General features: G+C 33.2%; 47 protein-coding genes, 2 tRNA genes and 1 pseudogene (2 of these 50 running past the window's edge). 35 read left to right on the top strand and 15 right to left on the bottom strand.

Annotated features, from left to right (window positions below; all coding sequences use genetic code 11):
* Nucleotides 1-306, bottom strand: the start of a protein-coding gene (locus BN863_RS14940) for a GH3 family domain-containing protein (RefSeq protein WP_038531961.1). The gene continues 1,215 nt to the left of window position 1, outside the view; 306 of the gene's 1,521 nt are visible here — the first part of the coding sequence; its start codon is at nucleotides 304-306; the stop codon falls past the left edge of the window.
* Nucleotides 307-776: 470 nt separating this feature from the next.
* Nucleotides 777-852: transfer RNA gene (locus tag BN863_RS14935), tRNA-Phe, on the bottom strand.
* Nucleotides 853-951: 99 nt separating this feature from the next.
* Here BN863_RS14935 and BN863_RS14930 point away from each other — a divergent pair.
* From BN863_RS14930 to BN863_RS14900, 6 genes are all read left to right on the top strand, one after another.
* Nucleotides 952-1,683, top strand: coding sequence for a type III pantothenate kinase (locus BN863_RS14930; protein ID WP_038531960.1), 732 nt, complete (start codon nucleotides 952-954; stop codon nucleotides 1,681-1,683).
* Nucleotides 1,680-3,020, top strand: a complete 1,341-nt coding sequence (locus BN863_RS14925; RefSeq protein ID WP_038531957.1) for a membrane protein — start codon at nucleotides 1,680-1,682, stop codon at nucleotides 3,018-3,020. Before BN863_RS14930 ends, BN863_RS14925 begins: the two co-directional genes overlap by 4 nt.
* 25 nt (nucleotides 3,021-3,045) lie before the next feature.
* A complete protein-coding gene (locus tag BN863_RS14920; protein ID WP_038533756.1) occupies nucleotides 3,046-4,428 on the top strand; it encodes a tetratricopeptide repeat protein in 1,383 nt (460 codons plus the stop codon).
* A gap of 31 nt (nucleotides 4,429-4,459) precedes the next feature.
* Entirely contained in the window at nucleotides 4,460-4,969 is a 510-nt protein-coding gene (gene lptC, locus BN863_RS14915; RefSeq protein WP_038531954.1) for an LPS export ABC transporter periplasmic protein LptC, read from the top strand.
* Nucleotides 4,970-5,200: 231 nt separating this feature from the next.
* Nucleotides 5,201-6,490, top strand: coding sequence for a hemolysin family protein (locus tag BN863_RS14905; RefSeq protein ID WP_038531950.1), 1,290 nt, complete (start codon nucleotides 5,201-5,203; stop codon nucleotides 6,488-6,490).
* A gap of 107 nt (nucleotides 6,491-6,597) precedes the next feature.
* A complete protein-coding gene (locus BN863_RS14900; RefSeq protein WP_038531949.1) occupies nucleotides 6,598-8,721 on the top strand; it encodes a peptidylprolyl isomerase in 2,124 nt (707 codons plus the stop codon).
* Nucleotides 8,722-8,776: 55 nt separating this feature from the next.
* On the opposite strand, the gene BN863_RS14895 is transcribed toward BN863_RS14900, so the two are convergent.
* Together BN863_RS14895 and BN863_RS14890 are read right to left on the bottom strand one after the other, a co-directional pair.
* Nucleotides 8,777-9,682, bottom strand: a complete 906-nt coding sequence (locus tag BN863_RS14895; protein ID WP_038531948.1) for a GYDIA family GHMP kinase — start codon at nucleotides 9,680-9,682, stop codon at nucleotides 8,777-8,779.
* Nucleotides 9,682-10,998 carry a hydroxymethylglutaryl-CoA reductase, degradative gene (locus BN863_RS14890; protein ID WP_038531946.1) on the bottom strand — a complete coding sequence of 439 codons (1,317 nt, stop codon included), beginning with the start codon at nucleotides 10,996-10,998 and terminating at the stop codon, nucleotides 9,682-9,684. The genes BN863_RS14895 and BN863_RS14890 overlap by 1 nt, the downstream gene beginning before the upstream one ends.
* Nucleotides 10,999-11,166: 168 nt before the next feature.
* Here BN863_RS14890 and BN863_RS14885 point away from each other — a divergent pair, with 168 nt between their 5' ends.
* The 3 genes from BN863_RS14885 (at nucleotide 11,167) to BN863_RS14875 (ending at nucleotide 15,637) form a co-directional block, all read left to right on the top strand.
* Complete coding sequence (locus BN863_RS14885) at nucleotides 11,167-13,356, top strand: S9 family peptidase (protein WP_038531944.1); 2,190 nt, start codon at nucleotides 11,167-11,169, stop codon at nucleotides 13,354-13,356.
* A gap of 35 nt (nucleotides 13,357-13,391) precedes the next feature.
* Nucleotides 13,392-14,972 (top strand): peptide MFS transporter, encoded by a 1,581-nt coding sequence (locus tag BN863_RS14880; RefSeq protein ID WP_038531943.1) that lies wholly within the window; start codon nucleotides 13,392-13,394, stop codon nucleotides 14,970-14,972.
* Between the two features lie 119 nt (nucleotides 14,973-15,091).
* Nucleotides 15,092-15,637 (top strand): thioredoxin family protein, encoded by a 546-nt coding sequence (locus BN863_RS14875; protein ID WP_038531941.1) that lies wholly within the window; start codon nucleotides 15,092-15,094, stop codon nucleotides 15,635-15,637.
* A gap of 8 nt (nucleotides 15,638-15,645) precedes the next feature.
* Here BN863_RS14875 and BN863_RS18865 read toward each other — a convergent pair.
* From BN863_RS18865 to surE, 5 genes and pseudogenes are all read right to left on the bottom strand, one after another.
* Nucleotides 15,646-17,670 (bottom strand): annotated as a pseudogene (locus tag BN863_RS18865) (ComEC/Rec2 family competence protein).
* Nucleotides 17,671-17,689: 19 nt separating this feature from the next.
* The gene (locus tag BN863_RS14865) at nucleotides 17,690-18,256 is read right to left on the bottom strand and encodes a C40 family peptidase (protein WP_038533755.1); all 567 of its coding nucleotides are present in this window, start codon (nucleotides 18,254-18,256) and stop codon (nucleotides 17,690-17,692) included.
* Nucleotide 18,257: 1 nt separating this feature from the next.
* Nucleotides 18,258-19,376, bottom strand: coding sequence for a lipid-A-disaccharide synthase (lpxB, locus tag BN863_RS14860; protein WP_038531940.1), 1,119 nt, complete (start codon nucleotides 19,374-19,376; stop codon nucleotides 18,258-18,260).
* Entirely contained in the window at nucleotides 19,376-19,660 is a 285-nt protein-coding gene (locus BN863_RS14855; RefSeq protein WP_038531938.1) for a hypothetical protein, read from the bottom strand. The genes lpxB and BN863_RS14855 overlap by 1 nt, the downstream gene beginning before the upstream one ends.
* Nucleotides 19,653-20,429: a 5'/3'-nucleotidase SurE gene (surE, locus tag BN863_RS14850; RefSeq protein ID WP_038531936.1), complete on the bottom strand. Its 777-nt coding sequence runs from the start codon at nucleotides 20,427-20,429 to the stop codon at nucleotides 19,653-19,655. The genes BN863_RS14855 and surE overlap by 8 nt, the downstream gene beginning before the upstream one ends.
* A 154-nt stretch (nucleotides 20,430-20,583) precedes the next feature.
* Between surE and BN863_RS14845 the strand changes: the two genes are divergently transcribed.
* Together BN863_RS14845 and BN863_RS14840 are read left to right on the top strand one after the other, a co-directional pair.
* Nucleotides 20,584-22,761 carry a carboxy terminal-processing peptidase gene (locus tag BN863_RS14845; protein ID WP_051774869.1) on the top strand — a complete coding sequence of 726 codons (2,178 nt, stop codon included), beginning with the start codon at nucleotides 20,584-20,586 and terminating at the stop codon, nucleotides 22,759-22,761.
* A gap of 7 nt (nucleotides 22,762-22,768) precedes the next feature.
* The gene (locus BN863_RS14840) at nucleotides 22,769-23,863 is read left to right on the top strand and encodes an ABC transporter permease (protein WP_038531935.1); all 1,095 of its coding nucleotides are present in this window, start codon (nucleotides 22,769-22,771) and stop codon (nucleotides 23,861-23,863) included.
* On the opposite strand, the gene yihA is transcribed toward BN863_RS14840, so the two are convergent.
* Together yihA and BN863_RS14830 are read right to left on the bottom strand one after the other, a co-directional pair.
* Nucleotides 23,860-24,465 carry a ribosome biogenesis GTP-binding protein YihA/YsxC gene (gene yihA / locus BN863_RS14835; RefSeq protein ID WP_038531933.1) on the bottom strand — a complete coding sequence of 202 codons (606 nt, stop codon included), beginning with the start codon at nucleotides 24,463-24,465 and terminating at the stop codon, nucleotides 23,860-23,862. The two genes, BN863_RS14840 and yihA, sit on opposite strands and share 4 nt — an antisense overlap.
* A gap of 12 nt (nucleotides 24,466-24,477) precedes the next feature.
* Nucleotides 24,478-25,242, bottom strand: coding sequence for an alpha/beta fold hydrolase (locus tag BN863_RS14830; protein ID WP_038531931.1), 765 nt, complete (start codon nucleotides 25,240-25,242; stop codon nucleotides 24,478-24,480).
* A 296-nt stretch (nucleotides 25,243-25,538) separates the two neighbouring features.
* Here BN863_RS14830 and mraZ point away from each other — a divergent pair, with 296 nt between their 5' ends.
* The 16 genes from mraZ to BN863_RS14750 all read left to right on the top strand — a co-directional run bounded on the left by mraZ (nucleotide 25,539) and on the right by BN863_RS14750 (nucleotide 43,806).
* Nucleotides 25,539-26,009 carry a division/cell wall cluster transcriptional repressor MraZ gene (mraZ, locus tag BN863_RS14825; protein ID WP_038531929.1) on the top strand — a complete coding sequence of 157 codons (471 nt, stop codon included), beginning with the start codon at nucleotides 25,539-25,541 and terminating at the stop codon, nucleotides 26,007-26,009.
* Nucleotides 25,996-26,892, top strand: coding sequence for a 16S rRNA (cytosine(1402)-N(4))-methyltransferase RsmH (rsmH, locus tag BN863_RS14820; protein WP_038533751.1), 897 nt, complete (start codon nucleotides 25,996-25,998; stop codon nucleotides 26,890-26,892). The genes mraZ and rsmH overlap by 14 nt, the downstream gene beginning before the upstream one ends.
* Nucleotides 26,889-27,206, top strand: a complete 318-nt coding sequence (locus tag BN863_RS14815; protein WP_038531927.1) for an FtsL-like putative cell division protein — start codon at nucleotides 26,889-26,891, stop codon at nucleotides 27,204-27,206. Before rsmH ends, BN863_RS14815 begins: the two co-directional genes overlap by 4 nt.
* 63 nt (nucleotides 27,207-27,269) lie before the next feature.
* Nucleotides 27,270-29,222 carry a penicillin-binding protein gene (locus tag BN863_RS14810; RefSeq protein ID WP_051774868.1) on the top strand — a complete coding sequence of 651 codons (1,953 nt, stop codon included), beginning with the start codon at nucleotides 27,270-27,272 and terminating at the stop codon, nucleotides 29,220-29,222.
* On the top strand, nucleotides 29,219-30,682 hold the full coding sequence (locus tag BN863_RS14805) for a UDP-N-acetylmuramoyl-L-alanyl-D-glutamate--2,6-diaminopimelate ligase (protein ID WP_038531924.1): 1,464 nt from the start codon (nucleotides 29,219-29,221) through the stop codon (nucleotides 30,680-30,682). Before BN863_RS14810 ends, BN863_RS14805 begins: the two co-directional genes overlap by 4 nt.
* Before the next feature lies 1 nt (nucleotide 30,683).
* The gene (gene mraY / locus BN863_RS14800) at nucleotides 30,684-31,925 is read left to right on the top strand and encodes a phospho-N-acetylmuramoyl-pentapeptide-transferase (protein ID WP_038531923.1); all 1,242 of its coding nucleotides are present in this window, start codon (nucleotides 30,684-30,686) and stop codon (nucleotides 31,923-31,925) included.
* Nucleotide 31,926: 1 nt separating this feature from the next.
* The gene (gene murD, locus BN863_RS14795) at nucleotides 31,927-33,258 is read left to right on the top strand and encodes a UDP-N-acetylmuramoyl-L-alanine--D-glutamate ligase (protein WP_038531921.1); all 1,332 of its coding nucleotides are present in this window, start codon (nucleotides 31,927-31,929) and stop codon (nucleotides 33,256-33,258) included.
* The gene (locus tag BN863_RS14790; protein WP_038531920.1) at nucleotides 33,258-34,454 is read left to right on the top strand and encodes an FtsW/RodA/SpoVE family cell cycle protein; all 1,197 of its coding nucleotides are present in this window, start codon (nucleotides 33,258-33,260) and stop codon (nucleotides 34,452-34,454) included. Before murD ends, BN863_RS14790 begins: the two co-directional genes overlap by 1 nt.
* A complete protein-coding gene (gene murG / locus BN863_RS14785) occupies nucleotides 34,454-35,551 on the top strand; it encodes an undecaprenyldiphospho-muramoylpentapeptide beta-N-acetylglucosaminyltransferase (protein ID WP_038531919.1) in 1,098 nt (365 codons plus the stop codon). Before BN863_RS14790 ends, murG begins: the two co-directional genes overlap by 1 nt.
* The gene (gene murC, locus BN863_RS14780; protein ID WP_038531917.1) at nucleotides 35,552-36,904 is read left to right on the top strand and encodes a UDP-N-acetylmuramate--L-alanine ligase; all 1,353 of its coding nucleotides are present in this window, start codon (nucleotides 35,552-35,554) and stop codon (nucleotides 36,902-36,904) included.
* Nucleotides 36,897-37,619 carry a cell division protein FtsQ/DivIB gene (locus BN863_RS14775; protein WP_038531915.1) on the top strand — a complete coding sequence of 241 codons (723 nt, stop codon included), beginning with the start codon at nucleotides 36,897-36,899 and terminating at the stop codon, nucleotides 37,617-37,619. Before murC ends, BN863_RS14775 begins: the two co-directional genes overlap by 8 nt.
* A 3-nt stretch (nucleotides 37,620-37,622) precedes the next feature.
* The gene (ftsA, locus tag BN863_RS14770) at nucleotides 37,623-38,972 is read left to right on the top strand and encodes a cell division protein FtsA (RefSeq protein ID WP_038531913.1); all 1,350 of its coding nucleotides are present in this window, start codon (nucleotides 37,623-37,625) and stop codon (nucleotides 38,970-38,972) included.
* A gap of 88 nt (nucleotides 38,973-39,060) precedes the next feature.
* Entirely contained in the window at nucleotides 39,061-41,067 is a 2,007-nt protein-coding gene (ftsZ, locus tag BN863_RS14765; RefSeq protein ID WP_038531911.1) for a cell division protein FtsZ, read from the top strand.
* Nucleotides 41,068-41,164: 97 nt separating this feature from the next.
* Nucleotides 41,165-41,614 (top strand): GatB/YqeY domain-containing protein, encoded by a 450-nt coding sequence (locus tag BN863_RS14760; RefSeq protein ID WP_038531909.1) that lies wholly within the window; start codon nucleotides 41,165-41,167, stop codon nucleotides 41,612-41,614.
* A gap of 42 nt (nucleotides 41,615-41,656) precedes the next feature.
* A tRNA-Arg gene (locus BN863_RS14755) sits at nucleotides 41,657-41,730 on the top strand.
* A 279-nt stretch (nucleotides 41,731-42,009) separates the two neighbouring features.
* Nucleotides 42,010-43,806, top strand: a complete 1,797-nt coding sequence (locus BN863_RS14750) for an AMP-dependent synthetase/ligase (RefSeq protein ID WP_038531908.1) — start codon at nucleotides 42,010-42,012, stop codon at nucleotides 43,804-43,806.
* 102 nt (nucleotides 43,807-43,908) lie between these two features.
* On the opposite strand, the gene BN863_RS14745 is transcribed toward BN863_RS14750, so the two are convergent.
* The 4 genes from BN863_RS14745 to BN863_RS14730 all read right to left on the bottom strand — a co-directional run bounded on the left by BN863_RS14745 (nucleotide 43,909) and on the right by BN863_RS14730 (nucleotide 48,620).
* Nucleotides 43,909-44,982: a nucleotidyltransferase family protein gene (locus tag BN863_RS14745; RefSeq protein ID WP_038531906.1), complete on the bottom strand. Its 1,074-nt coding sequence runs from the start codon at nucleotides 44,980-44,982 to the stop codon at nucleotides 43,909-43,911.
* Nucleotides 44,983-44,992: 10 nt separating this feature from the next.
* Nucleotides 44,993-45,877 carry a phosphoenolpyruvate carboxykinase (ATP) gene (locus tag BN863_RS14740; RefSeq protein WP_038531903.1) on the bottom strand — a complete coding sequence of 295 codons (885 nt, stop codon included), beginning with the start codon at nucleotides 45,875-45,877 and terminating at the stop codon, nucleotides 44,993-44,995.
* 246 nt (nucleotides 45,878-46,123) lie between these two features.
* Nucleotides 46,124-46,423 (bottom strand): hypothetical protein, encoded by a 300-nt coding sequence (locus tag BN863_RS14735; RefSeq protein WP_148304628.1) that lies wholly within the window; start codon nucleotides 46,421-46,423, stop codon nucleotides 46,124-46,126.
* A 4-nt stretch (nucleotides 46,424-46,427) separates the two neighbouring features.
* Entirely contained in the window at nucleotides 46,428-48,620 is a 2,193-nt protein-coding gene (locus tag BN863_RS14730; RefSeq protein ID WP_158409031.1) for a T9SS type A sorting domain-containing protein, read from the bottom strand.
* A 486-nt stretch (nucleotides 48,621-49,106) separates the two neighbouring features.
* On the opposite strand from BN863_RS14730, the gene BN863_RS14725 reads away from it, so the two are divergent.
* The 8 genes from BN863_RS14725 to BN863_RS14690 form a co-directional block, all read left to right on the top strand.
* Nucleotides 49,107-49,781: a zinc-dependent peptidase gene (locus BN863_RS14725; RefSeq protein ID WP_242404040.1), complete on the top strand. Its 675-nt coding sequence runs from the start codon at nucleotides 49,107-49,109 to the stop codon at nucleotides 49,779-49,781.
* A gap of 195 nt (nucleotides 49,782-49,976) precedes the next feature.
* Nucleotides 49,977-50,495: a hypothetical protein gene (locus BN863_RS14720; protein ID WP_038531898.1), complete on the top strand. Its 519-nt coding sequence runs from the start codon at nucleotides 49,977-49,979 to the stop codon at nucleotides 50,493-50,495.
* A gap of 485 nt (nucleotides 50,496-50,980) precedes the next feature.
* Nucleotides 50,981-52,273 (top strand): nucleotide sugar dehydrogenase, encoded by a 1,293-nt coding sequence (locus BN863_RS14715; RefSeq protein WP_038531897.1) that lies wholly within the window; start codon nucleotides 50,981-50,983, stop codon nucleotides 52,271-52,273.
* 23 nt (nucleotides 52,274-52,296) lie between these two features.
* Complete coding sequence (locus BN863_RS14710; protein WP_193363884.1) at nucleotides 52,297-53,295, top strand: SDR family oxidoreductase; 999 nt, start codon at nucleotides 52,297-52,299, stop codon at nucleotides 53,293-53,295.
* A 22-nt stretch (nucleotides 53,296-53,317) separates the two neighbouring features.
* On the top strand, nucleotides 53,318-54,436 hold the full coding sequence (gmd, locus tag BN863_RS14705; RefSeq protein WP_038531895.1) for a GDP-mannose 4,6-dehydratase: 1,119 nt from the start codon (nucleotides 53,318-53,320) through the stop codon (nucleotides 54,434-54,436).
* Between the two features lie 24 nt (nucleotides 54,437-54,460).
* The gene (locus tag BN863_RS14700) at nucleotides 54,461-55,417 is read left to right on the top strand and encodes a GDP-L-fucose synthase family protein (RefSeq protein ID WP_316930391.1); all 957 of its coding nucleotides are present in this window, start codon (nucleotides 54,461-54,463) and stop codon (nucleotides 55,415-55,417) included.
* 6 nt (nucleotides 55,418-55,423) lie between these two features.
* Complete coding sequence (locus BN863_RS14695; RefSeq protein WP_038531893.1) at nucleotides 55,424-56,815, top strand: UDP-glucose 6-dehydrogenase; 1,392 nt, start codon at nucleotides 55,424-55,426, stop codon at nucleotides 56,813-56,815.
* Between the two features lie 2 nt (nucleotides 56,816-56,817).
* Nucleotides 56,818-57,671, top strand: the 5' portion of a protein-coding gene (locus BN863_RS14690; protein WP_038531892.1) for an NAD-dependent epimerase/dehydratase family protein. Its footprint extends 169 nt past the window's final position; only the first 854 of its 1,023 coding nucleotides appear in the window; it begins with the start codon at nucleotides 56,818-56,820; its stop codon lies beyond the right edge, outside the window.

Genomic DNA, 57,671 nt, shown 5'->3' with positions numbered 1-57,671 from the left:
ACTTAGTGCAAAATAATCTGGATTACCTGGCCAAGTAACATCGCTTTGGTCTTCATGTAAACGATACCACCATTCATTATTTATTTTGTTATAATCGAAATACGGAATGGTTTCAGAAAACTGAGTTTGAAAATCGTCTTGCTCTAAAAGGGCTTCAAAATTATAATGTTTTCCAAACGCCGTGTCTTTAGCTGTTTCTAAAAGCGATTTTAAAACGTCTTTCTGATTTTCAACAGGATGAGATTCAGGTGTAAGTGTATCTTTAATTTGAATGACACTTTTAATAATGTTACCAATTATAGCCATGAGTAGATTGTAATAAAGTTCTGTGGTAAAAATAATAAAGCTAAAGTGCTGAGGTGCGCTCAATTCAAATAAAATATAGCTTAAAAGGAAGTGCAGCTGTGTATTCTTAAAAATGGTGTGTGAATTGATAAATAGTTTAATTTCTGTTAAATAGAAACGTATTGAACTTATCGGTAGACATTCTTAAACTATTGCTATAAGAGTTGCATGTTGATTGTCAAAGGGATTCTCGACTTTGCTCCTTTAGATTAGCAAAGTGTATTTTTTAACGACTCTTCTAGGTTGTATTTTAACTAGTGAAAACTCCATGTTTTTATGGTATTTGAGCGGAATCGAGAATGTAAAAATGTAAACACACAACAATCGCTCTTAATTCGTGAAGCTGAGTGGAATTAAAGCTTTTAAATAAATGGTTTTAGAAGATGCTATAAAAACAAAAACCCCAAAAACGTAATGTTTTCAGGGTTTTCTGGTGGTGCCTCCAGGAATCGAACCAGGGACACAAGGATTTTCAGTCCTTTGCTCTACCAACTGAGCTAAGGCACCAGTGCGTAATTGCGAGTGCAAATATACACACATTTTTTAGTTCTCCAAAACATTTTTAATAAAAAATGCTTTTGTAAATTAGCATTTTTAATTTTGGATATGAATTTAATAATAGATGTTGGAAATTCTTTCGTGAAACTTGCTGTTTTTGAAGCGGATAGAATTTTGGATAAAAAAATAGTGACTGCTGAAAATTTTTTAAAAAATTTTGAAAATTTTATTGAAAAGCATCAAAATATAGAAAAAGGCATCATGTCTTCGGTTGGAAATTTAACAGAAGCAGATGTTTTTGCGATACAAAATGCTTGCGATATGATGTTGTTAAATCATGACACTCCAGTGCCGTTTTTTAATCAATATAGCACGCCAAAAACTTTAGGTATCGATAGAATAGCATTAGTAAGTGCTGCGGTAAGCCAGTACAAGAATAAAAATGTATTGGTTATAGATGCGGGAACATGTATTACTTACGACTTTGTTTCTGCCGAATCGAAGTATTATGGAGGAGCAATTTCGCCAGGATTAAATTTAAGATATAAGGCTTTAAACAATTATACAGCAAAATTACCGTTGTTAAAACCGGAAGAACCTACAAGTATAATTGGAGACTCTACAAATGCCGCGATACACTCTGGAGTTGTTTTTGGAATATTAAATGAAATCGATGGAAGTATTTTAAATTACCAAGAACAATTTGGAGTTTTAACAATAATTTTAACAGGAGGGGATGCTAATTTCTTGTCTAAGCAATTAAAAAGTAGCATATTTGCGAACTCGAATTTTCTTTTAGAAGGATTGAACACAATTTTACAATTTAATTCACACGAATGATTAAAAAACTTGTATTAGTTTTTATTGCTGCATTTGCAGTTAATAGTTATGCTCAAGAAGGTGGTACGGCTTCACCCTATTCATATTACGGTATTGGAAACCTTAAATTTAAAGGAACTGTAGAAAATAAAAGTATGGGAGGGCTTAGCATATACAGTGATAGTATTCATGTTAACTTGCGAAATCCTGCATCTTATGCTTCAGAAAATTTAAAAATGTATAATAATGAAGGCCGCCCAGTTAAGTTTGCTATTGGGGGTAGTCATACAAATTCTACTATAAAAGGTCAAGGTGGCTCAGACGATGCGAGCTCTTCAACCTTCGACTATATTGCCTTATCACTTCCTGTTGGAAGATTTGGTTTTGGTTTTGGTTTACTGCCTTATTCTTCGGTTGGTTATAAACTTGAAACAAATTACGATAACGGAAATTTACAAAGTCAGTTTAATGGAGAAGGAGGCTTAAATAAAGCTTATATTTCTGCAGCGTACTTAGTTACTAAAGGATTAAGTGTAGGTGTAGATGCGAGTTATGGTTTTGGTAATATTAAAAACACCATTATCGACTACGTTTACGATGCAGATGGTTTACCATTAAGTTATCAGACCAGACAAAATAATAGATCCGATTTAAGCGGATTAGGTTTAAATTTTGGTGCAACCTATAAAACACGTATTTACGATAAGTTTGAATGGGTGTCTTCTGTAACATTTGCCCCTTCTAATACCATAAAATCTAAAAATTCTAGAACATTCTCAACAGTTGTTGTAGATTATTCTGGTGGTACAGAATCTGTTGTTAATACTATAGATGGAGAACAGACATTAATAGATAACGGTGAGTTAGAAACAGAAGTTGAACTTGCTTCAAGATTTTCTATAGGTACAGGGATTGGACAAGAAAGACATTGGTTTGTTGGTGTAGAAACCACTTTCGAAAATACAAGTAATTTTAATGAAAGACCTACAGATACTGGTATTGACGATGGTAGAGACCCAAGAGATGTAGAGCATAAAAATCCTTTCGGGTTATCTGTTGGAGGATTTTATATTCCAAAATATAATGCATTTAACGGATACTGGAATCGTGTGGTATATCGTGCTGGTTTTAGAACAGAAAAAACTGGTTTAGTTATTAATGGTCAGGAGATTAACGAGTTTGGCATATCTTTTGGTGCTGGACTACCATTGGGGACAATTTTTTCAAATGCGAACTTAGGATTTGAATTTGGTAGAAGAGGAACTACAGATTATGGTTTAATTCAGGAAAACTTTTTTAACTTTAGCATCGGTTTATCTTTAAACGATAGATGGTTTGTAAAAAGAAAATATGATTAACTATTACGCTAAAAAAAAGAAAATTATGAAAATGAAGGTTACTTTAGTAGTAGCAATGCTATGTTTGGGCTTAACACAAGGTTTTGCTCAAAGTCAAGAAGAATGTACAACCAAGTTATCTATTTTTCACGAGTATGTGAAAGCTAAGAATTACGATGCTGCTTACACACCGTGGATGGAAGTAAGAAATGCTTGTCCTAAATTTAATAAAGCTATAATTATTGATGGAGAAAAGATTTTAGATTACAAAATTGAAAATTCTACAGGAGCAGAAAAGAAAGCGTATATCGAGGATCTTATGAAACTTTGGGATGAAGAATTCACTAACTTCCCAGGGAGAACAACTCAAGGAGAGGTTTTAGTAAATCAAGCACAATTAATGTACGATAATAAAGCAGACTTAGGGTTGTCTGATTTAGAAGTGTATAACGCATTCGATAAAGCATATACTACAGATGCTGCAAATTTTAAAAGCCCAAAGGGGTTATATACTTACTTCTCTTTAATGGTAGATTTATATGACGCCAAGCAAAAAACTGCTCAAGATTTATTTAATAAATATGATGATGTTGTAGATCGTGTAGATACAGAAGTTGGAATTTTTTCTGAAGACTTAAATAAATTAATTGCAAAAGAAGAAGCAGGTACAGCTTTAAAAAGTAAAGAAATAAGTTATAAGAAGCGTTACGAAAGTTATTTAAAGGCATACGATCAAATTGGTGGTAGTATTGATGGAAAATTAGGTGAGCGTGCAAACTGTGAGAACTTAATCCCATTATACGAAAAAGACTTCGAAGCAAATAAAACAGATGCTGTTTGGTTACAAAGAGCTGCTGGTAAAATGTCTGAGAAAGAATGTACAAGTGATCCATTATTCTTTAAATTAGTTAATGCATATCACGATTTAAAACCTTCTGCTAACTCTGCATACTACTTAGGGATTTTAAAAGACAAAGAAAACAAGAGTAGTGAAGCGCTTAAATATTATGAGCAAGCTTTAAGTTTAGAAACAGATTCTTATAAGAAAGCTAAATTATACAGTAAAATTGGTGATAAATTAAAGCGAAGTGGTGCGTATTCTAAAGCTAGAAACTACTACCGTCAAGCTCTTACTTTAAACCCTTCTAACGGTCGTCCTCACTTACAAATTGCATCAATGTATGCTGCAAGTGCTAACGATTGTGGAGATTCTACATTTAACAAACGTGCTGTATTCTGGTTAGCTGCAGACGAAGCTTCTAAAGCAGGTCGTGTAGACCCAACCTTAAAATCTCATGCTTCACAATCGGCTACTAGTTATAGAGCTAGTGCTCCACAAAAAGCAGATATTTTCTCTGAAGGAAATGGAGGTCAAACTATTAAAATTGGTTGTTGGATTGGCGCTAGCGTAACAGTTCCTAATTTATAATATGTTCAACAAACATCATATAATTTATTTCATGGTCATAGCATTTGCTATGACCATGTTTTTTTCGTGTGCTGTAGATTTAAAACCTGAAGTTGCCGAAAATGTACCTGTAGGTATAGCAGAAAATATCAATTTAAAATATACAGATTCGGGTAAATTAAAAGCAAATTTAATTAGTCCGAAAATGTTCGATTATTCTAACCGCGCGTTTCCGTATTCAGAATTTCCAGATGGAATTAATCTGTATTTATACGACAAGGAAAATAATAAAAGTACCGTTTTAGCCGACTACGCTATATCTTACGATAAAACAGGCGTAATCGATTTGCAAGGTAATGTTGTTTTAGCAACTTCTACCAACGACACATTATTTGCTAAACAATTATATTACGATCAAAATAAACAGTGGTTGTCTACCAACCAACCCGTAACCTTTAGAACAGGTGGGGATTTAATTAATGGTAATGGTTTCGATTCTGATGTAAATTTTAAAGAAGCAGAAGTTCTTGAAATTAACGGAATCATCACACTTGACGAATAATTCGTTACCTTTGTTTCAAATTAAAATGTTATCATGAATAAAGCATATAAACTCTTTAAATACGTTTATTTAATTTTTGCGGCCATATTTATATATCAAGCTGTGAACATATACATGTTAACAGGAAAAGTAGATTATAGCCGTGTTATACTTATAGTAGCTGCTTTGTTTGTGTTTTTCTTCAGGAACAGATTCAATAAAAAATTCGATAATAAACACTAGTTGATTTAGATGAATTCAGAAATCATCATTATCGTAGTATCTCTAATTCTATCTGCGTTTTTTTCAGGTATGGAGATTGCATATGTATCGTCTAATAAGATTCATATTGAAATTGAAAAAAAACAAAAAGGATTTTTAGCAAAAGTATTAACTAAATTAACAGCAAAACCTTCTAAGTTTATAGCAACTATGCTTATTGGTAACAATATAGCTTTGGTTATTTACGGGTTTTTTATGGGGGATGTGTTGGTAAACTGGTTTCAATCTATGTTACCTTCTAGTTCTGCTTTTGTAAATTATATGCTTAACGATTTAAGTTTATTAACGCAAACTGTAATTTCTACGCTTGTAATTCTAATTACAGCAGAATTCTTACCTAAAGTTTTTTTTCAAATTTATGCCAATACTTTAATTAAGTTTTTCGCTGTACCTGCCTATATCTTTTATGGATTATTCTCTTGGGTGTCCGATTTTGTATTATGGGTTTCTAATTTTGTGTTGCGACGTTTCTTTAAAACCGAAGGCGATCAAGTGCAATTGGCATTTTCTAAAGTTGAATTAGGAAATTATATTTCCGAACAAATGCAATCTGTAGAAGAACACGACGAAGTCGATTCCGAAATACAAATTTTTCAAAACGCTTTAGAATTTTCGGAAGTAAAATCTCGTGAGGTTATGGTGCCTAGAACCGAAATTATTGCAGTAGAACTTCATGAAACTCCTAAGAATCTAAATAATTTATTTACGGAAACGGGCTGTTCTAAAATAATTGTCTATAAAGATACTATCGACGATATTTTGGGTTATGTGCATTCGTTCGAGCTGTTTAAAAAACCAAAAACAATTAAGTCCATTTTACTACCCGTAGAATTGGTTCCAGAAACAATGCTTATTAAAGATGTACTAAGTGTACTTATTAAAAAGCGTAAAAGTATAGCCGTGGTTTTAGATGAATACGGTGGGACATCTGGAATTATGACGGTTGAAGATATTGTAGAAGAATTGTTTGGCGAGATTGAAGACGAACATGATACTATAGATTTAATTGAAGAAAAAGTAGACGACGAAAATTATATGTTTTCTGCAAGATTAGAAATCAATTACTTAAACGAAAACTACAAATTAAATCTTCCTGAAAGCGAAAACTACGGGACTTTAGGAGGATTTATAGTTAATCATACAGAAGAAATTCCGAGTCAGAATGAAATCGTTGTTATAGGCGATTTTCAGTTTAGCATCCTAGAAGTATCCAATACTAAAATTGACTTAGTTGCACTTAGCATTGTAAAGGCTGATTAATTTACCTAAATCGTAGAAATTAAATCAATTATTGACATTTTCTCCTTTTATTATTAAAAGGAAAATGGTATTTTCGCGCCCAATATTTCATATAATTTAAATGACAAATGGCAGTTTTAAATAAAATTAGACAACGTTCACTTTTCTTAATCCTAATTATTGCATTGGCATTATTCTCTTTTGTGCTTTCTGGTTTATTCCAGAATGGCGATGCATTAGCGAATAAATCGCAAAGTGTTGTAGCAACAATAAACGGTAAAGAAATTTCTAGAGAAGATTTTTTACGTAAAGTAGAGTTCGCACAAAGACAAATGGGGCAAGGTGTTACAAACACTCAAGCAATGAATACGGTTTGGAATCAGGAAGTGAGACAAGCTGTAATGGAATCTCAATACAACGCTTTAGGTTTTACTGTAGAGCGCGACCAAATGAGAAACTTGTTAAAAACAAACTTAGCAGGTAGCCCAGAGTTCCAAAATGAAGCTGGATTATTTGACGAAAATAAACTTAACGAATATATTGCTAGTTTAAAAGCTACATCTGCTGAAGCTTACCAACAGTGGATTGACTACGAGCAGTCTATTGCAGCTTCAGGTATGCAACAAGACTATATTAATATGGTTAAAGCAGGAGTTACTGGTACGTTAGCAGAAGGTAAAGTAGAGCATGATCTAGAAAACAATAAAGTTGATATTAGATATGTTCAAATTCCTTTTTCTTCTATAGCAGATAGTACGGTATCGGTTTCTAAATCTGATATATCAAGCTACATTAATAATCATAAAAAAGAATTTCAAGTTGAAGCTTCTAGAGATATTAATTATGTAGAGTTTAGAGAAATTGCATCTTTAGACGATGAAAAAGAAATTTCTACGTCATTATCAGGAATGTTAAACAACGCTGTTGTATATAACGACTTAACAAAAACAAACGATACTGTTTTAGGTTTTGCTGAAGTAAAAGATGTTGAAACTTACGTAAACGCAAATTCAGATGTAAAATACGATAATCGTTTTTTATTCAAATCGGCTTTATCTAAAACGTTAGCAGATAATTTATTTAACGAAGGTGTAGGTAGCGTTTACGGACCTTATAAAGAAAACGGATTCTTTAAATTATCTAAATTAGTTGAAGAAAGATTTTTACCAGATTCAGCTAAAGCTAGACACATTTTAATACCATTTGTAGGGTCTCGTGCAGCAACAGCAGAAACGACTCAAACACAAATTGAAGCTAAGAAAACGGCAGATAGTGTAATGGCTATTATTAAAGCTAACCCTTCTAAATTTGCAGATGTATTAGAATTATCTGCAGATAAAGTAAGTAATGAAAATGATGGTGTTTTAGACTGGTTTACATATAATGCTATGGTACCAGAATTTAGAGACTATTCTTTCGAGAATAAGAAAGGTGATGTTGGCGTTGTTAAAACTGATTTCGGTTACCACGTGATTGAAATTTTAGATCAAACGTCTAAAGAAAAAGCAGTGAAAATTGCTACAATTTCAAGAGAAATAGAACCATCAGACGCTACAGTTGATAAAGTCTTTAGAGATGCATCTAAATTTGAAATCGCAGTTGCCGATAAAGATTTCCAAGCTGTATCTAAAGAGAATAACTACACTGTACGTCCAGTAAAAGGGATAGAAGTTCTTCAAGAAAATATTCCTGGATTAAGTAATCAACGTCAAATAGTACGTTGGACATTTAACGAAGAAACTAAAGTAGGCGATGTTAAGCGTTTCAATATTCCTGGTGGATATGCAATCGTTCAGCTTGCAGCTAAAAATGAAGCAGGTTTAATGTCTACAGATAATGCTTCTGCAGTTGTTGTTCCTAAAATTCGTAAGGAGAAAAAAGCAGCTTTAATTAAAGACCGTGTAAAAGCAACAACTTTAGATGCTTTAGCTTCAGAAGAAAATCAAACTATTAAAACAGCTTCTTCTATAAACATGAAAAACCCAACTATTTCTGGTGCAGGTAGAGAACCAATTATTGTTGGTGCAGCTTTCGGTTTAAAAGAAGGAGAAACATCTAAATTAATAGTTGGAGCTAACGGAGTGTATATGGTGGAAGTGACTAAAGTGTCTCCAGCAGTAGAGTTAGAGAACTACCAAGCTTTTGCTAACCGTGTAGGGCAGCAAAAAGCAAATGCAGTTAATACTAAATTATTTGAAGCTTTAAAAGATGCTTCAGAAATTGAAGATAATAGAGCAGAGTCTGTGCAATAATTCACACAACATGATATAATAAAAAATCCTCATCGAAAGATGAGGATTTTTTGTTTTATAGAATCATGTCTTGATACTTAAGAATTGTATGGTATCCTTTGTTTTTAAAGTAATCTGTCGGGTCATTTTCCGATACGGCCATAACAAAATCGCCTCCCCAAGCTCCTAAACTTTTTATGCTTCCTGTAAAATCTGGAAACCTTGAAGTTTTTACAGGGGCTAGTTTTATACGTTCAGAAATGATATGCTCGTGAGCTTCAATAAGTGTTTGAAATGCTTTTAGTTCTGTACACGCTATAAGCTTAGATGTAATAACATTTAAAGCTTGTATTGTTTCAGATTTATCTGCAGTATTAGATTTATAATGCGAAATACCTTCTCGACTATTTTGCTTCTCATTAAGATGAACAAAGTAAATATGTTTAGAAAAATTAGGTTGAAAAAAAACAGGTTTTACAATAGGTAATGCTGTAGATAATTGATACGTAATAGGTGTATTGTTACTGGCACATGCAATATCATATCCGCTACCTCCAAAAGTAAGTGCTAGTAATTTATAAGGATTTACTTTAGCCCAATTGGCAACATTATTTATAAGTGTAGACGATGTACCTAAACCCCAATTATTAGGGAAATCTAAATGTGTTTGCACCGAATATCCCGTATTATCTTTAAGGAAATCTGGATTTAAAGATTTTGCAGCGTTTAAAATAGATGCCAATCTAGTGATTAGTTCGTCGTCATTTTTAGAGTGCAATAAAGCATTGTTATAATCTAAATGAACATCGAGCCAAAGTTCAGCTTTATCGTTAAAACTTTGCCATCTTATTCCAGGTCGGTCTTCTGCTTTTACACTAAGAGATTGTCCGAATTTTGTAGGAAGCGCTAACGCTTCTGCACCGTCTAAAACCAAATATTCAGCGGTAATTAATAACTTCCCATTGCTGTAAAATGTCTCCATTATTGGCGTAATTTTTCAATAGCTTCAACAACGGCACTATGCGAGACAGTATGGGTTTTAAAATGATGTATTAAAGTAGCCTTCTCTTCAGCATTTGCTTCAAACTGATTTAATATGTTCATTAAATGCATTTTCATATGCCCTTCTTGAATCCCTGTTGTAGTTAATGAACGCAGCGCTCCAAAATTTTGTGCTAATCCCGCAACAGCTACAATTTGCATTAACTCTTTAGCCGATGGTTTATGTAACATCTCTAAAGATAATTTTACTAAAGGGTGTAGGTTTGTTAGTCCGCCTACGGTCCCTAAAGCTAGTGGGATTTCCATCCAAAATGTAAATATACCGTCTTCAATTTTCGCGTGAGACAAGCTGCTGTAAGTACCATTTCTAGAAGCATAAGCATGTACTCCAGCTTCTACTGCTCTAAAATCGTTTCCTGTTGCTAATACCACGGCATCTATACCGTTCATGATACCTTTATTATGAGTAACTGCTCTAAACGGTTCTATTTCTGCAATGTTTACGGCTTGTACAAATTTCTTTGCAAATTCTTCTGCTGGTATAGATTTGTTTTCGGTTAATTCTTCTACTTTACAACTAACTTCAGCACGAACTAAACAATCTGGCACATAGTTAGACAATATGCTCATAACTATTTCTATTTGCTGTTCTTTGGTGGTAAAACCTTCAAAATTTAAGGCTTCAGCTTTAAACGTTTTTGCAAATTGTTCTAAACAGGAGTTTATAAAATTCGCTCCCATAGCATCGGCAGTTTCAAAAGAAACATGCAGTTGGTAATAGTTAGCAATAGCAGCTGTTTTATCACGTAATTCAATATCTAAAATGCCACCACCACGCTTTTCCATGTTTTTAGACAATGGTTTTACTGCTTGTAGCAGCTGTGGTTTTATAGCTTTAAAATAGGCTTTTAAATGACTAGGTTCTCCATGAAACATAAAATGTACTTGTCCTATCTTAGTTGTAGAAATTACAGTGGTTTTAAAACCACCACGCTCTAGCCAAAATTTTGCAGCTTTACTTGCTGCGGCAACTACAGAGCTTTCTTCAATTGCCATTGGGATGGTATACATGATGTCGTTAATTAAAAAATTTGGCGCGACACCTAAAGGTAAATAGTAATTTGTAATTGTATTTTCTATAAACTCGTCGTGTAATTGTTGAAGTTGCTCGTTAGAGTTCCAATATTGTTTTAGAATGGTTTTAGTATGTTCCTGATTAGCGAAATAGGTGCTAACAATCCAATCAATTTTTTTGGATTTCGATAGTTTAGAAAAACCTGAAATTGTTTTGCTCATTCAATTATAATTTAACAAAACAAAGATAGCCTTATTCAAATAAAAAATGGCTTCAGCCCACCGTATTATGTATATAAACTGTTAATGAGAGTTAACCTTTATTTAATTTTTAGTAAATTGGCTTTTTTAAAATTCCCCGATTTTAACTAATAATATAAAAAAAATTACGTGAAGTATTACTCGCCTTTATTGCTGTTGTTTTTAATAACAACAAGCTTAGTTTCAGCACAACAAAAACAAATAACTTTAGAAGACATTTGGAACGGAAGTTTCAGAACAGAACGCATGGAATCCTTGCACTCTATGGCCAATGGTCAAGAGTATTCTGTATTAGATGTCAATCGGCAAACAAAAAGCACATCTATAGATATTTACGATTACAAAACCTTAAGTAAAGTTAAAACTTTAGTAAGTTCTAGTGACTTGGCCGAAGTTAATTACTTCTCTAATTACACCTTTAGTGAAGACGAAACTAAAGTGCTATTAGCAACCAATGTAGAATCTATTTTTAGACGTTCAACATTGGGAACGTATTTTGTTTTCGATGTCGCAACAAAAAAAGTGACTGCTATTTCTGATGAAAAAATTCAGGAACCTACATTTTCTCCAGATGGTACAAAAGTCGCTTACGGATTAAATAATAATTTGTTTGTGAAAGATTTAAAAACAGGAGAAACTACTAAAATAACTTCAGATGGTGTAGATAACAAAATTATAAACGGTATTACCGACTGGGTTTATGAAGAAGAATTTGCATTTGTTCGTGCTTTCGAATGGAATGCCGCTAGTAATAAAATAGCTTTTATACGTTTTGATGAGTCTAACGTTCCTGAATTTTCAATGGATGTTTATGGAACAGATTTATATCCTACACAAAATGTTTTTAAATACCCAAAAGCAGGTGAAGCTAATTCGGTAGTGTCGTTACATGTATTCGATTTAGAAAAAAATAAAACATCAGAAGTAACTCTAAATAAATCATATTCAGATTTTTATATTCCTCGAATAAAATGGACTAACGAATCTAATGTTTTAAGTGCGCAATACATGAACAGACATCAGAATGTGTTGGATTTATGGATGATTGATGCTTCGGCAATGTCATCTAAACTTGTGCTTACAGACACAGACGATGCTTACGTAGATGTTACCGATAACTTAACGTTTTTAGAAGATAATAGTTTTATCTGGACGAGTGAAAAAGATGGTTACAATCATATTTATCACTATAAAAAAGACGGTACTTTAATTAACCAAATTACATCAGGAAATTGGGAAGTAACGAGTTATTATGGTTTCGATAAACAGACAAAGAAAATATTTTATCAATCTGTAGAAAACGGCTCTATAAATAGAGATGTCTATAGTATTGGTTTAAATGGGAAAAACAAAACCCGTTTGTCTAAAGAAGAGGGAACGAATTCTGCAGCTTTTAGTGCAGATTTTACCTATTTTATAAACACATATTCTAGTGCCACTACACCACCTTTATACACGCTTAACAATTCGAAATCTGGAAAAGTGCTTAAGGTTATTAAAGACAACAAAGCTTTATCTACTCAATTAGCAGCTTACGATATTTCTAAAAAAGAGTTTAGTACGTTAAAAGTCAACGGAAACGATTTAAATATGTGGATGATTAAACCATCAAATTTCGATGCGTCTAAATCATATCCTATGTTAATGTATCAATATTCTGGACCAGGTTCGCAAAGTGTTTCTAACAGTTGGTTAGCTGCAAACGATTATTGGTACGAAATGTTAGCACAAAAAGGCTATATCGTAGTTTGTGTAGATGGACGTGGTACAGGATATAAAGGTGCTGCATTCAAAAAATCGACACAAAAAGAATTAGGGAAATACGAACTAGAAGATCAAATAGCAGCAGCTAAACAATTAGGAGATTTGTCGTATATTGACAAGGAACGAATTGGAATTTGGGGTTGGAGTTTTGGAGGCTTTATGAGTAGCAATGCTATTTTTAAAGGCAACGATGTGTTTAAAATGGCAATTGCTGTGGCTCCGGTAACTAGCTGGAGGTTTTACGATTCTATTTATACAGAACGTTATATGACAACACCTCAAGAAAATGCTTCCGGTTATGATGAAAATTCTCCAATTAATCATGTCGATAAACTAAAAGGAGACTTTTTATTAGTTCACGGAACTGGAGATGACAATGTACACGTTCAAAATTCTATGCAAATGATTGAAGCTTTAATTCAGGCGAATAAACAGTTTGAATGGATGATTTACCCAGATAATAATCACGGGATTTACGGGGGTAACACGAGATTACACTTGTATACTAAAATGACGAATTTCTTAGATGAAACTCTAGGAGATAAAATTAACTAAACCAATAGTAGAAAAAATTAAACTAAAATAAATATATGGAATTTAAATTTGGAGGTTCAGAAACAAACCAAAAAACAGTATTAGGTCATCCATCAGGATTATTTGTATTGTTTTTTACCGAAATGTGGGAGCGTTTTTCATATTATGGAATGCGTGCATTACTTGTCTTATTTTTAATTTCTTCAATAATGGAAGAAGGATGGGGTTGGGAACGAAGTGATGCTTTGGTACTTTATGCTTGGTATACTGGTTTAGTATATTTAACCCCAATAATTGGAGGTCTAATCGCCGACAAACTTTTGGGTTATAGAAAAGCGGTAGTTATTGGTGCTTTTATTATGACGTTAGGGCATGCCTCTATGGCGTTAGAAGGGATTAGTACGTATTTTTTCTATGTTGGATTATTATGCTTAATACTTGGAAATGGTTTGTTTAAACCAAATATCTCATCAATGGTAGGGCAGTTGTACTTGTCTCAAGGAAAAGAAAAGGATGCTGGTTACACAATCTTCTATATGGGGATTAATGCAGGAGCATTTTTAGGAATCCTTTTATGTGGTTATATAGGTGAAAATGTTGGATGGCACTGGGGCTTCGGTTTAGCAGGAATATTCATGTTTTTAGGAATGTTACAGTTTTACTTCGCCCAAGAAATCTTCGGAAAAATAGGTTTATCTCCTAAGAAAACTCTAGAAGCAGTTGTAGAGGCTAAATCACATCACACCGAAACAGCAGAAGAAAAAGCTGTAGAGCCTGAAAGTCCAAAAGTGGTAAGAGATAGAATGACTGTTATTGGAATTTTCGCGGTTTTCACTATCTTCTTTTGGTGGGCATTTGAACAAGCAGGTGGGTCTATGACGATTTTTGCTTCAGATTATACAGATAGAGTTCTTGCAGGTGATGCAGCGACAACATTTAAAATAATTAATGCTATTATAACTTTAGTTCCAATGCTAGTCATTTCCTATGTATTGGCCATGCTATTCAAGCAAACATTTGGAAAATTTGCACTATCAAATATTTTATTAGGACTTAGTTTTGTTATCATTTGGGGTATCGTAATTTGGATGCTTAAAAAAGAATTTGAAGCCGATGCGACAGAAGTTCCTGCATCTTGGTTCTCTGTGCTTAACTCATTATTTATAATCTTATTTGCACCATTATTTTCTAAAATTTGGGAAAGCAAATACAACCCTTCAGGTCCTGTGAAATTTGCTATAGGTCTTGTTTTAGTGGGCTTAGGTTTCGCTATTCTAGCTTATGGAGCATCAACTATTCCAGAAGGAGCAAAAACAGCAGCAGTAAGTTTAATGTTTTTAGTTGGAGCGTATCTTTTACATACTTTGGGAGAACTTTGTGTATCTCCAGTAGGTTTATCTTATGTAAGTAAGTTAGCACCGCTAAGATTAGTTAGTATGATGTTTGGAATATGGTTCGTTGCTAATTTCATAGCAAACTTATTAGGTGGTATTACAGGTAGTTATATCGACATGATTTCTGAAGAATATGGACTGTCCACCTTCTTTTTAATTTTTACAATTATTCCTATAGTAGCCGCAGTATTTATGCTACTGTTAAATCCGATGATGAAACGAAAAATGCACGGTATTAAGTAATAGAAATAATAGATTATATTTTATAAAAAGCATCTTCGTTGTAAGGTGCTTTTTGTATTTTAGACCACTTAGATGAATACAATATTTTATTAAGGATTAAAATGATACACTTTAAATCGATGAAAAAGGGATTGCTTTTAATGGTTCTTATGTTTTCAATAGGACATGTATATGCTCAAGAAATTAATTGGGTAAGTTTAAATGAAGCTTTAGAACTTCAGAAAACTACACCTAAAAAGATTATGATGGATGCCTATACAAACTGGTGTGGTCCTTGTAAAATGTTAGATAAAAATACCTTTCAAAATAAAGATGTTGCAGCGTATGTTAATGAGAATTTCTACGCCGTAAAATTTAATGCTGAAGGAAAAGAGTCGATAACTTATCAAGGAAATACTTATGGGAATTCTGGTTACGACCCTGCTAAAAAAAATAGTAGAAATAGTGTCCACGATTTTACTAGAGCATTGGGTGTAAACGCGTATCCAACCATAGTGTTTTTTGATGAAAGCGCACAAGTTATTGCTCCAGTAAGAGGGTATCAGAAACCACAACAGTTAGAAGTGTATTTAAAACTTTTTAAAACCGATAAATATAAAGAGTTAACTTCTCAGGAGGTTGTCGATGCATATTTTGCAGAATTTGTACCAGAATTTGTAGAGTAGAACTACATTCACTTAAATATATAAGCTCCCTTTTTACCTGTCTGGTAAAAAGGGATTTTTTTTGTCTTGCAAGTCGCTTCCCAGCGGTTTATATACGATTTGTAATTGCTACCATCAACTATTATCTCATTAGGACTTATAGAGTCGATTAGGCGGTTTAAATTAATTTTAGGGGAATGAGTCAGTAGAACATAATGAGGTTTAAAAGTGCTAACATTATACACTCCTGAACTGTCTACAATGAGCAAGTTTCTATTTTTTATGCGGTACACATTATCCATAGGTTGTTGTGTAACTGTTTGTGTGGCCTTTGCAATAGTGTATCCGCTTAACGGATATGAATTAATGGTAGATATTGTGTCTGTATTACTATAAATATTTAAATGATTTAAAGTTTTATGACCTAATATGTTTTCTCTGTTTTTATGAAACAATACCCATTCAGACTCAGATGCAGCGTTCTTATTATATATTAAAACGGTTTGAAGTCCGATGCATGCAAATAAGACTATGGTAACCGATTTAAACTTCGGATTTAAATACAGGTAAATTAAAGATAGGATTACGCCGTAAATAAAAATTAGCGTATTAAACTCTATTGAAATAGAACTGAAAATAAATTGATCTTGATTCGCAATCCAATTTACAATGGCATTCATAATTCCAATAATTTTATTGTAGAATTCCGCTAGTAAATTTGGTAACACTTCTATAGACGACAAGATGATAATTAAGACACCAAAACCTAAAATAAAACCTAAGAAAGGTATTATAATAAGGTTTGAAAGGAAAAATAATCCAGGGAACTGATGGAAGTAATATACGCTTAACGGTAGCACTCCAATTTGTGCCGCTAAAGTCACTGTTAAAATGTTCCAGAAAAAGCGTACAACTTTATGTTTTGGTAACCACAGTAGAATAAGTTTTGGTTGAAGTAAAACAATACTGAATACTGCTAAATAACTCAGCTGAAATCCAACATCAAAGAGTAGCATAGGGTGCTATAGCAATAAAATAAATGCGGAAATAGCAACGGTATTAAATGTATTTGTAGGTCTATTAGAATTCATACTAATTGTGACTAACGTAAACATTAAGGTTGCTCTACTAACCGAAGGTGATAAACCGGTTAGAATGGCAAAACACCACATTAATATAACAATGCAAATGGTTTTTATAAGTTTTCCATGTTTTACACGCTCTAAAGGAGATAACAGGTAGTTTAATAATAGTAGTATAATTCCAACATGTAATCCCGATACCGCTAGAATATGAACAGCGCCTGCTTTGGTATAATTTGTATATAAGGGTTCCGATATGTTTTGCCGTTGTCCAAGAAGTAAAGCATTTATTACAGCGCGTTGGTCGGTATCAAAAGGATACGTTTTTAATTTTGAATTGACGTATGTGTTTATTCGTTGAGAAATTCCTGTAAGCGATACTTTTGAGGTCTGCAATTGTAATAGCTTATTCTGACTGGTGGTAATTTGTGAATAAATATATTGCCGTGCCAAATAGGCCTTATAATTAAACTGACCAGGATTTAAAGGTGGAGAAATACCTTTAAAATCTTCAGATGTTAGATAAACGGCATCAACATTAAGTGTTGTGGTTAAACTGTCTTTTTTTATGTTTAACAGTGAAGTACCTGAAACAAATTCATCATTAATTTTTAAAATCTGAATTTTATATTTGTCGTAATAAGCATTCGGTTTAAGAACATCTTGAATCTTAAATGTAATGTGAGTTGTGGGAGTGGTTATATTGGTATAATGTGATTTTTGTAGTTTTTGATTATGAATATTTACACTAAAAATTCCGATAGAAACTGTGAGTAGAAAGGCTACAATTCCAAATGACTTAGGCGAATTAAAGGAGGATGTATTCAGTAAATAAATAACAAAAAGAATACATAATAGTGCACAGCAGATTATGGTACTCCAAAGTAGTGAGATGTTTAGAAAATAGCCTAAACAAATACCAAGAATTAAGAATACGGTGAGTTTTACTATTATAAAGTGATTTAACTTCATAACAGTAAGTTACTAATAATTAGAGTATTCTGCGCGCTTCTTCAAAAGAATGATACCAATAGCGCTCTGCCAATGAAGAAGTTATAACGCCTTTGCTAGTGGTGGAATGTATAAATTCTACATGTCCCACTCGAGATTCTACTACTAAACCAACATGGTTAATACTATTTCGTTTTGGGTTAGTTTTAAAAAATAATAAGTCGCCTGCTTTTACATCTTCTAAATCTATTTTAATTCCTTCATTAGCCATGTCTCTAGAAACTCGGGGTAAGTTAATGTTGTATGCTTTATAGGTTTCGTACACTAATCCAGAACAATCCATTCCTTTTTTTGTAGTGCCTCCGTATTTGTAACGAACGCCTTCGAATTGCTGAGCAAAATCGACTATTTCTAATCCTAATGCTTTTAAATCGGCTTCGTTTTTTGGAGCTAAGGGTACAATTTCAGAAGTATCTGAATCTGGAATAGTTCCAGAAGCTCGAGAAACTTCAGAAGTTCTTGAACTGTTATAAGATGTTGTGTTTTTAGAAGATTTACAACCACTTACACAAATAAGTAAGCAAAATAAAAAGGATAATTTGTGCATATTAAGCATTCAATTTTAGGGCATTGTAAATATGTTCGGCTGTTTTTTTACTTGCGCCTTTTCCGCCAAGTTTTTTTTCTAAATCGTAATAGTCAATAAAGAATTTTGTACGTTCATAAGAATCTAAAATAATATCGAGCTCCTTTTTTAAATTCTTAGCGTTAAATTCGTCTTGAATAAGCTCTGTAACTACAGGTTTATCCATAATTAAATTAACTAAAGAGATGTATTTTAATTTAATTATACGTTTACCAATTTGGTACGATAACCAGCTCCCTTTATAACAAACTACTTGAGGTACTTTCATTAAAGCCGTTTCTAAAGTGGCTGTTCCCGAAGTTACCATTGCGGCATAAGAGACACTTAGTAAATCGTAAGTTTTGTTGGCTATAAAATAAACGTTTTTACTTTTAATAAATTGTTGGTAATAATCGTAATCCTGACTTGGTGCACCAGCAATTACAAATTGATAGTCTGGATAATCATCAATTATACTAAGCATTACGCTAAGCATTTTACTAATTTCCTGTTTACGACTACCAGGTAAAATAGCTATAATAGGTTTGTTATTAAGCCCGTGCTCTGCTCTAAATTCATGTTCGCTAACTTGATTTCTATCGGCAATAGCATCTATTAAAGGGTGTCCAACAAATGTTACATCGTAATCGTAGGTGTCGTAAAACGATTTTACAAATGGAAGTATAACATACATGGCATCTATATCGTGCTTTATATTTTTTACACGACTTGCTCTAGAGGCCCAAACTTGTGGCGATATATAATAATTAGTTCGGTAATTTTGTTGTTTTGCCCATTTTGCAATGCGTAAATTAAAACCTGAATTATCTATAAAAATAATAACATCTGGATTGTAAGACGCTATGTCTTGTTTACAAAATGAGATGGCTTTTAGAATTTTAGATAAATTCATTATAACTTCTGCAAACCCCATAAAGGCACGCTCTTTATAATGACTCACTAAAGTACCGCCTACTTGTTGCATAAGATCGCCTCCCCAAAATCTAAAGTCAGCGTCTAAATCTACTTTCTGTAGCGCTTTCATAAGATTCGAGCCGTGTAAGTCTCCTGAAGCTTCTCCTGCAATAATGTAATATTTCATTATACAAATTTAAGTATAAAGGTAAATATGGCAATACAAACTGTGGCTAGAATAACACCACGAGCTCTATAGTCTTGTCTCTTTTTTATAAATACAAAAAAGGCACCTAAATTTAAAACAGCACCTAAGCTAGTTAGTTTTCCTAAAAAATATTCAGATTGAGCAGCATGTATAACTTTAAAAGGATCATCGCCATCGCCTAATAAGGTGGCAGCTAAAAACAATCCAATAGCATTAGCAATAATACCTACTATAAATCCTATGACAACTTCTTTTTTAATCATTTAAATTCCAAGTGTTAATTTGTTTTATACTTTGGTAGGCAGTTAAATCAAACTGTACAGGTACTACAGAAACATAATTGTTTTCTAACGCCCATTCGTCTGTGTCTTCACCTTGGTCTAAATTTACAAACTTACCTGCAAGCCAATAATAATCTTTCCCCATAGGGCTTTGTCTTTTGTCAAATTTTTCAACCCAATTCGCTTTTGCTTGTCTGCACACACGAATCCCTTTTATTTTAGATTTACTAACATTAGGGATATTTACATTTAAAACGACCCCTTGTGGTAAACCGTGTTTTAAAGTATTTTCGGTAATGGTTTTTATAAACGATTGCGAATGCTCAAAATTAGCTCCCCAATTGTAATCTAATAATGAAAATCCGATAGCAGGAATGCCTTCAATACCGGCTTCAATAGCAGCGCTCATAGTTCCGGAGTAAATAACATTAATAGATGAATTAGAACCGTGATTAATTCCTGAAACACAAAGATCCGGTGTGCGTTTTAAAATTTCACGAATCCCTAATTTTACACAATCAGCAGGGGTTCCCGAACAACTATATTCATTTTGAGGTCCGTCATCTATTGTAATTTTTTCAACATATAAAGTAGAATCTACAGTAATGGCATGTCCCATTCCACTTTGTGGACTATCAGGAGCAACAACAACTACGTCGCCAATTGTATTCATTATTTTTATAAGAGTTCTAATACCAGGGGCAGTAATTCCGTCATCATTGACAACCAGAATAAGAGGTTTTTTAGACATTTTTTTTATTTTGAAATGCTATGCTAAAATACATAAAATCTAACTGAAAGCAGGAATTTAATTAGTTTAACAAAAAATTACGTTATATTGATTTTTATTGGCATGCTTTTTTCTCTACTTTAGTGAAAAATATACGATGCATTTCTATAGGCTTATGAAAAGGAATTACAAATACTTAGTTGTACTGTTAGTATTGGCGTTCGCGTCTTGCAGTTTTACTACAAAAACATTTAGCAATCCAGATAAAGATAAATTACTAGTTCAGGTAATTACTTATGTACTTGAACGGGGACATTTTGACCCCAAAACAATAGATGATAATTTTTCTGAAGAAGTTTACAATAAATATTTAAATGCTTTAGATCCATTAAAACGCTACTTCTATGCTTCCGACATTAAAGAGTTTGAAGCGTATAAAGATGAAATCGACGAACAGTTAAAAGAATACGATATTACTTTCTTTAATATCACGCACGAGCGTTTGCTTCAAAGAATGGAAGAATCTAAAGTGTTGTATACCGAAGTTTTAAATACACCATTTGATTATACATTAGATGAAGAATTTAATGCTGATTATGAAAAGAAAGGCTATGCAACGTCTAAAAAGGATATGAAAAATCGTTGGAGACAACAACTTAAATTTACAACCATTTCTAATTACGACGATTTACAAACGGAAGAACATCTTAAAAAACAGAAAAATCCAGAATATAAAATAAAATCGGATTCCGAAATGGAAAAGGAATCAAGAAATGCGACTTTAAAATCTATTGATAATTATTATACAGATTATATAGACGATTTAGAGCGTAGCGATTGGTTTACAGTATACGTAAATGCTGTGGTAGAATCTTTTGATCCACATACATTTTACTTTGCACCAGAAGACAAAGATAGATTTGATCAACAAATGTCTGGAAAGTTAGAAGGTATTGGCGCTCGATTAACTAAGAAAATGGATAATGTTAAAATTATGGAGCTTATTTCTGGAGGACCAGCCTGGAGAGGAAATGAGTTAGAAGTTGGAGATATTATTCTTAAAGTGCGTCAAGAAGATGAGGAAGAATTTGTTAATATAGTTGGTATGCGTTTAGACGACGCGATTAAATATATTAAAGGGCCAAAAGGAACAGAAGTAACTTTAACTATTAAAAAAGTTGATGGGTCTACTAAAGATGTTTCTATTGTTAGAGATATTGTAGAGTTAGAAGAGACTTATGCAAAATCGTCGATTGTAAAGAAAGACGATATAAAATACGGGGTAATTAACTTGCCTAAATTTTATGTTGATTTCGAAAATTACAATAACCGTAATGCAGCTTCAGATATCAAAAATGAAATTGATAGATTGAAAGAAGAAGGTATGGAAGGTTTAGTATTAGATTTAAGAAACAATGGTGGTGGATCATTACAAACTGTTGTCGATATGGCTGGATTGTTTATTAAAGACGGACCAATTGTTCAAGTACGTTCTACAGGCGAACCAAAAGAAATTTTAAGAGATAAAGATGAGTCTATCGAGTGGGACGGACCTTTAGTAATTTTGGTTAATGAATTGTCTGCTTCGGCTTCAGAGATTTTAGCAGCAGCAATGCAAGACTATAAACGTGCTATTATTTTAGGAAGTAAACAAACCTACGGTAAAGGAACTGTGCAAAATGTTCTAGATTTAAATAGAATGGTGCGTAATAATAGTAATGGCGATTTAGGAGCACTTAAATTAACGACTCAGAAATTCTATAGAATTAATGGTGGATCTACACAATTAGAAGGTGTTAAAAGTGATGTTGTTGTTCCAGATCGTTATAGCTTTATTGATATTGGAGAGAAGGATCAAGAAAATCCGTTGCCTTGGGATAAAATTGCAGCAGCAGATTATACCTTATGGAATGGGCATTTTGATTACGATACTACAATTGAGAAAAGTAAAAATCGTATGAGTAATAACGAGCAATTAAAATTAATTGAAGATAACGCAAAGTGGATTAAATTGAAGATGGATGAAAATGAATTCAATTTAAACTATGTAAAATATAAAGAGAAGTTAGAGCTTAACGAGGAAGAAGCTAAACGTTTTGAAAAAATTTCAGATTACAAATCAAATCTAACGTATATGTCTTTACCTTATGAAGAAGCCTTGTTTGTAAAAGATTCTACATTACGTGAAAAACGTAATCGTTGGCACGAGAATTTAACGCAAGATGTGTATATGGAAGAAGCTGTAAATGTACTTGAAGATTTAAAAGGGTCTTATAAAGTAAAAGCAGATGTTGCCGCTACCGAGCCTTCAAAAGGTAATTTAGAAACAACAGGTACATCTTCTAAAAATTAAATAATTAATGGGTGGTAAAACGCAATCATTAAAACAATTAGCGCTCCAAAAATTTAAACACAATTTTTGGGGCGTTTTTAGTTTCTGCTTTATTCTTAGTGTAGGGTTAATTTCAGTCTTCGCTTATACATTAGCTCCGGATCATTCGCAGTACGCGAACCAGATGCATCTTTCGGTTCATTCTAAAAGACCAGGATTTACTGTAGATATGTTGACTATTCCGTCGCAAATAAAAAACAAACAAAATAGCATTGACAAAGTGTTCTTCGGAACAATAAATACAGATACTGAAATTCCAGTGTCTAAATATTATAAAGCTAATGATACCTTAATATATACAGAGTACGCCTCAGATGGCTTGATAGGAGCCGAAAAGACATTAAGTTTAAGTGGCTTTTCAGACCAGGAAATCTCAAATTTAGTCGCGCCAAGAACATTTCATTTAGGTACAGATAAATACGGTAGAGATGTATTAAGTCGTATTTTAGTAGGTGCTAGAATCTCTTTCTTTATTGGGTTTGTAGCTGTTTTTATCTCATTAATTATTGGTTTGGCTTTAGGAAGTATTGCTGGATACTATGGCGGAAAAGTAGATGCTGTAATCATGTGGGTAATTAATGTTACATGGTCTATTCCTACATTATTATTAGTTATAGCAATTACTTTAGCTCTAGGAAAAGGGTTTTGGCAAGTGTTTATTGCAGTAGGTTTAACCATGTGGGTGGAAGTGGCACGTGTGGTACGCGGACAAATAATAAGTGCTAAGGAGATGCAATATGTTACTGCGGCGAAAGCTTTAGGATATAACGATTATCGTATTATTACTAAACATATCTTACCTAATATTATGGCACCAGTAATTGTTATTTGTGCAGCGAATTTTGCCTCTGCAATTTTAATAGAAAGTGGTTTGAGTTTCCTTGGAATTGGTGCACAACCGCCAATGGCTAGCTGGGGAGCAATGATAAAAGATCACTACAATTACATAATTTTAGGGAAGCCTTATTTAGCAATTATTCCCGGATTGTGTATCATGAGTTTGGTAATGGCTTTTATGCTAATAGGAAATGCGCTTCGAGATGCACTAGACGTAAAAAGTTAGTCTATTTTTAAATTAGAATTGGTGTCGTCTATATATTGCAGTAATTCGTCTTTTCCAATTTCTTTAGAAGACGAGGTTACAAAATAATTAGGCATATCTTCCCAAGTTTCAAGTAATACATCGCGATAATCATTCACATGATTTTCTATTGCCATAGGTTTTAACTTATCGGCTTTTGTGAATATTATAGAAAACGGGATACCGTGTTCGCCTAACCAAGTCATGAATTCTAAGTCTACAGGTTGTGGTTTATGGCGAATATCTACCAATACAAAAGCAGATATAAGTTGAGCCCTTTTGCTGAAATATTCAGTAATAAATTTCTGAAACGTCTTTTTTGCGCTTTTAGATACACGTGCATAACCATAGCCAGGTAAATCGACTAAAAACCAAGTTTTATTAATTAAAAAGTGATTGATAAGTTGTGTTTTTCCTGGTCTACCAGAAGTTTTGGCAAGACTTTTACGGTTGGTAAGCATGTTAATAAGCGACGATTTACCAACATTACTACGACCAATAAAGGCGTATTCTGGTATTCTGTCTTTCGGGCATTTGGATACATCCGAATTGCTCACTACAAACTCAGCCGATTTAATTTGCATAATTTTTTACTGTTAAAAGTTCCTAGCAGTTAACCAAGAATCTAGTATTTTATTAAATTCATCTGGATGTTCCATCATGGCTGCATGTCCACATTTATCAATCCAAAATAAATCCGAATCTGGTAAAAGTTCATGGAATTCTGTAGCTACTTCTGGAGGCGTTACAATATCGTTTTTACCCCAAATAATGCACGTTGGTACATTCATTTTAGGTAAATCTTTACTCATATTATGTCTAATAGCACTCTTAGCAATGGCTAAAGTTTTTATTAATTTGTTTCTGTCGTTTACCGTTTCGTAAACTTCATCTACAATTTCTTTAGTTGCAACTTCAGGGTCGTAAAATACATCTTGTGCTTTTTTACGAATAACTTCATAGTCACTTCTTTTGGTGTAACCACCACCCATAGCACTTTCATATAAACCAGAACTTCCTGTTATAATTAGTGCTTTTACTTTTTTAGGATAAAGTTTTGTATGGAATAATCCAATATGTCCACCAAGAGAGTTTCCTAGTAAAATGACATCGTTAAGCTCCTTAAATTCAATAAAATCATAAAGGTAATTTGCAAAGCTTTTAACATTCGTTTTAAGTAAACTCATGCTATAAATTGGTAGCTCAGGTATAATTATTTTATACCCTTTAACACTGAAGTAATTAGATACAGCGTCGAAGTTGCTTAAACCTCCCATTAAGCCATGAAGTATGATTATAGGTTGCCCTTCTCCAACTTCCAAATAGCTGAAATTCTTTTCTTTTTTTAAGCGATGCGTCATTAATTAGTCATTATCGTCAACAAACAAATATAGGTATTTCATTCGTATAATAAAGTATAATCTAGGGTATCACTTTAAATAGTTTTTAATAGAACAGATATTAACAAGTAAAATGAATGTCAAATTTTCTTCCTAATTAATTTTAACTCAATATATAAGAGGTTTTAGATGTGTCTAATATTCTTTGTGCGTTAGTTGTGTTCAAAAATTTATTAACAAAGTGGTATATTGTGGTAAAAAGTGGTATATTTTTCAATATATTTGACAAATATAGAATGTAATCCCCAAAAATTGTTTTGAACTCATTAATAGGTACATACGAATGCAAAGTGGATGCGAAAGGCAGATTAATGTTGCCTGTTTCGCTGAAAAAGCAGTTGAGTGCCGTATTGCAAGATGGGTTTGTGGTAAAACGTTCTGTTTTTAATCCGTGTTTAGAATTGTATCCAATGCAAGAGTGGAATGTCTTAATGCAGAAGATAAATAAGCTAAATAGGTTTAAGAAAAAGAACAACGATTTCATCAGGAAATTTACTGCAGGTGTAAAAATAATTGAGGTCGATGGTACGGGGCGATTATTAATTCCGAAAGATTTAGCGGTTTTTGGTGGGATTTCAAAAGAAATAGTTGTGGCTTCAGCTGTAAATATTGTTGAAATCTGGGATAAAGATAAATACGAACAGAGCATAAGTGGCTCGGCTGATGATTTTGCAGATTTAGCTGAGGAAGTTATGGGTCAAGATGATGAAGATTATGGAATATCATAACCCTGTATTGTTAAAAGAAACGGTAGACGGTCTTAATATAAAAGAGGACGGTATTTATGTGGATGTCACTTTTGGTGGTGGTGGACATAGTAAAGAGATTTTAAAGCGTCTTGGTCCGAATGGTAAATTATTTGCTTTCGATCAAGATCCAGATGCTTTAGAGAATGCACTAGATGATGAGCGCTTTCAGTTAATTCATGAAAACTTCAGATATGTAAAACGTTTTTTGCGTTTTTATGGTGTGAAACAAGTGGATGGCATATTGGCAGATTTTGGCGTGTCGTCGCATCAATTCGATGTTGCTGAGCGTGGATTTTCAACGCGTTTCGAAGCAGAGCTAGATATGCGTATGAATCAGACAAGTCAACTGTCGGCTTACCATGTGATAAATGAATATGACGAAGAGCAGCTGAAAGATGTGTTGTTTCAATACGGTGAATTGCGTTCTGCTCCAGCTATGGCAAAGATGATTGTTGAGTCTCGAGAAAATGAAGTTATAAAAACGAGCAATCAGTTAAAGTTAGTGTTGAAGAAGTTTTTATCTCCTAAACACGAGAATAAAATTTTAGCACAAATTTATCAGGCAATACGTATTGAGGTTAATCAAGAGATTGCGGTGTTGAAAGAATTTTTAATGCAGACGCCAGAGGTTTTAGCGCCTAACGGAAGACTGAGTTTAATAAGTTATCATTCTTTAGAAGATAGATTGGTGAAACGATTTATTAGAAATGGAATGTTTGAAGGAGAGCCAGAACGTGATGTGTTTGGAAATTTTGAAGTGCCGTTAAAAAAAGTAGGCGGGCTAATTGTTCCTTCGAAAGCAGAAGTAAAAGAAAATAATAGAGCTAGAAGTGCAAAACTTAGGATTGCAGAGAAGGTATGAGGAAAGGTGTTTACGGCTTGTTAAAAGGGAGGTTTCTTGTTAGTGAAGATTCGTTTAAGAATTGGCGAGGAATTCTTTTTGTTATGATTTTAGCATTTTTCATGATTGCAAGCTCGCATAGTGCAGATAAGAAAGTTCATGATATTGCGCGGTTAGGTGATGAAGTAAAAGAATTGCGGTCGGCTTTTGTAGATGGTCGTTCTCGATTGATGCGGATTAAGATGGAGTCATCAATAGTAAAAAAAATGTCAGAAAAGGGTTTGGTGCCTTCCGAAATTCCACCAAAAAAGATAAAACTAAAAATTAAAAATTAGAGTATAGATTTGGCAACAAACGAAAAGAACATATTAACCCGATTGTATATTGTAGCAGGATGTATGTTTCTCTTTGCAGTGGCTGTGCTATTCAAGTTATGTACTATTCAGTTTGTCGATGGAGATAAGTATCGTAATCTAGCAGAAAAACGTACTATAAAATCGGTTACTATTCCTGCAAATCGTGGAAATGTATACGATTCAGAAGGAAGTCTCTTGGCTACTTCGGTGCCTAAGTATGACATTCGTTTCGATGCTGTCACGCCAACTTCCAAAACATTCGAAAAATATTTAAAGCCGTTATGCGATTCGCTTCATGAGTTTGGAGGGAAACCTTCTAGTTACTATCAAAACGTATTGCGTAAGGCGCGTGCTAACAAAAATAGATACCATTTAATAGCGAGAAATATTGGGTATTCAGATTATATCCGTTTACGAAATTTTCCACTTTTAGGCCTTGGAGCTTTTAAAGGAGGATTAATTGTAGAGCAAAAAACCAAGCGTGAACATCCTATGGGTGGTATTGCAGAGCGTACCATTGGTTACGAGCGTATAGATGATCAAGGTCATGTAACACGTCCAGGTATAGATGGTGCTTTTGGAGTAAAATATTTAAGAGGAACAAACGGAAAACGTTTAAAACAAAATATAGGTAAAGGACAGTGGAAACCTATTGCCGATTATAATCAGGTTGAGCCAAAAGATGGATACGATGTGTATACAACCATAAATGTGAATATCCAAGATATTGCACATCATGCGTTGTTGAAGCAGTTGGAGTATTACGATGCTGAACATGGAACGGTAATCGTGATGGAAGTGGAAACTGGAGAAGTTAAAGCGATTTCTAACTTAGGAAAAACCACAAATGGCAATTATTATGAAAAGTTGAATTATGCTGTGGGCGAATCTCATGAGCCAGGTTCTACTTTTAAGTTAATGGCTTTGGTTGCTGCGTTAGAAGATAAAGTGGTAGATACGTCTACAGTGATTGATACAAAACGAGGGATGAAACGTTTTTACGGGCGTTCAATTTACGATTCTCATCATGGTGGTTTTGGTAAGATTTCTGTGGCTCGTGCTATGGAGGTGTCTTCAAACATTGCTTTTGCAACCATTATAGACGATAATTATTCTAAGAATCCAGAGAAATTTATAAACAGATTGAAATCTTGGCATTTAGATCAGCCTTTAGGAATTCCTATTAAAGGGGAAGGGAAGCCAATGATTCCAGAACCAGGGCATAGTAAGTGGAGTAGAAATGCTTTGCCATCTATGGCTTATGGTTATAATTTGAGCTTAACACCTTTGCAAACCTTAACCTTTTATAATGCTATTGCGAATGATGGAGTGATGGTAAAACCACGCTTTATTTATAGTGTAAAGGAATTAAATACGCCAATAGAAACTTTTCATAAAGAAGTTATTAATGAGCAAATCTGTTCGGAGCAAACGGTTAAAGAAGTTCAAGCAATATTAGAAAATGTAGTAAAACGCGGAACAGGAAAATCCTTATATAATCCGTATTTCTCAATGGCGGGAAAAACGGGTACTGCACAGACGGAGTATTGGATGGCAGACTGGAAAGATAATAAACGTTATATCTCAACATTTGCGGGATATTTTCCGGCAGTTAATCCAAAGTATTCTTGTATTGTGGTTATTCATAAGCCAAGTACAAAAAAAGGATTTTATGGTGCAGATGTTTCTGGACCAGTGTTTAAGCGTATTGCTCAAAAAATATTTACAGATACACCAATTGTAGATGAAGTTAATTCGTTGCAAGTGGTGGATAAGCCGGTAGATGAAGAGTTTGAGAAGTTTTATGAAACGGCTCAAAAATATAAAACCATTATGCCTAAAGTAGTAGGGTTGCCAGTTATGGATGCTGTTGCTTTATTAGAAAACTTAGGGCTTGAGGTTGAAATGGATGGATTGGGAGATGTTAAATCTCAGTCGATTCCTGAAGGAGAAAAAATAAAAGAAAATCAAAAAGTTGTTTTAAAAATATCGTGAGTTTATTAAAAGACATATTGTATAAAGTTGCTATAGATACTGTGGTTGGTGCTACCAATGTGCATATAAATAACATTGCTTTCGATTCTCGTAAAATAGAATTGAACGATGTGTTTGTAGCTATTTCTGGTACTATAGCAGATGGTCATGGTTTTATAGAAACGGCTGTAAATAACGGTGCTTTAGTTGTGGTGTGCGAGCATATGCCAGAGCAAAGAGTTAATGGTGTGACTTATATTGAGGTTGAAGATTCTAAAATAGCCTTGGCTATAATGGCTTCAAATTTTTATCATAATCCATCAGAGAATTTAAAGCTTGTTGGTGTTACTGGAACGAATGGTAAAACAACCATCGCAACACTTTTGTATCAACTGTTTAAAGGCGCCGGATATAAAGTTGGTTTGCTTTCAACAGTAAAAGTTTTAATAGACGATAAAGCGTATAAAGCAACGCATACAACACCAGATTCATTATCTATTAATGCGTATTTGAGCATGATGAATGAAGAAGGTGTAGAGTATTGTTTTATGGAAGTGAGTTCGCACGGAATTCATCAAAAACGAACTGAAGGACTTCATTTTGTTGGTGGTGTGTTTACTAATTTGTCTCACGACCATCTAGATTATCATGCTACGTTTGCGGAATACCGTGATGTGAAAAAATCATTTTTCGACAATTTACCGAAAACAGCATTTGCCTTGGTAAATGTAGACGATAAGAATGGGGAAGTGATGCTTCAAAATACCAAAGCGCAAAAGCAAACTTATGGTTTAAAAAATTACGCCGATTATAGAGGTCAGATTTTAGAAAATCAATTCACAGGCTTGTTGCTTAAAATTAATGATAATGAAGTTTGGTCACGTTTAATAGGTGATTTTAATGCTTCTAATTTATTAGCGATTTATGGTGTGGCTGAGTTGCTAGGTTTAGAAAAAGATGAAACGCTTAGATTAATAAGTGGTTTAGAAAGTGTAAGCGGTCGTTTTCAATATCTAATTTCAGATTCAAAAATCACTGCAATTGTAGATTATGCACATACTCCTGATGCTTTAAAAAATGTGTTAGAAACTATTAATAGTATCCGAACTAAAAATGAAGATGTTATTACTGTAGTTGGTTGTGGTGGAAATCGCGATAAAACAAAGCGACCAAAAATGGGGCATATCGCATCGGCTTTAAGTACTAAAGTGGTGTTTACAAGTGATAACCCAAGAAATGAAGTGGCTGAAGTGATTATTGAAGACATTGAAAAAGGTGTAGAGCCTATTAATTTTAAAAAAACAATGTCTATAGTAGATAGACGACAAGCTATAAAGACGGCGTGCCAATTGGCGCAGCCAAACGATATTATATTAATTGCTGGAAAAGGGCATGAAACCTACCAGGAGATTAAAGGAGAACGTTTCGATTTTAATGATTTCGAAATTGTAAAGGACTATTTAAAACAGCTAGAAAAATAATATGTTATACTATTTTTTCGACTATTTAGAGCAACATTATCAATTTCCAGGAGCATCACTTTTTGGGTTTATAACCTTTCGTGCGGCTATGGCAATTTTAATGTCTTTAATTATTTCTACGGTTTTCGGAAAACGCATCATTCGCTTTTTACAGCGTCAACAGGTGGGAGAAACAATTCGTGATTTAGGACTTGAAGGACAGTCTGAAAAAGCTGGAACACCAACTATGGGTGGAATTATTATAATTCTGGCAACCTTAATTCCTGTGATTTTATTAGCAAAATTAGATAATGTTTACATTTTATTACTGATTGTTACAACCTTATGGATGGGAACTATTGGTTTTATAGACGATTATATTAAGAAGTTTAAAAACGACAAAGAAGGCTTAAAAGGAAAGTTTAAAGTGCTTGGTCAGATTGGTTTAGGGTTAATTGTTGGGACTACCTTGTATTTTAATCCTAATGTAACTATTAAAGAAAAGTTACCTGAAGCGCAGCAATTAGAAATATTAGCAGAAAATCCTAATGCTTTGCCTGGTAAGTTTTTCGCGGCCGAAGAGCAATCGACTAAAACAACAATACCTTTTATTAAAGGTAACGAATTTGATTACGCCGATTTAATTACTTGGATTGATCCAAGTTTAGCAAAATATGCATGGTTGTTATTTATTCCAATCGTAATTTTTATCATTACAGCAGTGTCTAATGGAGCTAATCTTACCGATGGAATTGATGGTTTGGCAGCAGGAACATCGGCAATTATAGTGTTTACCTTGGGGATATTCGCTTGGGTTTCTGGGAATATTATTTTCTCAGATTATCTCAACATCATGTATATCCCGCGAGTTGAAGAAATCACAATTTATATAGCTGCATTTATGGGAGCTTTGGTTGGGTTTTTATGGTATAATACGTATCCAGCCCAAGTATTTATGGGAGATACAGGAAGTTTAACTATTGGAGGAATCATTGCAGTTATTGCTATTGCGGTTAGAAAAGAATGGTTAATTCCGGTGTTGTGCGGAATCTTTTTAGCAGAAAATTTATCGGTGGTATTACAGGTGAGTTACTTTAAATACACACGAAAGAAATATGGCGAGGGTCGACGTATTTTTAAGATGTCGCCTTTGCATCATCACTATCAGAAATCTGGATATCACGAGAGTAAAATTGTAACCCGATTTTGGATTATAGGAATACTGTTAGCAATTATTACCATTGTAACCTTAAAAATTAGATAAGATGAAAAGGTTGGTGATTCTTGGTGGTGGAGAAAGTGGTGTGGGAACAGCGCTTTTAGGAAAAGAAAAAGGATTCGACGTATTTGTTTCCGATAAAGGAAAAATAAAAGAAAAGTATAAAAACGTTCTTATACATCATGACATTGCTTGGGAAGAGCTACAGCATACGGAAGCTAAAATTCTGAATGCAGATGTGGTTATGAAAAGCCCAGGTATTCCAGATAAAGTGCCATTGGTAAAACAGTTGGTTGAAAACGATATTCCTGTAATTTCTGAGATAGAATTTGCGGTGCAATTTACAACAGCAACAATTGTAGGAATTACCGGAAGCAATGGAAAAACAACAACAGCGAGTTTGGCATTTCATATCCTAAAAGAGGAGTTAGATGTGGGGTTAGCTGGGAACATTGGAGATAGTTTTGCTAAGCAGGTTTTAGAAGACGATTTTAAAAACTATGTGCTTGAAATCAGTAGTTTTCAATTGGATGGTGTGGTAGATTTTAAACCACATATTGCAGTAATAACCAATATTACACCAGATCATTTAGATCGGTATAATTATGATTTTGATGCGTATATCGCTTCAAAATTTAGAATTGCAATGAACCAAACAAAAGATGATTATTTGATTTATGATGCAGATGATCCAGTGTTAGTCGATTGGTTGGAGAAACATCCAGTGCAATCGCAATTATTACCATTTTCGTTAGTAAAGACTATAGAAAATGGCGCATGTTTAGAAAAAGAAAATATTAAAATAACAATAGATAACAATCAGATACTTATGTCAGCAAGAGACCTAGCATTAGAAGGTAAGCATAATGTTAAAAACGCAATGGCTGCTTCGACAGTGGCGCACTTATTAAAAATAAGAAAGCAGACCATTCGAGAAAGTTTAGAGAACTTTCAGGGTGTAGAACACCGTTTAGAGCATGTGTTGAAAATTAACAAGGTTCAATATATAAACGATTCTAAGGCTACAAATGTGAACGCGACATACTACGCTTTAGAAAGCATGTCGGCACCTACAGTTTGGATTGTTGGTGGTGAGGATAAAGGAAATAGTTACGAAGAGTTATATTCTTTCGTAAATACTAAAGTGAAAGCAGTTATATGCTTGGGTGTAAACAATGAAAAATTGTTGCAAAACTTTAGTAATATGGTAGATGTTATTGTGGAAACACAATCTATGAATGAGGCGGTTAAAATCGCTTATAAAATAGCAGAAGCAGGCGATAATGTATTGTTGTCTCCAGCATGTGCTAGTTTCGATTTATTCGAAAATTACGAAGATAGAGGAAGGCAATTTAAAGACGCAGTAAGGAATTTATAATGCAAGAATTTTTAAACAAATTAAAAGGAGACCGTTCTATTTGGGCTATTGCTGCATTGTTGGCATTATTCTCATTCTTACCGGTGTATAGTGCGGCAAGCAACTTGGCGTATATGCATGGTAGCGGTAGTACTTTTACTTTTTTCTTAAAACATTTTATGCATTTAAGTGTGGGGTTTGTATTTATGTACTTTACTCATCTCATGCCTTATCGTTATTTACGCGGATTGTCGTTTGTGGGGATATTGGTAGCGTTAGTATTGTTAGGCTTTACCATGCTTCAAGGGACTACCATAGAAGGTGCTAATGCGAGTCGATGGATCCAGATTCCTATTGTAGGAATGTCGTTTCAAACGTCTACGTTCGCATCGCTAGTGCTTATGATTTATGTTGCACGATATATGGCGAAAATGGCCGATACTCCAATTACGTTTAAAGAGTCTATTTTACCGCTCTGGATGCCTGTGTTCTTAGTGTTAATTTTAATATTGCCTGCTAACTTTTCAACAGCAGCTTTAATATTCTTAACAGTAATTATATTAGTGTTTTTAGGTGGTTATCCTATTAAATATTTAGCAATAATAATAGGAATGGGAGTGCTGTGTTTAGCCATGTTTGTTTTGGTAGCTAAAGCTTTTCCAGATGCGATGCCTAATCGTGTTGACACTTGGATGAGTCGTGTGGAAAATTTTTCGAATGGAGAAGATACAGAAGAAGATTATCAGATTGAAAAAGCTAAAATAGCTATAGCATCAGGTGGAATTAAAGGTGTTGGTCCGGGAAAAAGTGTTCAGAAAAACTTTTTGCCACAGTCATCCTCAGATTTTATTTATGCAATTGTTGTTGAAGAATATGGGTTAATAGGTGCTGTTATTTTAATGAGTGTGTATTTATTGTTGTTATTTAGAATAGTAGTGGTGTCTCATAAAGCTAAGACCATTTTTGGGTCGTTAGTAGTTTTGGGTGTAGGCTTGCCAATTGTAATTCAAGCCTTGTTAAATATGGCTGTAGCTGTAGAGTTGTTTCCTGTAACAGGGCAAACGTTGCCACTTATTAGTAGTGGAGGAACGTCGATTTGGATGACATGTTTAGCTGTTGGTATTATATTAAGTGTAAGTGCTAATAGTCAAGTGTCGGAAAAAGAAGAAGAAATAGATGAAGAAAATCCGTTAGAAATTTTATCGGAAGCAATATAATGAGTAAAAGTTATCGTATCATATTATCTGGAGGAGGAACTGGTGGACATATCTACCCGGCGATTGCTATTGCAAACGAATTGAAAACGCGTTACCCAGATGCGGAATTTCTTTTTGTGGGCGCGAAAGATAGAATGGAAATGGAAAAAGTGCCACAGGCAGGCTTTAAAATTGAAGGGTTGTGGATTTCGGGAATTCAGCGGGAGCTGACTTTAAAAAACCTGATGTTTCCTTTCAAGTTGATTAGCAGTCTTTATGAAGCACGAAAAATTATTAAAAAGTTTAAGCCAGATGTAGTTATAGGTACAGGTGGATTTGCTAGTGGGCCTTTATTGCAAATGGCTACAGGAAAAAATATTCCGAGTTTAATTCAGGAACAGAATTCTTTTCCAGGGATAACAAATAAGTTGTTATCTAAAAAGGTTCAGAAAATTTGTGTGGCTTACGATGGTTTAGATCGTTTTTTTCCGAAGCAAAAAATTATAAAAACAGGTAATCCTGTGCGTCAAGGATTGTTAGATATAAATTCTAAAACAGAAGAAGCTAAGGCGTTTTTTAAGCTAGTGCCAGAGAAAAAGACCTTGTTGGTTTTAGGTGGTAGTTTAGGTTCTAAGCGTATTAATGAATTAATTGAAAAAGAAATAGATTATTTGCAAACACGTAATGTTCAAATTATATGGCAGTGCGGAAAATTGTATTACGATAAATATAAAATTAATGGGAATACAAAAAACGTTCAAGTTCATGCATATTTGAATAATATGGATTTTGCATATGCTGCTGCAGATATAATTATTTCTAGAGCAGGAGCAAGTTCGGTTTCAGAATTATGTATTGTTGGTAAGCCGGTTATTTTTATTCCGTCTCCAAATGTTGCAGAAGATCATCAAACTAAAAATGCGATGGCTATTGTAAAAGAAAATGCAGCATTGTTAATACAGGAAAGCGATTTAGATGTCGATTTTGAAAATAAGTTTTCTCAGTTAATTGAATCTAAAGAAAAACAGAACATTTTAAGTGAAAATATAAAAAAATTAGCATTGGTAAATGCGACAAAAGATATCGTAGACGAAGTAGAAAAATTATTAAAAAGCTAAATGAATTTAAACACTATAGATAACGTTTATTTTATTGGTATTGGCGGAATTGGGATGAGTGCTTTAGCACGATATTTCAAAGCTAATAACAAGCGTGTTGCTGGGTATGATAAAACCCCTAGCGATGTTACGCGTGCTTTAGATGCGTTAGGTATTGAGATTCATTTTAGTGATTCTGTTGCAAATATTCCGAATTCATTTTTTAATTACGATACAACTTTAGTGGTGTATACACCGGCGATTCCGAAAGATAATATGGAATTGGTGTATTTTAAAAACAATAAAAGTTTCAGTGTGTTAAAACGTTCTGAAATTTTAGGATTGGTTACAGAAAATACGTTTTGTTTGGCTGTAGCGGGTACGCATGGTAAAACAACAACCTCAAGTATTTTGGCGCATTTGTTATACGAATGCCAAGTGCCAATGACTGGGTTTTTAGGTGGTATAAGTGAAAATTATAATTCTAATTATATATCTAAAGGCACAGAAGTTTCTGTGGTAGAAGCCGACGAGTTTGATCGTTCGTTTTTAACGTTATCTCCAGATATTGCTTGTATAACATCTATGGATGCAGATCATTTAGATATTTATGGAGAAGCAGAAGCGCTGAAGGATTCGTTTATAGAGTTTTCAAAGCGTGTAAAAAAAGGAGGTAAGTTGTTTGTTAAAAACGGATTGCCAATTGAAGGTATAACATACGGTATAGAAGATGACTCTGATTATACTGCACAAAATATTAAAATAGAAAACGGAGGTTACGTGTTTAATGTAAAAACACCAACAGCTGTTGTTAAAGATATTCAATTTAACCTGCCTGGTAGACATAATTTGTCTAATGCTCTAATTGCCTTGGCGATGGCTGTAGAATATGGGTGCCCTCACCCGCAGCTCGCCGAGGCTTTAGCATTATATAAAGGGGTTAAAAGACGTTTTACTTATCATATTAAGTCAGACGATTTGGTTTTTATAGACGATTATGCACATCATCCGGAAGAAATAAATGCCGTGTATCAAGCGGTTACAGAGATGTATCCAGGAAAAAGTGTGTTAGCGGTATTTCAGCCTCATTTGTTTAGTAGAACACGTGATTTTATAGATGAATTTGCTAAAAGTTTATCGCAGTTTGATGCTGTGTTATTATTAGATATTTATCCGGCTCGAGAGTTACCAATTGAAGGCGTAACATCTGCCTGGTTGTTAGATAAAATTAAAACTGAAAATAAGGAATTGGTGTCAAAATCAAATCTTATATCAAAAATTAAAGCGAGTGATGCATCTGTAATTGTTACAATGGGAGCAGGTGATATTGGAGTAGAAGTTGAACATATAAAAACCGCATTACAAGATGAGTAAAATACATTGGGGTTATGTAAAACTTATAGTTTTATCAGGGATTGTTTTATTTTTGTTTGCCTTTGCATCTGCAAGAAATTCTCAGCGTAAAATATCTGAGCCAATAATTCATTTTATGGGCGATAATAATTTATATATTACGCAAGAAAATGTTAGTAACTTGTTAATACAAAAAGAGAAAGAGGTTTCAGAAATGACCAAAGAAACTTTAGATTTGAATACGCTAGAATTTGCCCTGAATTCGAACCCATTAATTAAATCAGCACAAGTTTATGTAGATGTAAACGGCTCGTTAACAGCCGATATCGAACAAAAGTTGCCGATAGCACGTATTCAAGATACAACCTCGTATTATCTAGATGATAGAGGTGGCTATATGCCCTTGTCGACTAATCATACGGCAAGAGTACCTTTTGTTGTGGGACATATTGAAAAAAATAATTTGAGTAATGTTTTTATAATCGCTCAGAAAGTTTATAATGATACGTTTCTAAAGAAACATGTGGTGGAAATTCATCAAGATGAAACTCAAAAAATTTCATTGAAGTTAAGACAACACCGCTTTAATGTGTATTTAGGAGATTTAACTCAATTAGATAAAAAGATTAATAATCTAAAAGTATTTTATAAGAAAGCTCTAGAAGAGAATTCGCTTAAAGATTATGATAAAATTAATTTGCAATTCGATAACCAAGTGGTGTGCACCAAAAACTAAACTATGGAACATAATATAGCAGTTGGATTAGATATTGGAACCACAAAAATTGTGGCCATGATTGGTCGTAAAAACGATTACGGAAAATTAGAGATTTTAGGAATAGGACGCTCCAAAAGTTTGGGTGTGCATCGTGGTGTTGTTAGTAACATAACGCAAACCATTCAATCTATTCAACAAGCCGTGCAAGAGGCAGAAGCTTCTGCAGGACATAAAATTGAAGGTGTAACTGTTGGAATTGCAGGGCAACATATTCGTAGTTTACAACATAGTGATTATATAACGCGACCAAATTCGGAAACCGTTATAGATGAATCTGATATTGATCAATTAATCAATCAGGTTCATAAATTAGTAATGCTTCCTGGAGAAGAAATTATTCATGTGTTACCTCAAGAATATAAAATTGATGGTCAGCCGGAAATAAAAGAACCAATTGGGATGCATGGCGGACGTTTAGAAGCTAATTTTCACGTTGTAGTTGGTCAAGTATCATCAATTAGAAATATTGGGCGTTGTATTAAAAGTTCCGATTTAGAATTAGAACGTTTAACACTAGAGCCCTTGGCTTCAGCTAATGCTGTATTAAGTCAGGAAGAAAAAGAAGCTGGTGTAGCACTTATCGATATAGGAGGTGGTACAACAGATTTAGCTGTGTTTAAAGATGGTATTATTCGTCATACCGCAGTTATTCCTTTTGGTGGAAATGTAATTACTGAAGATATAAAAGAAGGCTGTTCAATTATTGAAAAACAAGCCGAACTTTTAAAGATAAAATTTGGATCTGCTTGGCCAGGAGAAAATAAAGACAACGAGATTGTTTCTATTCCAGGATTAAGAGGTCGAGAGCCAAAAGAAATTACACTGAAGAATTTATCGAAAATTATTCATGCACGTGTGGTAGAAATCGTAGAGCAAGTATTTTTAGAAATTAAAAATTACGGTCACGAAGAACAAAAAAAGAAACTAATTGCAGGGATTGTGTTAACTGGTGGTGGTGCACAATTAAAGCATTTAAAGCAATTGGTAGAATATATTACTGGAATGGATACCAGAATAGGATATCCAAACGAGCATTTAGCAGGCGATAGTAATGAAGATATTACAAGTCCGTTATATGCAACCAGTGTAGGTTTAGTTTTAGACGGATTAAAACATCAAGAACGTAAACAACGAGAAGCTAGAATTGAAGAAATTGAAGAAGAGGAAGTACAAAGCCCAGAAACAATTACAGACGAAATTCTAGAGGAAAAGGAAGAGTTAAAAGCCGTTCCAACCGAAAAAAAGGAGCGCAGAAGTTTTTTGGACAAATTTACCGACACCATCAAGGATTTTTTGGACAAAGCGGAATAATAAAAAAGTTAAGCAATATTTTAAAACAGATATTGTTAAAAATAAAGAATTAGAAAAGTAAAGATTAAAACCCAGTAAAAAAGAATTTATGAGCAGCAACAAAGAATTCGCAAGTATCTCATTTGACTTACCAAAGAACCAATCAAATGTAATTAAAGTTATTGGTGTTGGTGGTGGTGGTAGTAATGCCATCAATCACATGTTCCAACAAGGCATTAAAGGCGTAGATTTTGTAATCTGTAATACAGATGCACAAGCGCTTCAAAACAGTGGTGTTCCAAATAAAATTCAGTTAGGATTAGACCTAACCGAAGGATTAGGAGCCGGTGCAAACCCTGAAATAGGTGAGCAATCTGCTGTAGAAAGTTACGACGACTTAAAACGTATGCTGGATACCAACACAAAAATGATATTTATTACTGCTGGTATGGGTGGTGGTACAGGTACTGGAGCTGCACCAATCATCGCAAAAATGGCCAAAGACCTAGATGTCTTAACTGTCGGTATTGTTACCATGCCTTTTCAGTTCGAAGGTAAAATGCGTAATGAACAAGCACAAAAAGGAATTGAAAAATTACGTAATGTAGTCGATTCTTTAATTGTGATAAATAATAACAAACTTCGTGAAGTTTACGGAAACCTTGGTTTTAAAGCAGGATTCTCTAAAGCAGACGAAGTGTTAGCCACAGCTGCTCGTGGTATAGCCGAAGTTATTACACATCACTACACACAAAACATCGATTTACGTGATGCTAAAACGGTTTTAAGTAATAGTGGTTCTGCAATTATGGGGTCTTCAATTTCGTCTGGTCAAAACAGAGCGAAAGATGCCATAATGAAAGCTTTAGACTCTCCTTTATTAAACGATAATAAAATTCAAGGTGCTAAAAACGTGTTGTTGCTAATCGTTTCTGGTGAACAAGAAATTACTATCGATGAGATTGGTGAAATCAACGATCATATTCAAAGCGAAGCTGGTCATGGTGCCAATATTATTATGGGGGTTGGTGAAGACGATTCGTTAGAAGAATCTATTGCTGTAACTATAATTGCAACTGGTTTTAATTTAGATCAGCAAGATGAAATTTCAAATACAGAGGCAAAAAAAGTCATTCATTCTTTGAATGAAGAACAAAACCTAGATAAAGAAGAAGCGTCTAAAATAAGTCGTGAACCAGCTATAATCCCACCAAGTGTAGATTTAAAAGCAGAAGTTAAAGCACCTGAAGTTATAAAACATACATTAGATATTAACGACTTACAAGATTTTGATGCTCCAGTTAAAAAGGAAACACCAAAACCGTCTAATACAGCAGATTTAGTTGAAACAACTCAAGCGGTAAAAGATATTGAAGTCACGTTCGAAAACTTATCAGATTTCGATGTCGATGTAAATGATTTTGTATTTACTGAAGTTAAAAATGGTGTTGCTGAGACAGAGATTCCTGAGGAAGATGAGAAGCAAATCACCTTAACTTTCGATATGCCTTTACAGCAAAGTAAGCCTACTTTAGAATCGCAAGAAGAAGTAGAAGAAAAGCCCGTAATCAAGCATTCATTAGAAGATACAGATAAGGTTAAAAATACTGCGGTTAATGAGTATGTAGAGCTAATTAATGTAACAGAATCTAACGAAAAAGGTGAAGTAAGATACGTACTAGACGATTATGAGGAGCAAGAGGAAGAGCGTAAGGCTGTGGTTAAACAAGAGAAGAAACCTATTCACGACGATACTTTAAGCAATTTTAATCAAGACGTTAGTTTTGTTAAGAAAGAAGCAACTCCAGAGCCTACTCGAGTAACACAGCCAGAACCAGTAGAGCCTATAGACCCAATGAATACGCCAATATCTGAGATGCTTAAAGAGCGTGCAGAAGAGCGTAGAAGAAAGATGAAGGATTTTAATTATAAATTCAATACATCTAAAATTGATGAAATAGAAAAAATTCCAGCATATAAACGCCAAGGCGTTAATTTAGATGAAACACAACACTCTTCAGAGAATAATATGTCGGGTACAAGTTTAAGCGTAGACGATAATAATGATATTCAATTAAGAAGTAATAATTCATTTTTACACGATAACGTAGACTAGATTAATAGCAGATTTTAGTTCAATTAATTACCATTTAAACCCAGAAACTCTATGATGTTTTTGGGTTTTTCTTTTATCTTCGCAGTAAATTAAAATTATGGGTTTACAACAAGATATCATGACAGCTATGAAAGCTGCTATGAAAGCCAAAGATCAAACAGCCTTAGCTGCTTTAAGAGCAGTAAAATCGGAGTTGTTATTAGCACAAACAGAATCAGGTTCTAAAGAAGAAATTACAGAAGAGCAAGAGATTAAAATACTATCTAAATTGGTAAAACAACGTAAGGATAGTGCTGCTATTTTTACAGAACAAAACCGAACAGATTTAGCCGAACCAGAATTAGCACAAGCCGAAGTTATTAGTCAGTTTTTACCAGAGCAACTAAGTGAAGCAGATATTGAGAAAGTTGTATTAGAAGCAATCTCTAATTTAGGTGCAGAAGGTATGAAAGATATGGGAAAAGTTATGGGTGTTGTTAACCAGCAATTAGCAGGTAAAGCAGACGGTAAGACCATCTCAACGTTAGTAAAAAAGAACCTAGTTTAGGTTAAAATATAATTTTTAAATTCCTATGTAGATAGGAATAATGGCTGCGTAGTTCAACTGGATAGAATATCAGATTTCGGCTCTGAGGGTTGGGGGTTCGAATCCCTTCGCGGTCACAGTTTAAAAGTGTAATTATTTTAAATGTTAGATAATTACACTTTTTTTATTTGGTGATTTTTTAATATCTGAAGATGTGAATTTTAATTCTATACAAATTTAATCACTTTATTTTTATTATATATATAATATACCCATTCACTTTATTAAATTCTATAATAAAATTATTGTGTGAAATCTAAAATCTTCAATTTGAGTGATAAGAATGCAATTATTCGTAACTTTGAGGGCTTTAATATAGGTAAAGTCCTATAGTAAATTGAACCAATAACGGGGTAATGGAGTACAAACACTTAGTACAAGAGATAAAGGAAAATAGTCAGCGTTTTAGAAATAAAAACGCAATTTTTTTTAAAAATAATGAACTTAATACTTGGGAAGGTATTTCTTGGTTAGATTTTGAATCTCGAATAGAAATACTATCTAAAGCCCTTATTAACTATGGTATAACACCGCAGCAAAATGTTGCTATTTTTTCAGAGAATATGCCTAATTGGATTATTGCAGATCTTGCAATTATGAGTGTTAGAGCTGTAACTATTCCAATTTATGCAACGAACTCTAAGAAAGAAGTTGAATATGTCATTAACGATGCAGAAGTTAGTCTGCTTTTTGTTGGTGATCAGAATGAATATGATAAAGCTTATGAGCTTTTAGATAGTTCTAATTATCTAAAATTAATAGTTGCGTTAACCAAAACCATCAAGCTACAACCTTCAGACAATTCAGTGTATTTAGAAGATTTTGTAGCATTCAAAGCTTCTGAAACTATTGAAATAGAACTTCAGAAAAGGGATTATGAGCGTGAATTAGAAGATTTAGCAAGTATAATTTATACCTCAGGAACTACAGGAGAACCAAAGGGTGTTATGTTAGATTATACAAATTTTGGAGGTTCATTAATGGCTCATGATTATGAGTTAGAAGTTTCAGACAAGGATGTTTCTTTAAGTTTTTTACCCTTAAGTCATATTTACGAAAGAAGCTGGGTATTCTTTTGCTTGAAAAAAGGAATTGAAGTATACTTTAATCAAGATCCTAAAAAAATTGTAGATGTTATTGCAGAAGTAAAACCTACTTTAATGTGTACAGTACCTCGAATTTTTGAAAAGATTTTTGCTGCAATTCAAGATAAAAGAAAAGAGGCTTCGCCTACTAAAATGAAACTGGCTAGTTGGGCATTAGGAGTAGGTAACAATTATTATAATAAGCATAAGCGCTTAGAAAAGAACGTGCCTCTAGCTTTGAAGTTAAAATACAATATAGCCGATAAGTTGGTGTTAAGTAAGTTGCGTGATGTATTTGGTGGACGTATAAAATTTATGCCTTGCGGAGGAGCTCCATTGGCGCCAGATATGGTTTCGTTTTTTCATTCGTTTGGACTTAATATAAAATGTGGTTATGGATTAACCGAAACAACGGCAACGGCAAGTTTATTTGGAGATACATTTTTTGAATTTAATTCTGCAGGAAAGCCTATAGAAGGCACTCAAATAAAAATAGGAAACAATAATGAGGTTTTAGTAAAAGGTCCTGGTGTAATGAAGGGCTATTATAAAAAACCGGAAGCTACTGCTGAAGTCTTTGAAAGTGGTTGGTTTAAAACGGGAGATGCAGGTAAAATAGATAACAGTGGTAACTTGATTATTACTGACAGAATTAAGGATTTAATGAAAACTTCTGGAGGAAAATATATCGCACCTCAAAAGTTAGAAAACGCACTAATTACCGATTCTTTTATAGAACAAATAGCAGTAATTGGGGATCAGCAAAAATATGTAACAGCTTTGGCGGTACCAAGCTTCGATAATTTAAAAAAATATGCTCTTGAGCATAAAATTAACTTTAAAGATGTTGAAGATTTAATTACAAATAGTCAGATTATAACCCTTTTTGAAAAGCGATTTGAGGAGCTTCAGAAAGAGTTCTCTAAATTCGAAAAAATTAAAAAATTCACATTACTACCAAAAGAGTTTAGTATTGAGTCTGGAGAAATAACTGCAACTTTAAAACTGAAACGAAAAGTAATTCAGAAGAAGCATAAAGAGCTTATAGATAAAATGTATTCAGATTAAAAATATTCAGGCTAGTATAGCTTAAATTTAGATTTTATTACCTTCTTACTGTTCTTTTCATCAAGTTATTAAAAGGCTTCTTAATGTGCTTAAATCTAAAATTTACAACTTCGATTTAATAAATTCTTTAATGCGTTCTCTATCATTTAGGACATCGGCTCTGTAATTTTTGTTTATTATAAAAAACCAGGAGCGGTGTAATAGTAGTTTTGAAAAATCTAGGTAAGCTAACGTTTTGTAATGAATAGAATTAAATGCTTTATATCTGTTTTTTAAACTATAAATACTTCGATAATAAGCTGCCCTAATGGAATGTGGAGGTTCAGGAATATCTTTAAAATATAAACTTCCTAAGTTTAAATTATTTAATATATGAGGATTATTAAACAATTCATTTCTCTCCTTAGGGTTTAAATGTGGAAGTAAAACAATAGAGTCGTAACAGTTTTTTAGTCCGATATAATTGTAATACGATCCAGAATCATTAATCTGAAAGTTTAAGATGTTATGAATTAGTAAATGCTTAGGGTGGGGAATAGGTATCCCAGTAATATTTATAAACGTTTTATCTTTTAATACATCTTTTGGGTGTAAATCTTCTTGGTCTTTATCTAATACTTTAAAATGGACTTCTACTGCACCAATATAATCTTTAGAAGCTAACCTTAAAAGATGCTTGTCCTCGAAGTATTTAGGGTTTATAGTCGGTTCTTTAGCATAGGTATAACCTTTATCAACTAAAATTTGAAATGCTTTTTCACTTTGTTCTTTAGGTACTAAAAGGTCGATATCTCCAAGCATGCGTTCTCCACTATCTTCGTAATAATTTGAAGCAATCATGGCCGCACCTTTTAAAAAGACATGTTCAATATTCTGTTTTATAAACCAAGAATTAATATGTTTTACTTCGTTCAATAGAGATTCGTTTCGTTCTTTATTAAGACTATAAATGTATTTTAAATACTCTTGAAGATCTTCAGGTAAAAGCTTTAATAGTTTTTTAGATTTAAGTCGACTGTAAATCGTTGGTATAATAAGGTGTTTACTACCTAATTTTACAATGGCTTCCCAATCTAAATTTTCATTACTAATATCTTGTTCTAAAGAAATAGTGTCTTCAGAATTAAAACTCAATATGTGAGCGATATCAGATAATGGAGTTCCAAGAGGATTCATAAACGATTATTTAGTCGTTGTCAAAGATAGTTGAAAAGATATTAATAACATCTTGATTATTGCTATATGTAAGTTTGTAAAAAGTAACAGTACTAATCCAGTCCAAGAAGGCTTTTGCATTTTCTGGTTTAGGAGAAATCCAAGAATCTGGAATTAATATCTCTAAAGCTGTTTTAATATCAATTGGTTCTAATAGAGCTTTGCTTTTAGGTTGGTAATTTACTAATACAATTGTATTACATGGGACATGTTTTACTTCCGGTTCTAAACTAGGCACGTATTTAATCCCTCCTTTGTGATTTTTTAGATAGTTTTGAGGAAGATTGTCAAAGTTATGTACAATACGTTTAATTTTTGAAAAAGCGCCTGGTTTGACAGATATTCCAGCAGGTAGATAATAAGTGTTTAAATTGTTTCTAAGAATAGGTGTGTTATCATCTGCTATTAAATTATATCCACTGTTAGTCAGAATTGTTGTTAAAGTGCTTTTTCCACTTCCTGACTTACCAATAAGCATGATAGATTCTTTTTTGTTAGATATGGTTGAAGCGTGAAAAATACCTAACCAATCATGTTCTTTTTTTGAATATAGAGAACAAATAAATTCTGTGTTAAATTGCCCTTGTAATTTATGAAATCCAGTGTGGGAATAATTTTTTATAAAATTATTGTTCTTAAAAAAAACAATTTGGTTATTTTCTTCGTAGAAATCAAACCAATAGTCTGCTTTAGTTTCGAATTTGGATTCTAAATGAGCTATCTGAGGATGTATGTATTCTAATAAAGTATCTGTTTGAAAATATATTGTAAATTTATGGTCACTTGTCTTGTATGACTTTGATATGTTTCTGTAATTGGTGTCAATTTTTAGTTTACTCTTTAATTCGGTTTTCAAAGGAATACTTCTGTCTCTTAAAAAAAGTTCTATATCGTCAAGTAACTCTTTAGATTCTTTAGTAGAAAAATTTAGCTTTTGCTTATATATAAGGACGCATTCTTTTTTATTTTTTTAGTTCAGAAATATACGTATGCAAAAAAATAATCTGTTAGTGATTATCGTGTATTCATTCGATTTCTCGAACCATAATATCACATAGTCACTAACAGATTTAAAGTATTTATAAGCAAATTTAACTTGCAATTAGAAGTTACTTTTTACTGAAGTATTGCCCACTTGTGTTTCTTCGAAAGAATTTTGCTGAGTAGCTGAAGGGTTAATATTTACACCGGTGTCTTCATTGCCACCCGCTTGACCATCACCTCCAGGATTAATTGGGGTACTTCTATCGTTAGCACGTAAAGGACTTAGTACTGCAAATGTCCCAACAGCGGTGAACGCAGCGTATTTCCCCATTTTTTTTAAGGCTTCTTTACGAGTTATTTCTGTATTTTTATTTTCCTTTTTCATAGTGCAAATATAAATTAAGTTTTTTGTATTCAAAATGTTATTTTAAAATAACACGTTTGGTAGTTCGGTTTCCAACTTGATTTTCAACTTTCACAATATATATCCCGCTACTGTAATTGTTAGCGTTAATAGTGTATTCGTTTACCGAATTGGATAAAACAGAATTGTTTATTTGTCTACCTTGAATATCGTATACGATTATTTTTGTGTTCTTTTCTAGATTACCTTTTATTTTAATACTCTTATTTCCTGTGAAAAATTGTAAAGATTCTAATGTGTTTTTTTCTACTATACTTAATCTATTAGCATCAGAAACATGTAATATAAAACGCCCTAAACCATTTAAGCTTTCTTCTGCAGTAAAAACATATGCCTTATCTGTTAATGTCGTCCAAGTGTTTGTTTTAGTATCTTCAAGTATAATAGTTGCCGTGCTATTTAAAGTATTTTCTTTAATATCAATAGTAATTTGCTGTCCTTTTGGAGCTATAATACCTAAAGGTATAGCAGTCCCTTCGTTGTCTAAGGCCGTATTTGGCATAGTTTGAATTGCTAATTTATAACTAGGATTTGATTCTACTAATTGTGTAAACATTGTAAATCCAGAAGCATTATTACCAAAGATACTAGAGTCAAATCCCTGGTCTAATCCAAGTGTAGTCTCGTCGTTAAAATAGATTTCGGTACTATGTTTTTCTTCTGCCGAAGTAGATAAATTTAAAGTTAGAAGAGATGGCGCAGTAGTTCTTCCTGCTATAAAATCGTCTCCTCCTTGAACTTCTCTCATTCCTCTAATGAAATTCATCGTGGTACTAGTTAATTGTGTAGCGATATAGAACCCTTGGCCTGGCGCCATATGTGTCGTGCTACTTTCATTATATACAGTCCAGTTCGTTCCATTATACGCATAAACCCCACCTTTACCATTCTCCATTTTTGATTTGTTATAGTTAACAAATTCAGGGATATTTAGGTAAGTTGTGTACGGGTTACCAATTAAATTCCATTGAGAAGCTGCTCCAGCAGGAGCATGTTCAACGGATTTATTATAATTAGTAGTGTGATTTAGGCCCTTAAAAGATAATATATTGTCGCTAGTGGTTTTCGTAGCAGCTCTATATCCTTCTGCTGTTTCTAATATTTCATCTTTCTCATTTAATGAATCCCATTTTAAATAAACTCCTGGGTTTTTAATGAAAGGACCAAATTCTTTTACTCGTGAATTTGATCCACTCGTTGCTAATTTAGTTTCGTTTCTTGAAGCAAATGTACCGAAATCTTCTCCATAAACTGGAGCAGTGACTAGGTCATTAGTATCATATTCTTTAACCCATAAATTATAAGTCATACTACCTGTTGAAGAACCGTTAACATATAGACTTCCATAAGAATTACTTGTAGAGTTTACTATTAAGTTATCATCGACTAGTAAATCATTAGCTATATATAATGTTGCGTTTTCTGCAACCGTAGCACTTCCCGTCCCTGAAATAGTCAAACTTTTAACTCTAGTAATTCCAGTGAATTCATAATTTCCAGCTACAATAATAGCATCTTTAGCTTGTGAGGCATTAGAGTCTTCTGGAGTGCCATTCATCCATCCGTTGTCATAGATGAATCCTGTGAATCCAGTAATGCTACCTTTAACTTTGAAATTATCAAAACCTAGATTAACATTTGTATATAAATTACTAGCGTTTCCGAATGGAGGTGGTCCTATATTATAATTTACAACAATAGATAAGGAAACATTAGTTGGATTTGGGTGAGCAGGATAATCATTTAAATCTATAGTAATAGAATTTGAACCAGTATTACCTGAAAATTGTAAAACTATATAATAAACAGTATCGTCAATATTTAAAGTAGCGTAAGTTGAAGGAAATATACTAGAAGTACTTTCGTACATGTAATCAAAAGAAATTTTCACATCCTCATATTCGTCAATTGCTAAAGATTCATATGCAAGGGTGTAAACTGAATTATTAGGATTAGTAAGTGGATTTTTAAGCCCCCAAAATTGATTGCCTGCAGACGGCACTAAAGTACTTAGACTTGAAACTTTTCCCCAAATTACATTGTTTTGAGTTGTTCCTGTGTCTGGAATCTCATTTAAATCCCAATTTCCAACACCTTCAAAACTTTGAGTGGCAACAGTAATTTCCTGCCCAAAGGACGAATGTGTTATAGTTAATAAAAAGACTAATAATAAATAGTAAATTTTCTTCATAGTATTACTTTTTTTTTGATTCATAGCAACTCACATAAAGTAAGTGTTTTAAACTAAATTTAAAAGATAGTTTTTGAAGCGCAAATATAATTAAAAATATACACTGTGTTTTACAATAGTATTAAACTTTGTTTGTTTTTGCTAAAATTATTGAATTTAAGGGTTTAAGGATGAAAATTATTATTTTATCATGAGGTTATTTGCCGATTTAATGATGGATGTTGTCTAATAATGAGTTGAATGCTCAGATAGTCAGTTTTTTATACTTAAATTATTATGCGTCTATTAATTTATACTAAAAAAAACATGAATATCTCTCCCGCTTTTATTCAGCAAATAAATATACCTAATTCTATTATTTTGGGTGTATTCTTCTCTTTTCTTTTTTTTATTATTGTGTATTATTCTTTTTTAATGATAGAAATGGTGTATGTAATTCGGTTTAAGAAACCAATGTTTGTACATTTTTACATGTCGTTAAACAAAATGGAGCAAAGAGACGTGAATCTGTTATATGAGAAATTCGACTTTTATCGGAGTTTAAACACTAATCAGCGCTTACATTTTAATCATCGCGTTATTGCTTTTATTAAAGACAAACAATTTATAGGAAGAGGAGGTTTAGAAGTGACTAATGAAATGAAATTACTGATTTCTGCACATGCTGTTATTCTGACTTTTGGTTTTCGTGACTTTTTTATAGGTTTAATAGATAATATTTTTATATATCCGGATAAATTTTATTCTACAACCAACAAGGCCTATCATAAAGGTGAAATGAACCCTAGAATGAAAGCTTTGGTTGTATCTTGGGCAGATTTTAATAAAGGTTTTAATGCTTCGAAGCACAATAAGAGTTTAGGTATACATGAATTCACTCATGCTATACATTTAAATAGTTTGAAAGAAGGAGATGTGAGTTCTAGTATTTTTACAGATAGTTTTGAAGAGTTAACCGCGCTGTTAAGTAAAGATGAATTGTTAAGACAGCGATTGTTAGATTCTCGTTTTTTTAGAGAATATGCATTTGTAAATCAATTTGAATTTTTGGCTGTAATAATGGAGCATTTTATAGGGGATCCGAAAGAATTTCGTTTACAGTTTCCTCAAATTTATGCTAAAACTAGACAAATGTTGAATTTCGATTTTAAAGGATATTGAAACGTGTAATTCAAGATGTGTTTTAAAAGTCTACTCAAATCACCTATTAAACATATACTGTAATTCTGTATAATTGTTTTAATATGAACACATTGTTAATTATTATGGTTTACAACGTTTTCGTTAAAATCTTTATTGAAATTGTTTTTGATATTAATAAAAAGGAGTAGTTTTGTTACTCGTTTTAAAAGCCTTATGTTAGAATCACTAATAACCTCAAAAACAAGAATTCGCATTCTAGTTAAGTTGTTTCTCAACTCAAATAACAGTGGTTATTTACGTGGTTTAGCATTGGAGTTTAATGAATCTACAAATTCTGTAAGAAAAGAATTAAATCAATTATCTTCGGCAGGCTATCTCGGGAAAGAGAAAGAGCAAAATAAAGTTACTTACAAAGCAAATACAAATCATCCGCTTTATCAACCATTACAAAATATGGTTCGTAAATACGTGGGGTTAGATACTATTGTTCAAACAGTATTATCTCGTATGGGACATGTGTCTCGTGTAATTGTTATAGGTGATTATGCAGAAGGGTTAGATTCAGGTCTTATTGATGTTGTGGTAGAAGGAAAAGAATTAAATACTGTGTATATTAATCAAATGGCAGGTAAAATTGAATCTGAAATAAAAAGGAAGGTTAATTTTACTTTTACAGATAGTTATCAGCGTAAAGATGGTTTCGTTATTTATGATGAACTTATAGAGCAGTAAAGAATACATGGTGTTATGTCAAGGTGTGGAAACAAAAAAAAGTTCAAGAAAATCAAATAGATGTAGGTTAAAACTTGTTATCTAGTTAAAATATAGATTTGGATTTTAGAATGATAGAAAGAAAAAAGTATTTGTACCTTTGTTGCCGTTTATGGTTTTGGAGAGACTTTTGAATCAGGAGTGAAACAAAGTTTTTTTTATAGCGTAAGGTGTTCGATTTTTACTTTGAAACAGATAAAACATTGTTATAAAAGGTGATTAAGTTGATGTTTTAAAATGAATTGAAAATATCATAGGCTACAAATAATATGGTGCTTAAAAAAAAGAGAGATTTTGTAGTTTAATTACAAATTCAATAAAATATATGAAATAATTGAAATAACTTTTATTTAGGGGCGCTGCAGTATAGCTGTGGTGAGATATTAAATGTTGATAAATTTTGAATTATTTTTAGAAAAAATTTATGTTTAAATCTTGTAAAAAATATGACTAACAATACCATTGCAATCATTGGTTTAGGCTATGTAGGATTGCCTCTAGCTGTAGAATTTGCTAAAAAGTATAATACTATTGGTTTTGATATTAATACCAATCGTGTTGCAGAACTTAATAAAGGAGAAGACCACACTTTAGAAGTGAGTTCTGAAAATTTAAAAAAGGTGCTTCAAGATGAAAGTGGATTAAAATCTAATGCTATAGGTTTATTGCCAACTACCGATGTCTCACATTTAAAGTCGGCAAACATATTTATCGTAACGGTTCCAACTCCAACAGATAAAAATAATCGTCCCGTATTAACACCTTTAATAAAGGCGTCTGAAGTTGTTGGTAAGGTTTTAAAGAGAGGTGATATTGTAATTTACGAATCTACAGTATATCCAGGTGTTACAGAGGATGAATGTGTTCCTGTGTTAGAAGCTCAAAGTGGTTTAAAATTCAATGAAGATTTCTTTGCAGGGTATTCACCAGAACGTATTAATCCAGGGGATAAAGAGCATACTGTTGCTAAAATATTAAAAGTAACTTCGGGTTCAACTCCTGAAATTGCAGAAGTAGTAGATCAATTATACAACTCGGTAATTACAGCAGGTACATTTAAAGCAACTTCTATAAAAGTTGCAGAAGCAGCAAAAGTTATTGAAAATAGTCAACGTGATATTAATATTGCATTTGTAAATGAGTTGGCAAAAATATTCAATTTATTAGATATTAATACTCATGACGTTTTAGAAGCTGCAGGTACAAAATGGAATTTCTTACCATTTAAACCAGGACTTGTAGGAGGACACTGTATAGGTGTTGATCCATATTATCTAGCGCAAAAGGCACAAGAAGCAGGATATCATCCGGAAATTATTTTAGCAGGTCGTCGTTTAAATGACAGTATGGGAGAATATGTATCTCAGGAAATAGTAAAGGAAATGATTGGGCAGGGACAATGTATTAAAGGGTCTAAAGCATTGTTATTAGGGATTACTTTTAAAGAAAATTGTCCAGATATTAGAAATACAAGAGCTATTGATATTTATCATAGTTTAAAAGGATATCATATGGATGTAGATGTTTATGATCCTTGGGCTAATGTTGCAGAAGTTAAACATGAATTTGGTATAGATTTAGTTACTAATATTGAAGGAAATACATATGATAGCATTATTCTAGCTGTTTCCCATAAGGAATTTTTAAAGTTAGATATAGCTAAACTTAAAGCTACTAACGCAATTGTTTATGACGTAAAAGGCATCCTCCCTAATGAGATAGTTAATAAACGTTTGTAATTGGAATCTTGAAAAAAATAATTATGATAGCAGAATTGAATAAACCTAGTTTACAAAATAAAACGGTTTTAGTAACAGGTGGAGCAGGCTTTATAGGTTCAAATTTAGTAGAGGTTTTATTAGAAAACAAAGCAAATGTAATTTGTTTAGATAATTTTTCAACCGGACATAAACATAATATTGAATCTTATTTGGCAAATAATCAGTTTACGTTAATAGAAGGCGATATTCGTGATTTAGAGATTTGTCATAAGGCTTGTCAAGGTGTAGACTTTGTGTTGCATCAGGCAGCTTTAGGGTCGGTACCAAGGTCAATTGTAGATCCAATTACTTCAAACGAAGTTAATGTAAATGGCTTTCTAAATATGTTAGTAGCTTCACGCGATGCAAAAGTGAAACGTTTTGTATATGCAGCGAGTAGTTCCACTTATGGAGATTCTGAAGGATTACCAAAAGTAGAACATATAATAGGGAAACCATTGTCTCCATATGCAATCACTAAGTATGTTAACGAATTATATGCAGATATTTTTAACTCAACTTATGGGTTGAATACTGTTGGTTTACGTTATTTCAATGTATTTGGTCGTCGTCAAGACCCTAACGGAGCTTACGCGGCAGTTATTCCTTTATTTGTAAAACAGTTTATGAAACATGAGAGTCCATTAATTAATGGCGATGGTTCTTATTCACGCGATTTTACTTACATAGATAATGTATTGCAAATGAATCTGCTAGCCATTACAACTACTAATGAAGAAGCTCTGAACGAGGTGTATAATACAGCTGTAGGAGATCGTACTACATTATTAGAATTAACAAATTATTTAAAAAAATACTTGTCTAAGTTTGATGTTGAAATAGCAAAAGTAAATATCAAACATGGACCAAATCGTTTAGGAGATATTCCACATTCATTAGCTAGTATTGAAAAAGCAAAGACAAAATTAGAATACCAACCAACGCATACTATCGAGAAAGGTATTGAAGAGGCAGTAGCTTGGTATTGGAAGAATTTATAGAAAAAAATAAAGTAAAAACATAATGAGCAATAAAGTAGCTTTAATTACAGGTGTAACGGGCCAAGATGGTGCCTATTTGAGTGAATTTTTATTAAAAAAAGGATATGAAGTTCACGGTTTAAAACGTCGATCTTCACTTTTTAATACAGATCGAATCGATCATTTATATCAAGATCCACATATCGATAACCGTAATTTCTTTTTGCACTATGGCGATATGACCGATAGTACAAATTTAATTCGTTTAATAAAAGAAATTCAACCAGACGAAATTTACAATCTTGCAGCGATGAGCCACGTACATGTGTCTTTCGAAATTCCTGAGTATACTGGAAATGCAGATGGATTAGGGACGTTACGTATATTAGATGCTGTGCGTTTATTAGGTATAGAAAAGAAAACAAGAATTTATCAAGCATCTACTTCAGAATTGTATGGTAAAGTACAAGAAGTACCACAATCGGAAACTACGCCTTTTTATCCGCGTAGTCCGTATGCGGTTGCAAAAATGTATGCATATTGGATTACCGTAAATTACCGTGAAGCTTATAATATGTATGCTTGTAACGGAATTTTATTCAATCATGAATCACCAATTCGTGGGGAAACGTTTGTAACACGTAAAATTACAAGAGCCGTTTCCAGAATTGCTTTAGGACTTCAAGATAAATTTTTCTTAGGAAATTTGGATGCAGAACGTGACTGGGGACATGCGAAAGATTATGTTCGTATGATGTGGATGATTCTTCAAGCTGAAGAAGCCGAAGATTGGGTTATTGCTACTGGAAAAACAACTCGTGTTAGAGAATTTGTAAGAATGGCATTTGCTGAATTAGGAATTACTTTAGAGTTTAAAGGCGAAGGCGTTGAAGAAAAAGCCTATGTTCTTGCGTGCGAAAATCCAGATTTTCAATTAGAAAAAGGAAAAGAAGTGTTGGCTGTAGATCCTAAATATTTTAGACCAACTGAAGTTGAATTGCTTATCGGAGATGCTTCAAAAGCAAACAATAAATTAGGTTGGATTCCGAAATACGATTTACAAGATTTAGTAAAAGATATGATGCAAAGTGATATCAAGTTGATGCAAAAAGATCAGTTTTTGAAAGAGAACGGATATGATACTTTAAATTATTTCGAATAGGCTTAAAACTGTAAAATGAATAGTATACATAAACAATCCAAAATATACATTGCAGGCCATCGTGGTATGGTGGGTTCAGCTGTATGGCGAGCTTTAGAAGCAGATGGTTATACAAATTTAATAGGAAAGACGAGTTCAGAATTAGATTTACGTAACCAAGATGCTGTTTCAGAATTTATAGCTTCAGAACATCCAAATGTTATTATAGATGCTGCAGCACGTGTTGGAGGAATTTTAGCAAATAGCGAGTTTCCTTATCAATTTTTAATGGAGAATTTACAAATTCAAAATAATTTAATTGATACGGCTCATAAACAAAATGTAGAGAAGTTTATCTTTTTAGGAAGTTCATGTATTTATCCAAAATTAGCGCCACAACCATTAAAAGAGGACTGTTTGTTAACAGACAGTTTGGAGCCTACAAACGAATGGTATGCCATTGCTAAGATTACAGGTGTTAAAGCTTGTGAAGCTATTAGAAAGCAATATAATAAAGATTTTGTAAGCTTAATGCCAACAAATTTATATGGCTCTTTCGATAATTTTGATTTAAATACTTCACATGTTTTACCAGCTATGCTTCGTAAGTTTCACGAGGCGAAAGAGAATGGAAACACACCCGTTACCTTATGGGGAAGTGGAACGCCAATGCGTGAATTTTTATATGTAGATGATATGGCTCAAGCTGTAGTATTTGCTGTAAACAACAAGCTTCCAGAACATTTATATAATGTCGGTACAGGTACAGATGTTACAATAAAAGAATTAGCAGAAACAATTCAAAATGTTATCGGACATCAAGGCGATATTATTTGGGATTCAGAAAAACCTGACGGTACACCTAGAAAGTTAATGGATGTTTCTAAGCTAAAAGGTGCAGGTTGGAAATATGAAATAGAATTATTACAAGGAATTAAAAAAACTTATGCTTGGTTTTTAGAACATCATGCTTCTCTTAAACAAGTTAAATTATCTAAATAAATTAGAATGAAAATTAAAAACATTTGTTGTATCGGTGCGGGGTATGTTGGAGGCCCTACAATGGCGGTAATCGCTCAAAAAAACCCAGGAATTAAAGTTACTGTAGTTGATTTAAATGAAAAACGTATAGCTGCGTGGAATGATAGTAATTTAGATAATTTACCTATTTATGAACCTGGTCTAGATAAAGTTGTTGGAGAAGCTCGTGGAAGAAACTTGTTCTTCTCAACTGAGGTAGATAAAGCTATCGATGAAGCCGAAATGATATTTATTTCTGTTAATACTCCAACCAAAACTTATGGTGTTGGAAAAGGAATGGCAGCAGATTTAAAATATATTGAATTATGTGCACGTCAAATTGCTAGGGTATCTACAAATGATAAAATTATAGTTGAAAAATCTACATTACCGGTTCGTACAGCTCAAGCAATTAAGAATATTTTAGACAACACAGGTAACGATGTTAATTTTCAAATTTTATCAAATCCAGAATTTTTAGCCGAAGGAACTGCTGTTGAAGATTTGATGGCGCCAGATCGAGTGCTTATTGGAGGAGAACAAACACCAGAAGGTTTAGAAGCTATAGATGCTTTAGTCAACGTTTATGGAAGTTGGGTGGCAAGAGAAAATATAATTACTACGAACCTTTGGTCATCTGAATTATCAAAATTAACAGCTAATGCATTTTTAGCACAACGTGTGTCTTCAATAAATTCGTTATCTGAATTATGTGAAGTTACAGGAGCAGATGTTAATGAAGTTGCAAATGCCATTGGAAAAGATAGTCGTATCGGTCCTAAATTCTTAAAAGCCTCAGTTGGTTTTGGAGGCTCTTGTTTTCAAAAGGATATTTTAAACTTGGTATATATTGCTAAGTCTTATGGCTTAGATGCCGTTGCCGATTATTGGGAACAAGTCATTATAATGAATGATCACCAAAAGCATCGTTTTGCTAAAAATATGGTGAAAACGTTATATAATACCGTATCAGGAAAGAAAATTGCATTCTTAGGTTGGGCATTCAAAAAAGACACAAATGATACTAGAGAGTCTGCTGCTATTTATGTCGCTGATATTTTACTAGACGAGCAAGCTAATATTGTTGCTTATGATCCTAAAGTTACTGCGGAACAAATGTATGGTGATTTAGACTATTTGCAAACAAGAGATTCATCGTCTAACGAAAAAGGCTTAACGGTAGTTAAAAATCCTTATGAAGCATTAAATGATGCTCATGCTATAGCTGTATTAACAGAATGGGATGAATTTAAAGGGTACGATTGGCAAAAAATATATGATAACATGCAAAAACCTGCTTTTGTTTTTGATGGTCGTAGTGTACTAGACAAACCTGCTTTAGAACAAATAGGTTTTCAAGTTTATGTAATCGGACAATAATTATGGAATCAAAAACCATTTTAGTAACTGGAGCAGCAGGCTTCATAGGATTTCATGTATCTAAGCAACTTTTAGAGCTTGGGCATAGCGTAATTGGTCTTGATAACATCAATGATTATTATGATGTGGATCTAAAATATGCACGGTTAGCTGAACTAGGTATTCAGAGAAATCAAGCTGAAAAGGAATTGAACCTTACATTAAGTAATAGTTTTGGAGAGCGTATGCAATTCATTAAAATGAATTTAGAAGATCGAGAAGCATTACCAAGTTTGTTTGAGTCTAATTCAATTGATATAGTTTGTAATTTAGCTGCGCAAGCAGGAGTCCGTTACTCTTTAGAAAATCCAAATGCTTATGCTGATAGTAACTTAATAGGTTTTTTAAACATTTTAGAGTGTTGTCGACAAAATAAAATTAAGCGACTAGTGTACGCTAGTAGTTCAAGTGTTTATGGGAATAGTGACGAAGTGCCATTTAAAGAAACAGCTAATGTAGATCACCCGATTAGTTTATATGCTGCCACAAAAAAAGCTAATGAATTAATGGCTCATACATATAGTCATCTTTACGGTTTTGAAACTATAGGTTTACGCTTCTTCACAGTTTATGGCCCTTGGGGGCGTCCAGATATGGCGATGCACTTATTTACAGATGCCATAATTAATGATAGACCAATCAAAGTTTTTAATAATGGGGAATTATCTAGAGATTTTACATTCATAGATGATATTGTATCAGGAGTAATTGCTACATTATCTGAGACTTCAGATAGAAGTTCATTATATAAATTGTATAATATAGGCAATAGTAAGCCTGTTAAATTACTAGATTATATTATCGCGATAGAAGAAGC

The organism is Formosa agariphila KMM 3901, assembly GCF_000723205.1.
GTDB classification, from domain to species: domain Bacteria; phylum Bacteroidota; class Bacteroidia; order Flavobacteriales; family Flavobacteriaceae; genus Formosa; species Formosa agariphila.
Note: the sequence above shows the minus strand (reverse complement) of the source record. Positions and strands in the feature narration are given on the sequence as shown.

Excerpts from the sequence above, each read along its gene's own strand:
- BN863_RS14930 (WP_038531960.1), top strand. The coding sequence starts at position 952 with ATGAATTTAATAATAGATGTTGGAAATTCTTTCGTGAAACTTGCTGTT.
- BN863_RS14925 (WP_038531957.1), top strand. The coding sequence starts at position 1,680 with ATGATTAAAAAACTTGTATTAGTTTTTATTGCTGCATTTGCAGTTAAT.
- BN863_RS14920 (WP_038533756.1), top strand. The coding sequence starts at position 3,046 with ATGAAAATGAAGGTTACTTTAGTAGTAGCAATGCTATGTTTGGGCTTA.
- lptC (WP_038531954.1), top strand. The coding sequence starts at position 4,460 with ATGGTCATAGCATTTGCTATGACCATGTTTTTTTCGTGTGCTGTAGAT.
- BN863_RS14905 (WP_038531950.1), top strand. The coding sequence starts at position 5,201 with ATGAATTCAGAAATCATCATTATCGTAGTATCTCTAATTCTATCTGCG.
- BN863_RS14900 (WP_038531949.1), top strand. The coding sequence starts at position 6,598 with ATGGCAGTTTTAAATAAAATTAGACAACGTTCACTTTTCTTAATCCTA.
- BN863_RS14895 (WP_038531948.1), bottom strand. The coding sequence starts at position 9,682 with ATGGAGACATTTTACAGCAATGGGAAGTTATTAATTACCGCTGAATAT.
- BN863_RS14890 (WP_038531946.1), bottom strand. The coding sequence starts at position 10,998 with ATGAGCAAAACAATTTCAGGTTTTTCTAAACTATCGAAATCCAAAAAA.
- BN863_RS14880 (WP_038531943.1), top strand. The coding sequence starts at position 13,392 with ATGGAATTTAAATTTGGAGGTTCAGAAACAAACCAAAAAACAGTATTA.
- BN863_RS14875 (WP_038531941.1), top strand. The coding sequence starts at position 15,092 with ATGAAAAAGGGATTGCTTTTAATGGTTCTTATGTTTTCAATAGGACAT.
- BN863_RS14865 (WP_038533755.1), bottom strand. The coding sequence starts at position 18,256 with ATGCACAAATTATCCTTTTTATTTTGCTTACTTATTTGTGTAAGTGGT.
- lpxB (WP_038531940.1), bottom strand. The coding sequence starts at position 19,376 with ATGAAATATTACATTATTGCAGGAGAAGCTTCAGGAGACTTACACGGC.
- BN863_RS14855 (WP_038531938.1), bottom strand. The coding sequence starts at position 19,660 with ATGATTAAAAAAGAAGTTGTCATAGGATTTATAGTAGGTATTATTGCT.
- surE (WP_038531936.1), bottom strand. The coding sequence starts at position 20,429 with ATGTCTAAAAAACCTCTTATTCTGGTTGTCAATGATGACGGAATTACT.
- BN863_RS14845 (WP_051774869.1), top strand. The coding sequence starts at position 20,584 with ATGAAAAGGAATTACAAATACTTAGTTGTACTGTTAGTATTGGCGTTC.
- BN863_RS14840 (WP_038531935.1), top strand. The coding sequence starts at position 22,769 with ATGGGTGGTAAAACGCAATCATTAAAACAATTAGCGCTCCAAAAATTT.
- yihA (WP_038531933.1), bottom strand. The coding sequence starts at position 24,465 with ATGCAAATTAAATCGGCTGAGTTTGTAGTGAGCAATTCGGATGTATCC.
- BN863_RS14830 (WP_038531931.1), bottom strand. The coding sequence starts at position 25,242 with ATGACGCATCGCTTAAAAAAAGAAAAGAATTTCAGCTATTTGGAAGTT.
- rsmH (WP_038533751.1), top strand. The coding sequence starts at position 25,996 with ATGGAATATCATAACCCTGTATTGTTAAAAGAAACGGTAGACGGTCTT.
- BN863_RS14815 (WP_038531927.1), top strand. The coding sequence starts at position 26,889 with ATGAGGAAAGGTGTTTACGGCTTGTTAAAAGGGAGGTTTCTTGTTAGT.
- BN863_RS14810 (WP_051774868.1), top strand. The coding sequence starts at position 27,270 with ATGTTTCTCTTTGCAGTGGCTGTGCTATTCAAGTTATGTACTATTCAG.
- mraY (WP_038531923.1), top strand. The coding sequence starts at position 30,684 with ATGTTATACTATTTTTTCGACTATTTAGAGCAACATTATCAATTTCCA.
- murD (WP_038531921.1), top strand. The coding sequence starts at position 31,927 with ATGAAAAGGTTGGTGATTCTTGGTGGTGGAGAAAGTGGTGTGGGAACA.
- BN863_RS14790 (WP_038531920.1), top strand. The coding sequence starts at position 33,258 with ATGCAAGAATTTTTAAACAAATTAAAAGGAGACCGTTCTATTTGGGCT.
- murG (WP_038531919.1), top strand. The coding sequence starts at position 34,454 with ATGAGTAAAAGTTATCGTATCATATTATCTGGAGGAGGAACTGGTGGA.
- murC (WP_038531917.1), top strand. The coding sequence starts at position 35,552 with ATGAATTTAAACACTATAGATAACGTTTATTTTATTGGTATTGGCGGA.
- BN863_RS14775 (WP_038531915.1), top strand. The coding sequence starts at position 36,897 with ATGAGTAAAATACATTGGGGTTATGTAAAACTTATAGTTTTATCAGGG.
- ftsA (WP_038531913.1), top strand. The coding sequence starts at position 37,623 with ATGGAACATAATATAGCAGTTGGATTAGATATTGGAACCACAAAAATT.
- ftsZ (WP_038531911.1), top strand. The coding sequence starts at position 39,061 with ATGAGCAGCAACAAAGAATTCGCAAGTATCTCATTTGACTTACCAAAG.
- BN863_RS14760 (WP_038531909.1), top strand. The coding sequence starts at position 41,165 with ATGGGTTTACAACAAGATATCATGACAGCTATGAAAGCTGCTATGAAA.
- BN863_RS14750 (WP_038531908.1), top strand. The coding sequence starts at position 42,010 with ATGGAGTACAAACACTTAGTACAAGAGATAAAGGAAAATAGTCAGCGT.
- BN863_RS14745 (WP_038531906.1), bottom strand. The coding sequence starts at position 44,982 with ATGAATCCTCTTGGAACTCCATTATCTGATATCGCTCACATATTGAGT.
- BN863_RS14730 (WP_158409031.1), bottom strand. The coding sequence starts at position 48,620 with ATGAAGAAAATTTACTATTTATTATTAGTCTTTTTATTAACTATAACA.
- BN863_RS14725 (WP_242404040.1), top strand. The coding sequence starts at position 49,107 with ATGGAGCAAAGAGACGTGAATCTGTTATATGAGAAATTCGACTTTTAT.
- BN863_RS14720 (WP_038531898.1), top strand. The coding sequence starts at position 49,977 with ATGTTAGAATCACTAATAACCTCAAAAACAAGAATTCGCATTCTAGTT.
- BN863_RS14715 (WP_038531897.1), top strand. The coding sequence starts at position 50,981 with ATGACTAACAATACCATTGCAATCATTGGTTTAGGCTATGTAGGATTG.
- BN863_RS14710 (WP_193363884.1), top strand. The coding sequence starts at position 52,297 with ATGATAGCAGAATTGAATAAACCTAGTTTACAAAATAAAACGGTTTTA.
- gmd (WP_038531895.1), top strand. The coding sequence starts at position 53,318 with ATGAGCAATAAAGTAGCTTTAATTACAGGTGTAACGGGCCAAGATGGT.
- BN863_RS14695 (WP_038531893.1), top strand. The coding sequence starts at position 55,424 with ATGAAAATTAAAAACATTTGTTGTATCGGTGCGGGGTATGTTGGAGGC.